Origin of the sequence: Pseudoalteromonas sp. CO109Y (assembly GCF_004208935.1) — a bacterium.
GTDB lineage: Bacteria > Pseudomonadota > Gammaproteobacteria > Enterobacterales > Alteromonadaceae > Pseudoalteromonas > Pseudoalteromonas shioyasakiensis.
The window spans coordinates 115,343-173,013 of sequence record NZ_SGPD01000011.1 but is presented as its reverse complement, the minus strand read 5'-3'; the positions used below and the strand labels follow the sequence as shown (position 1 = coordinate 173,013).

Sequence of the window (57,671 nt, the reverse complement as noted above, 5' to 3'; positions counted from 1 at the left end):
CTTTAGCGATAATTTAAATAAGCACATTTACCTACGTGCTATTCAGGATAACAACGAAACACTTTACTACCGTTTAGTGCGTGATCATCTTGAAGAAATGATGCCAATTATCTACACACCAACGGTAGGTGATGCCTGTGAAAAATTCTCAGACATCTACCGCAGTGCCCGTGGTCTATTTATCTCTTATGAAGATCGTTTCCAAATTGATGATATTTTACGTAACGCTACTAAAGGCAAAGTAAAAGTTATCGTTGTGACTGACGGTGAGCGTATTCTTGGTCTAGGTGACCAAGGTATTGGTGGTATGGGTATTCCAATTGGTAAATTATCACTTTACACAGCATGTGGTGGTATTAGCCCAGCTTATACGCTACCAGTGATGATTGATGTTGGTACGAACAACGAAAAACTACTTAACGACCCTATGTACATGGGTGCACGTCATAAACGTATTTCGCAAGAAGAGTATGACGAATTCTTAGATCTATTCATCAAAGCAGTTAAACGTCGTTGGCCAAATGTGTTACTTCAGTTCGAAGACTTTGCACAACCAAATGCAATGCCATTACTAAAACGTTACCGCGATGAAATCTGTAGCTTTAACGATGACATTCAAGGCACTGCTGCGGTAACTGTAGGTTCTTTACTTGCTGCATGTCGTGTTAAAGGCGCGAAGCTTTCTGAGCAAAAAGTTGTGTTTGTTGGTGCAGGTTCTGCGGGCTGCGGTATTGCTGAGCAAATTATCAGTACTATGGTTGCTGAAGGCATTAGCGATGAGCAAGCGCGTTCTCAAATTTTCATGGTTGATCGTTTTGGTCTGCTTACTGAAGGTATGGAAGGCTTACGTGACTTCCAACAAGCACTTTGCCAATCTAAAGATGGTTTAAGCGAGTGGACATACAGCGGTGAGTACGCATCGTTATTAGATGTGATGCACTGTGCACAACCAGACATCCTAATTGGTGTATCTGGCCAACCTGGTTTATTCACAGAACAAGTTATTCGTGCAATGCACGCATCTTGCCCACAACCGATTATCTTCCCGTTAAGTAATCCGTCTAAGCAAGTTGAAGCACTTCCATCAGATGTTATCGAATGGACAGACGGTCAAGCAATTGTTGCCTCTGGTAGCCCATTTGATCCGGTTGAGTATAACGGCCAAACGTTCCCAATCCCACAATGTAACAACAGCTACATTTTCCCGGGTATTGGTTTAGGCGTAATTGCTGCTAAAGCTACACGTATTACAGATACAATGCTGATTGTATCAAGTGAAACACTGGCTGAGTCTTCACCACGTGCAAACACTGGTAAAGGCAGCTTATTACCAGCACTCACTGAAATCCAATCGTTAAGTAAACGTATTGCTTTTGCAGTAGCGAAAAAAGCGATGGAAGAAGGTGTTGCACTAGAGCTGAGCGATGAAGCGCTATGGGCAGCAATAGAGAAAAACTACTGGCTTCCAGAGTACCGTAACTACAAGCGTCGTAGTATCTAAGCTATAACACGCTGAGTAATTGAAAAAACAGGCTTTTAAAGCCTGTTTTTTTATATCTTAATAATAGAGTCTTGTTCATATTCAATTAACCCTTTAAGGTGATAATGAACGGAGTTTTTAATTAAGGAACAGTATTATGCGTAAGTTAGTTTTTACCGCTATGGCCGCCGCGCTAAGTTTTAATGCGTTAGCAGAATCAACACCTGATGCGCCTCATATTTATATTCAAGGTAACGCAACGGTTAAAGCAATCCCAGATAACGTTAAACTGACAGTAGGTATTGTTGAAGTAGATAAAGATTTAATTGCCGCTAAAAACAAAGCCGATGCAACCATGGCGAAAGCAATTAACCTTGCTAAAAGCCAAGGTGTAGAAGAAAAGGGCATTTATGCCTCTAATATCTCAATTCATCGCCAAACAGAATATAACCGCGAAACAGGTAAGCAAAACTTTGTAGGCTACAGAGTAACGCGTAGTTTGTCTGTTACCTTAACTGATATTAAAAAATACCCGATTATGCTTCAGCAACTAGTGAACTCGGGTATTAATGAGATCAATCAAACTCAGTTTGTATCAAGCAAGTACGAAGAGCTACAAAAGAAAGCGCAAAAGCTTGCTATTAAAGATGCTCGTGCTGCTGCAAAAGAATTTGCCAGTGACTATGGGGTTGAACTTAAAGGCCTGTATACTGCATCAAGTAGCCCTCTCGATACAGGTAGCCAACCTTATATGCGTGCCAGCAAAATGGTTATGGCAGAAGCTGCACCAGATAACTATGTACCTGATGCATACAACGGTGGTGAGCTTACAATTAGCGCAAGCAGCTATGCGGTATATCTAATCGAAAACTAAATTCAGTTATTGATTGCTGGCAAACCTTGCCAGCAATTTTTCACCTTGCTGCTCTGAAATACGAGCAATCGCTTTTAGCATATTAGTAATCTGTTCACGGTCGTACTCATTACTAATATGCGTATCTATATCTTCAATAATCGCCCCTAAGTAAACAAACAGGCTATCTGTTGCTTTCTCGTTATCAGATGCTCTAAACAATATGTTTTTAAATGCCTCAAGCACGTTAACCATTACATAGGCGTCATTTTTTGCATAGTTACGAATTGGAGTAAAGTTATCATGCAGCAGCTCATCAAATGATGTTTCGTGTATAAACAAGTGCGGTTGATTGTTCTGGCATCGTTTAAGCGAGTAGTTCACATCGTAAATGTCTAAACGCAATATGAGCAATATACTCAACATATCAATGGCTTTTACCGCAGTACCGGGATCGTTAATACCCGGGCTCATAGCTTTAACAGCGATTTCTGAAATTTGCGTCATACCGTAGCGGTAATGATCGCTAATATACTCTTCGATATAAAAGATAAAGCAGTCTAGTAATTGCTCTACCAGTTCAGGTTTGTCAGATAGGTCGGTATCACATTTTAAAAACGGATAACCTTTAACTGTAAAGAAGCCTTGCTTAACTGAAATATAAATTTTAATACCGTGCTGTTGGCATAGTGCGCACAATTTATCGGTATGAGCGCCTTTAAAGTAGCCTTCTGTTTTACTTTTAACACTATGCCAGTCATCAAACTCAGGAAAATGTTCAACAGGATTTTCTTGTTGCATGCCAATTATGCATTTAAGCTCACCTTTGGTATTTTTAAACAAGTCGTTTAGTACATTATCGACCTGAATTGCTTTTGAAATTGAGTGAATAAAAAACACAAAAAAGCCCAACGAAATTAAACCAAACACCAAAGAAAAGAAGATACCGAGTGATGGGATCCCCATATCGCCATCGCCAATGGTGCGTATGTTTATCAACATTAATATGGTGTAGATAATACTGCCAAGATAAAACCCTAACACTAATTGGTGTGACTTACGGGTAATAAGCCCCGGTAACACACGAGGTGAGAGGCTGGCACTGGCACTATTAAGCACCACCATAACCATAGAAAAGCTAAAAACCGTTAGCGAGATAATACTGCCTGCAAGGGTACTTAGAATGGTTCGGGCGTTCTCTTCGCTATCTACCAGTAACACACCAATGAGCTTTTTAAATTCCATAGATAATGACGAATACTCGACCGCTGTGGTTATTAAACCAAATAATAAAAACACCACAGAGAGCAATGAAGGGTAAAAACCGATACTACTGATCATCTCGCGGTAGTTATCGGCGATTTTTCTTGGCGTAAACATGCACTTCCTTAAGAACTGTTAGACATTAAATATCATACTGAGCTAACCTAACTACTTACTTAACAGCCTAGCAATAAACAGTGCTAAGCGTCTAACTTTAAATAAAAATTGGAAAAACTGTGATTGTTTCAACGTTTGCTGCCATTTTGGCCATTTTATACATTCAACTTAGCTTTCGTGTAATTAAACTGCGTAAAGCAAAGCGCATTTCACTTGGCGATGGTGGCGATGCTAGCCTACAAGCAGCAATACGCGCTCACGCTAATTTTATTGAATATGTGCCATTTTCATTGATTATGCTATTTTTATTAGAGTACCAAGGTCTTCCAAGCCATTATTGCTATATTTTAGGGGCAATGCTCTTGGCTGGCCGTTTTTGTCATAGTTATGCACTCGCTGATAATCTGATGAAATTACGTGTATTAGGGATGATGCTAACTTTCTTAACTATGTTGATCAGTGCCGTGATGTTATTAGTTACACAGGTATTCTAATATGCAGAAGGTTGTTTTTACTTTACTACTTTTGTTATTTTCAATTTCAGGCGTAGCTGAAGTAAAAACAATCAATGGCAAAAAAGAAATAACTATCCCTCCAGCAACACTCAATATTATTTATCCTAAAACCATGCCAAGCCTCATTGAGGATAATTATTACCCGTTGCTTTTACTTAAAACAGCATTAAAAAGAAGTGGTTATAGATATACACTTACCCCTGCGGCAGAAGTGTTAGGGCAAAATCGTGTTTTAAAAGAAATCGAAAAAGGCACCATTGATGTTTCTTGGACCATGACCAATAAAGAGCGAGAAGAGCGTTTATTACCAATACGCGTGCCGCTTTTCAAAGGCTTGTTTGGTTGGCGAGTTATGTTCATTAACGAGCAAAATCTAGCGCACTTAAGTCAGCTAAAAACCTTAGATGATTTAAAAAGTATCTATTTTTTACAAGGTCAGGATTGGCCAGATACCAAAATATTGCGCGATAATGGCTTAGTAGTTTCTACCTCGTTAGATTTAGAGTTTTTATTTGTCATGCTTGAAAGAGGGCGTGGCGATTTATTTCCTCGATCTATCCTCGAAATCAATGACGAATATGCAGTATTCAAAAACCAAATGCCGTTGGCGGTACTACCTCAGATAATGCTTAAATATAAAAGCCCAATTTATTTTTTCTTTAATAAGAACGAACCAGAAATAGCCAAAGCAGTGAATCAGGGCTTAAAAATAATGCGTGAGAGCGGTGAGTTTGATGAGCTTTTTTATAAATACAACGGCGAAATTATTAAAAACGCCCACCTACACGACAAAATTGTTATAGAATTGCGCAATTATGATTTACCAAGGTTAACCCCAGTCAACGACAAGTCGCTGTGGTTAGCATTTGATCAGGTGCCATGAGCTCTAAAATATTTATAATCGGTTTACCACGAACCGGCACAACCAGTATCTGTAACAGCTTTTTACAACTCGGATATAAAACCGCCCACACAGCCTATACCCAACAAGCAATTACAAGCGCAGACGTTATTGCCGATACCCCGGTATTTAGCGAATACGCCTTACTTGATAAACATTTTGCAAATAGCCGTTTTATCAACCTTGAGCGCAATTTAACTAAATGGCTGCCTTCGATTAGGCAGTTATTAGCACGTATGCACACTAATTTAATGCGCCCAGACGGTGGCTTTAATATCCATTTAAAGCGCTGTTATCTCGATGTTTTTGGTCAGTATAGCTTGGCAGATTTAGAATCTGATGAATACTTAACCGCGTGTTATAACCGCCATCAACAGCAGGTAGCAGATTATTTTAAAGGCCGTGAACAGCAGTTATTAACACTGGATGTAGCAGACTCAAACAGCCCGCAGTTACTACAGCAGTTTTTAAATACCGAGCAGCAAATTAGCTTTAAACAGCTTAATATAGGCGGTAAGGTCACAGCGTGGAATGATATAAAACACTCCGATAAAGTGTCATCGACCCGAAGTGGTAAAATTGATAAATCTCTTGGTTATAATCACACGTAAAATACGTTAAAATCGCCGCCATTATAAGTTTAGTTGTTCCTTATCATGTTTGAATTGAAATACCACACGCCATTTGAATGGACAGAAGGTGTCTTAGCTGACTTCGATACCTTTTTACAAGATCATGCTGCAGCAGAGAAAAAAGCCTCTGGTATGGCTATGTCTATGCTTTCTCATTACCCAGACCGTCGTAAGCTTGTTAAAGCCATGACAGACTTAGCACTGGAAGAAATGATTCACTTTAAGCAAGTTTTAAAGCTATTAATGGAACGTGATGTATCACTTGGTAATGACCAAAAAGATCCTTACATCAAACAAATTCGTGCGGTATTTAGAAATGGTCGTGATGAATTTTTAATGGATCGTTTATTAGTAGCAGGCGTTATTGAAGCACGCGGACACGAGCGCTTTTCACTTGTTGCAGAAGCCTTACCTGCAGGCAAAGAAAAAGAGTTTTATGTCGCGATTGCAAAATCAGAAGAAAAACATAAAAACTTATTCGTCGAGCTTGCCTACGAGTATTTCGATAAGCAAGATGTTGATACACGCCTTGAAGAGATCCTCATCGCAGAAGCCGAAATCTGTAAAAATATTCCGTTTACAGCAGCGCTTCACTAGTGAGATGCTTGTGTATTGGGCCTTTTAGCCTAATACACAAATTAATGTTTTATCCCAAAGTAGTAAATTAGGGACTAAAAACAATAATTAAGTCTCCAGAAAATAGTTTTGCCAATCCTAATTGATTAAATAAACAGCATACATTCATCTTTCTCTCCTATAGTTAAATTAGTACCTAACTGTGAGGAATAGAGCATGAAATGGATGATGACTCTTACGACGCTGTCGTTAATAGGGATTGTAATTACCGGTAATTCAATTTACACCGAAGTTAAAATCTTTCGTTCCAACGAAAAGCCAACCGAAATAACCGCTAGTATGTATCGATCTCTTATTTGGCATAGTGATATTTATAAAGACGATCAGTTTTTAAATACCGCGCAAAGCTACTTCAGCGATGGCAAAATTGATACGCGTGAATACAGTAAACTTACGAGTTTAGCGAGCAAAATTGCCGGCCCTATCATCTACATTCAAGAAACCGATGAGCAACTGTGGCATGCAAGGTTAACCTACAAAAAATATCTTGAAGAGAAAACGGTCGAACGACTGGCAAGTTTACATTGATGAAAACTGCTTGATCAGCGTGTTAAGCTCAACAATGGTGGGCTTACCGCTGAGATAATTGGTATCAAGATGGTAACTATTGCCAAGCCAATAGGGCTTTTTGGTCGTGTTATGGCCATGCACAGAAAAGTCGATACTTGGGTTTATTAAAGGTTTTTTCGCTTTGGTTAAGCTTCTATCCCAAAGCAATGCGCCAATCGCTTGTTGTATATCTTCTGTAGGATTTTGCCAATCCCAATCAGAACAGGTGGTATGCGATAAACCAATTCTTAATGCTCCGTATTCAACATAGTAAGAAAGCGGGCATTTGAGTAGTTGCTTACAGGCAAATGCAAGTTCTTCATCGCTTGCTTCTAGATGCCAGCGGCCGCCGTTCTCAACCCATAAACGGTAGTAACCTTTATCCTTTGCAAGTAAAGACTCAAGCAACATATGCTCGTGGTTACCAAGGCACATATGTACACCAAGCTCTTTAAAACGCGCAAGTAACGCAATGCTGTGCTCACCCCGGTCAATCACATCACCCAGTGAAAACAAGATATCTTCGCTTGGGTTAAAATTAACAGAGCAAAGCGCCTGTTCAAATTTAGTTAAATCTGCATCTAAATCGCCAATAACAAATACACGTTTGCTTTGTTCAAATTGCATCTTAACTTGAATTGGGTTTTGCGAGGCAAGAGGGCTTTTCACTAAATTCAAAATACATTCCTTTAAGCAGCGTGTAGCTCAAGACTAACATAACTCGTTGCTATTTTAGCACTGGGTGGTTATTATCTAGCCTCACTTTTTAGGAGTTACCGCCAACATGAACAACTAAACCTGTTATCCAATTTCATTTTTATCTTTTTGGACCAACAGGGTTAGTAGGCGTTGCTCACTATCACTTTTAATATGTTACTTCTCGTGTGATCACACGCTTATGCCCCTGTAATACAGGAGGCACTATGCCACAACTTCAAGCTTTTAATTTAAGTTATCAACATGACAATGGCGATGTTGTATTTAACGACCTTTCATTTTCACTCACAGCTAAAGTCACCGCGTTAGTCGGCAGGAACGGCTGCGGTAAATCTATCTTAGCGTCAATACTTGCTAAGCAAAGACATTCTAGCTATGACAGGGTTGTTTGTAATTCAACCCTCGGTTTTTACAGGCAAATGAACGATGTAAATCAGGCTGAAAACTTAACAATTGCAGAGTCTATAAGGCTAGAGCCTGTGTTTAATGCTCTCGATGCTATAAACCAAGGGCAAGTTACAGAGCAAAATTTATCTTTACTTGAAGGCAATTGGGATTTAGAAGAGCGCTTTAATGCAGAACTTGTAAGGCTTGGCGTAAACAACAAAACCCCTTATTCATTAAGCAAACATTTAAGCGGCGGCCAGCTTAGCCAATTAAAGCTTTGGACACTATTTTCCTGCATAAAGCCCGATATTTTAATATTGGATGAGCCATCAAACCACCTAGATGCAAAAGGTAAAATCTGGCTTATAAAGCAAATACACAACTTTAAAGGGCAATTATTACTAATAAGTCACGATCAAGAATTATTAGAGCAGGCTCATGAAGTTTGGGAGCTAACAACCCTTGGTTTAACTCAGTATGGTATGAGTTTTTCTGAGTACCAAACTCAAAAGCAGCAGCAAGTTGCTGCCCTTGAAAATAAGTTAAACCACGTTGTTAAACAGCAAAGTAAGCTCAAGGCAGCAGAGCAACTACAAAAGCAAAAAGCACAAAAACGAGCAGGACAGGGCGCAGCGCTGAGAAAATCAGGCAGCCAGCCCAAAGTGTTGATGGATGCTAAAAAAGATAAAGCCAGCGCTAATTTGTCATCGCAAAATAAAAATAGTGCTAAGCGAGAAGGTATGCTGAGCTGTAATAAACAAGAGCTTTCTAGCCAGCTTGAACAAACTAAAGCGCAGCAATTTTATTTAGCGCAATCAGATTATGCTAAGCACCAAAAAATACTTAGCCTGGAGGGCGTTGTATTAGCACACGGCACAAAAAAACCAATTAATTTACAGGTGTTCAGTGATGATAAAATTCATTTAGCCGGTGCTAATGGCACTGGTAAATCAACCTTACTTAAAACTCTGACATACGACATACCAGTAAAAGCAGGGCAGTTACATTGCAATCAAGCACTCTATTATTTAGACCAACATTTTACATTAATAAACAACGAGCTAACCCTACTTGAAAACGTTATGACTTACTGTAAAAACCTAGATGAAAGCATCGCACGTACTCTACTTGCCAGTATTGGCTTTAGAAAAGACGCTGTTTTTAAATATGCCGCACTTTTGAGTGGTGGCGAGAAAATGAAGCTCGCAATGTGTATAGTCAGTAATATTGAAAGCACCGCATTTTTGTTACTCGATGAGCCCGATAACCATCTCGACCTTGAATCAAAACAGCTCTTGGCTCAGTCATTACAGGGCTTGAAAGGCGGGTTTATACTTGTGAGTCATGATAAATACTTTGTAGAAAGTATCATCTGCAATAAGCAAATTTTATTATAAAATAGTCATTTATATATTAGCGTGCTAGGGTGTTGTAGGTACTTTATACCAATCCGCAATAATACTTAATCATTTTGAGGGATTAAACCTGTCGCTATCTGCGTTAAAAATTTCTGATTTAGAACAACTAAATAACGAAATTTTTGCCTTGCTATCAACGAGGTTTTATTGCCTCAAAATAGACCACTTAATTAAGCGAATTGGTATTACAAGGAATGACAATGAATTTTACAGCCGCTTACCGCATTTTTACTGCTTTATTCATGCTGATTCTAACCATTGGTTTAGGCATGACGCTCAATGATCTCATCTCGGTAGTCTACGTGTTCGTACCGTTATTATTGATGCTAGGCAGCTCATTTATGCCATTTTTTAAACAGCGAAAACTACGTTTAATACTGTTTGCAGCCCCAATCGTTATTCTTTACTGCTTTGGTTTTTACCCTTGGCTTACAAATTACCAAGAAGTCGCTGTTTCATCATCTACCTCAACCCTCGATTTTATCATTATCCCAGCTTGGGCCACTCTCTACGGCGCGTGGTTTGTAATGCTGCATGAAATTGGGCTAGGTGTTGCTAGGGCCTTTAATTGGGGAAGGTGAAAGAGTTTTAGCACTAGTTTCTTATGGTTATACTACTAAGGCTTTGCTTATAATTTATATTACACATATAGACAGGAAGGGGTAAAAACCCTTTTTTGTTATGAGGTTAGGATATATGATTAAAGGACATAATGTCAGAGCAGAAAAAAATAAGACTGATGATTCAAAAAATTTTTACTGGGCTAATTATAAAAACAGTCAATAGATTTCCAAATGTATTCCACGAATTATACGATGAATTAATATGGAATGAATCCCAAGAAGTAGATGGTTTGAAGCACGCAAGCTTATTTGAAGGGGAATCTAAATGGAAAAAAATAACAGTAACAATGCAGATAGAAAATGATGAATTGGTATGTATTAGTAAGTCATTAGGCAAAAGCTTTACAGATAAATACAACCTAAACTTTGAATCCTCATATGTAAAAGAAAGTTGTGAAACAAAGGTAATAGTTGTACAAGATTTAAAAAACAGTAAAAGTAGATATTTTGATAAAGTAAAAATTTCAACTACAAAGTTAAACTATGGCCTAGTTTTCATTCACTTTGAATTCTATCTAAAAAATGAAGTAAATCGTCTTATAAACAATATTGATGTTTCTCAAATGAAAGGTGTTCAGAACTTTCAAATCAGAAGATTTAAAAGAGATTTTTGTTGTTATGTAGATTTTTTATCAAATGAAGCAATGGCACACAGAAAAATTAGAGAAAATATATTTAATGTTATTGATGAATGCAAACAGTCTTTTATTAGAATTTGTAAGTCTACAGGGGTTTCAAACAAGAATAGAAAAATAGTAACTACAACTGAATTTTTTTTTGACTCAATAAGTAACATTCAAAAAAAAGAAAACATTTCTAAAAAAAATACCTTTTTATTAAAAGAACAACACTACATAAAACGTAAAGGTAATCTACTACTTCAAAATACATATGAACTACCAGCGTTTGCAATTTCTAAGAATATTGATGACTGTTTTCTAAAGCTGGAGGATGATGAGAATTCTGAAAATTACCAAGAAATAGTAGCAATATGCCAAATTTATAGAGATGAATTTATAAAGAAACGTTCAAAAATAAATGAACTTTTACATAAGAATGTAAAAATAGATGAAATTTATGATGATTTATTATTAGGTTCTGAAAAGCTTGTGAAGTTAATTGAGATTAATGAAACTATCAAAAATAAAGTAGAGCTACTAAGTCACAGTAGGATGAAAAATAATCTTCTTAAATTCCTCAACGAAATTAAAGGGGAAACATTACACTTACAGAGTGTAGTTGATAAAAGAATAAAAACGTCAAATAGCCTTTTTCAACTTAGTAATATTAAATCAACAAAGAAACTTTCTTGGCTTGTAATTATTATGACGGCATTACAATTAGTTATAGCATTATTAAATTACTCGGAGAGTTTTAATGAGCTTTATAAAAAAACTATGCTTTGGATTGGATAAATACGTATCTAATAAAAAAACGATATAGTTATAACCATATCGTTCTTATAACTTGAAAACTTTTTAACTCCCTGTTTTGTGAGATAATTCACCTATAATATCTAATAGCTTATCCTGAAGATCAAATAGATATTTATCATGAGGTGTAAGCAATAGATTATCCTCCCTAGAAATTCTACATTCTGACCACGGGCCAGTAAGCGGCATATAGCCGCGATACATAATTTCAACTAGTTTTTCTATCGGCTTAGTTGCTTTGTTAACTGGGGGGAGGGGATGACAGTCAATGCAAATCGATAAGCTTACTTTTCATTGTCATTGTGCAAAGTGGTGGCGCGTTCGCCACCGTTACCGCAGTGAAAACAGATATTACTTGGATAAAACAGGTAATTAAAAAACACGGTGAAGATATTACGAAACTACAGGATAAATTATGATAGCGACATTAGGTAAGTAATTAGCAGCCAAATTGCTAACCGAAGCATTTATAAAACGAATCTGTTTAGCTACGGCTAAGCACTTAGCAAGCAAGTCAGAAAACAAGCTTGATGATGAAATAGTTAGTGCATTAGCAGAAGCGTTAGAATAATTATGAAGCTGCTTTAAGCAGCTTCAAATTAAAGTAGAATATATTTTTCGACTAGTAACATAGTTACAGCCTTTAATACCTTCAATAACTCTTCTTGTGAAATCATTCGGAAAATAGAATTCACACTGTAAGGGGGTTGAACCTCTTGACTTAAGAAGGTTTCAGTTCGATATGATGTTGAATCTGTCGTATATCTCACCATCTAATGTGGGAGCATCTTTAAGATCAGACCTCATACAATTAAGTACTTCATTAAAGTTTTTAAATTTTGACTCAAACTTCTGTAATTCATTTTTTATTTCAGACTCCCAATCAGAGACTACTTGATTATTAATTATTGGGTTTAATTTAAAAAACGCCATCCTAAGTCCAACATTTTCAAGTGGTTCAATAAATCTATGCTCCAATAAATTTCTTAGACCATCATTATCGGTTTCAATAGGATAGGGTTTGATTGATAGCTCTTTCAATATTACTCTTGAATTAGGATCAATAAATGGTTTATATCGGTTGTAACTTTCTAAGAAATCTTTTTTTTGTTTTTCTAACTTGAGTGTTTGAGCTTTTTTGGTTTTTCTTTTCTTGTTCATATCAATAAAAAAATACAATAATTCAACAAGTAAAAAAGCAAGTGAAGCTGAAACAGCAAACACAATGGTGTTTAAGATTGAAGTATCTATCTCCTTATCTACTTTTATATAAAATACAAAAGCTATTAAGAAAATACTCATCAATAACAACTTAAGGGCAGTCTTTATTCCTGTAAGTGCTGATAAGAGTTTTAAAATAGTATCTGTGAAGTCTGACAAACGAATTTCCTTATTTAACAAATCTAAATTAACAGAACAATTAAAGTGTTATGAGAGATATTTCTCTCATAACTACGTTTATGCTCTTTTTTTATCTCCATACTTTAACACAATATCTTTTAAAGCAAGCTGATCACTCATTTTGATTAAGTCATTGCCAATGATATTCAGCGTCTAGCTTACTTAAATCAAATCGTACAGCTATCTAATTTGAGCTTGAAGGGCATCTACGTGGCTTTCGTTATTACGAACAGCTTGTTGTAAAAATTAATCATAGTTAATGAACTTAAAGCCATAATGGTTACAGGAAGTGAAACCAAAATTGCTTTTATATTTTTGGGAAGCCGTACAAGAAAGGCATTTCAAATCTAAGACTGTAAAAAGTCATCGTTGTAGTCTTATTGTAATGAAGTAAGGCGTGTTGAAAATTTACAAAGTAAAAATGAGAACTTCATAAAAAGCTAAAAACCGTGAAAACCCAAATTAAGCAAAAAAGGGGCTAAAAAACCTTAAAATCTAACGACTAATGAACCTGCTTATAAAGATAAATAACTAATTTAACATAATATAAATTATAGGAAGTTAACTATCTATACATAGCTATACCTATTCTCTGCGCATGTTAAGTCCAATACTAGACGGTATCGGACATTAAGGTGGTGTTTTATCATATTATTCATTTTATTAGTGTATGTTTCTTGAGCTTAGTTATCTCATGACTTATATTAAAACTATCAACTTGAGATGTAACGATAAGATGTAAACGATATGGAATTTGTGAAGCCGTTAGAACCTATTCTGATAATCGATGATATGCAAGATATCCGCGACTATCTAAATCAAATTTTAACTGGTCTTGGTTTTGACGATATTTTAGAAAGTCGAGATTTTGAATCAGCTAAAACCGTTATTGAAGAAAAGTCGCCTAACGTAATCTTTCTTGATATTGAACTACCTAATACTGACGGTACGGAAATTCTTGAATACTTAAATGACCGCCATCCTCATACTCATGTTGTTATGTGCTCTGGCCATAATAGTCTTGAGAATGTGCAAAACACCTGGGAATTAGGTGCAAAAGGTTTTATCGCCAAACCATTCAACGCAAAAAAAGTCGACTCTGTTATGAAACGTCTAGAATTGATGGAAACCATAACAAATTAAGTAGTTTATGAATTCGACAATCCAACTCATTATAGACGACCTATCAACGGTCATTTTTGGTAAGCAACAACAAATCAAACTCGCCCTTACGTGTTTATTTAGTGAAGGCCACCTGTTAATTGAAGATTTACCAGGCATGGGAAAAACCACTTTATCTCATGCACTTGCCGCAGTTCTTGGCTTGTCATATCAACGCATTCAATTCACTAGCGATTTATTACCTTCTGACATTCTTGGTACAAATATCTTTGATGCTAAAGAACATAGTTTTTCTTTTCATCAAGGTCCGGTATTTAGCCAAGTTGTTTTAGGTGATGAAATTAACCGTGCAGGTCCTAAAACACAAAGTGCACTGTTAGAAGCAATGGAAGAAAAACAAGTTACGGTAGATTCGGTTAAACACGCCCTACCATCACCATTTTTTGTGATTGCTACGCAAAACCCAGTGCATCAATCTGGCACTTATCCGTTACCAGAGTCGCAATTAGACCGCTTTTTCATGCGTATTAGTTTAGGCTTTCCAGATAAACAAGCTGAGAAAAACCTCATTTTAGGCCTAAACAACCGTAATTATGACGACTTGCCTGTTCGTATTAATCCTGAGCAACTTGCTGTTATTCAAAAAGAAATTAACAAAGTAACGATCAGCAACTCGGTGGTTGATTATATCCTTGAGCTAGTTGCGTTTACTCGCCAAGATAACCATTTTGTAAACCCACTATCTCCAAGAGCCAGCATTGCGCTTGCCCGAGCTGCAAAGTCATGGGCGTATATTGAAGGTCGTGATTTTGTAATGCCTGAAGATGTACAAGCGGTTTTCCCAAGCGTGACTGATCACAGGCTTGGCTTAAACGCTGGTGACAGTGGCTATGCACTTAAACATGTACCTGTAAGCTTATAAAACATGTTTAAGCGCCCTGCTTTTATTGATCAATTTCGTCAGTTAGTTTTTAATAAGTTATTAAAAAATAAGCATAAAACCAACGAAATTGAGCTTCAACATAAAACGATTTATGTATTACCCTCAAAACTTGGTGGGCAGTTTTTACTAATTGCATTACTGAACTTTGTGATGGGCATTAACTATCAAAACAACCTGATTTTAGCCATGGCGTATTTAATGGTGGTTGTTTTGGTGTTTGCGATACTCACCGGCTATAAAAATGTGCGAGGTTTGTCGGTTAAATACCAGTCAGTAAACGAAAGTTATGCGCCAAAAGCCCCTATTGCGCGTTTTCAAATTCAAGCACAATCATACTGTGAACTTATAAAACTGATTAATGACAACCTTGAATCTGAAACTGTGTCACTGCAAAGTAAAGATAAAAAGACCGTTGAAATAGCGCTCAAATGCAGTGAACGTGGTGCATATGGCTTTGATAGAATCAAAATCATTAGTCATTTTCCATTTGGTTTGGTGTCTGTGTGGAGTTATATAAAGCCAACCGAAACGGTTTATGTTTACCCTCAGCCTATCGCCACTGATAAGCTTGATACTCAGCTCCATGACAATGACGAACACGACGGCGATAACGCACAAGTTAAAGCCGGTAATGATGACTTTTATCAGCTTGCTCCTTTTGTGCAAGGTACAGCGCTTAATAAGGTATCGTGGAAACACTACGCTAAAACTCAGCAGCTATTAACGAAAGAATTTACCAGTGACGCATCACAGGAATTAGCACTTAATTTCAATATGTTGAGTGGCAATAATGAGCATAGATTAAGCCAGTTATGTTTTTTGGTGAACCAATTAACCGACCAACAAATGGCGTTTTCGTTAACCTTACCCAATAAACACATTGCGAAAGGCCAAGGGATCAACCATCAAAAAGCCTGCTTGCAAGCATTAGCGGAGTTTTAATTATGAATACACCGCTTATAAATACCGTTTTATCACTGCTGTTTATTGTTACCAGTGGCTTTTTATTTACTGAAGTGCCTACTCCATTCTTAGCCATATTGGCTGGCCTTAGCTTTTTAAACCTGTTTTTAGGTAAGTTTTATAAAAAACTAAATGGATTGGTGGCGAATATTTTGGCTGCGGTTAGCTTAGTTGCCTTATTTGTTCTGGTCGGCGTGAGCGATACGGTCAAGTTATTTGTATCCATGATGCTACTTGCTAGCAGTTTTAAATTGCTACAAGCGAAAACCGTTAAACAGTATCAAACCGTTTGTTTACTAGTATTTTTTAACCTTTCAACGGTGTATTTGTTTCATCAAGGGTTATTTGAAACCTTGGTAGTCAGTGTACTTTACATTGTTAACTTCGCGGTACTTGGCTATTTAACTAGCCCGCAAAGCTTTAAGGCCGCTAACAAACAAAGTTTTAAAACCATACTACTAGCCTTACCCATAGCGGCGTTTTTGATTTTATTTTTACCTAAAATTCCAGCGTTTTGGCAGCTACCGGGGCCAAAGCTTGCTAAGACGGGTTTATCAGAGCAAGTTAACCCCTTTTCTATTGCGAAATTAGCGGAATCTGATGACTTAGTTTTTCGGGTAGAACAACAGCCAGGGCAAACCTTACAAGCCCCCTATTACTGGCGCAGCCTTATTCATGATGAGTTTAATGGTAGTGAATGGCTAATATCGGACATTTTGAAGTCTCAACAATTTAACCCAATTCGCCGTACAATTACTCAAAGTAATAGCGTTAATTATCAGGTTATTGCAGAGCCCTCATCATCAAACTGGCTGTTTGGGCTTGGCTTTGCGCAAAGTGCTAATTCTGATGTGCACTCAACCTACAATGGCTTGTTAAAACGTAAAGGTAACTTAAACAAAAACATTAAATACGCGGTAACTAGTAGTGAGGCTAAGCTGAGCCTAAATGACTTTGAAAAACGCTTATATACCCGCTTACCGAAAACAACTAATCCGCAAACGACGGCACTGGCAAACGAGCTGGCTGCTGAGCATGAAAATGCGCAAGCTTACTTTAACGCGTTGCTTGATTACTTTAATCAGCAGCAGTTTGCTTACACATTAACTCCTACACCCATGAATGGTGATAATACGCTAGACCAGTTTGTGTTTGATACCAAACGTGGCTTTTGTGGTCACTATGCCAGCACCGCTGCATTTATGTTTCGTGTAGCCGGTTACCCTGCCCGTGTTGTGTCTGGTTATTTAGGCGGAGAACAAACTAAAGCCGCTACGCTGAACATTTACCAATATGATGCCCATGCATGGGTTGAAGTGTTCTTTGATGAAAAATGGCACATATTTGATGCTACCGCTGTTGTTGCCCCGGAACGTTTAAACGGTTCGTTATCACAACTGGGTGATTTAAACGAAAGCTTTAACGATAATCTTAACTTTGGTCTAAAACGCTGGAGCCATTTTAAAGCAATAAACTGGCTTAGAATTCATCTTGAAGAACTCGACTATAAATGGACTAACTGGGTGCTTACGTTCGACCAAGAATCACAACAAAGTCTATTTGATTCACTTTTTGGTAATAAGTCAGCATGGCTAACACCTTTAATTGTGTTAGGTACATTATTACTGAGCTTTACTGGCTATTTCTTATATAACAAACGCCCTATTCGAAGTAGAGAGCCGCTGGTTGATGACATCACTAAGCTTTACCTGTGGGCAAAAAAGCAAGGCATTGAGCCAGTTGATACCAACACGCCACTACAAAATATTGCTTTAATTAAACAGCAAAAGCCTAGATCAGAGGCATATTTAAGTGAGTTTGAGCAAATAATCATCGAAGTACGTTATCAACAGCAATCATATAACCAAAATCGCAAAAACCGCGTACGAGTTCTGTTAAACTCTCTCAAAACAGCCAAATAGAGAACAATATGAATGCAGTAATTGTCGGCGTTATGTTGATGCTGATCCTGACACTTTGTCGAATTAATGTCATTGTGGCGATGACGGTAAGCGCAATTGTAGCGGGTTTGACCGCAGGCCTTGGTTTATCACAAACCGTTAATGCATTTAATGATGGCTTATCGGGCGGCGCTGAAATAGCACTGAGCTATGCGATGTTAGGTGCATTTGCGGTGGCTATTTCTAAGTCAGGTTTAACACGTATTTTAGCGTCTAAGTTACTAAAGCAAGTGAACGAGAATAGCCATAAAGGCGAAACAACGCTTAGTTATCTTATATTAAGTATTATTTTACTGTGTGCGATTTCATCACAAAATTTGATACCCGTACATATCGCTTTTATACCAATTCTAATTCCGCCTCTACTTGTGGTGTTTAACAAGTTACGCCTTGATAGACGTGCCATTGCGTGTATCTTAACCTTCGGCTTAGCCACCTCTTACATGGTGCTACCTTATGGTTTTGGTGGCATTTACTTATACTCGATACTACACAAGAACCTCACTGAAAATGGCCTAGAAATTGTTAATACTCAAGTGCCGATGGCAATGATCATTCCAGCCATTGGGATGTTATTTGGTTTATTGGTTGCGGTGTTTATATCTTATCGAAAACGCCGTAGTTACGAGTCTCACAGCCTAACAGAGCAACAGCAAGAGGTTGTAATTGAGCAGCCTAAAAAGGTGTTAGCAGTGGGAATTACCGCCGTACTTTGTTCATTAGTGGCACAAAATATTAGCGGCTCTATGATCCTAGGTGGTCTTGTTGGGGTAGCTATATTTACCTTATTTGGTGTTGTAAAACTTGAGCAAAACGGCGATGTATTTAGCAAAGGCATTGCTATGATGGCGATGATTGGCTTTATTATGATTTCGGCGCAAGGCTTTGCTTCGGTGATGAAAGCAACGGGTGATGTTGCTTCATTAGTTAGCTCTGCTGCAGGAATGATTGAGGGTAACAAGCCACTTGCCGCAGCATTAATTTTACTCGTTGGCTTATTGATCACCATGGGCATTGGTAGCTCGTTTTCGACAGTGCCAATTATAGCCACCCTGTTTGTACCACTTTGTATGGAATTAAACTTTTCGGTCATGGCCACAGCTGCACTGGTTGGCACTGCTGGTGCGCTAGGTGATGCAGGCTCCCCTGCCTCTGACTCAACACTTGGCCCAACATCTGGCCTAAATGCAGATGGTCAACACGACCATATTTGGAATTCAGTGGTGCCTACTTTCATCCATTTTAATATTCCGCTACTTGTTGCTGGCTGGGTTGCGGCAATGGTGTTGTAGAGTCGAGTTACTTTTTGTTAAAAGCCCCATTTGGGGCTTTTTTATTGGCTAAACAAAATACGCAGTGCGCGGTTTAGATCATGAAAGCGAATGGGTTTTGTCAGCACTTTGTTCATCCCTGCTTCTAAGCAAGTGGCTTTATCTTGATGAGATGCATTAGCTGTTAAGGCGACAATGGGTAAAGTCATTTTTAATTCTTCACGCATGTATTTAGTTGCTGTAATACCATCCATCACTGGCATCATCATATCCATCAAAACTAAATCAAAGCTTTGCTGTTGTACTTTATCAATTGCTTGTTGGCCATTATCTGCAAGGGTGACATGGTGATTGAGCTTTTCTAAAAAGGTTTTTATAAGTACTTGGTTGGTTTTGTTATCTTCTGTAACAAGAATAGCCATTGGCTCAAGAGTTTGCTCATGTTCAATAGCTTGCTGATCATCGGCGACGATAGAGTATGGTATGTAAATATTAAACTTAGTACCAATATTGATTGCACTTGCCACTCTTATCTCGCCTTTCATTAAATCAACTAGGCTTTTGGTAATGCTAAGCCCAAGGCCAATCCCTTCTACTTGTCGATTTACACCGTAATCATGCTGTTTAAAGGCATCGTAAATGCTGGCTATTTGAGATTGAGAGATCCCCTGACCAGTATCTGCTATCTCAAATAACAAATGGGTGTCATTAAAATCGGCTCTGAAATTGACAGTGCCTACTTTGGTAAACTTAAAGGCATTATCTAAAATATTAAACAGAATTTGCCCGACCCGAACCCCATCGATATTAATTTTGTTTGGTAAGCCATCGCTTATCTCTGTGGTAAATAATACATTAGAGCCTTGAGTGGTTTCTTGAAACTGTGCAGTAATATTTTTAACCAGCGCATTTATATCTGTTGCTTTAACATCAAGCTCCATCGAGCCACTTTCAATTTTTGAAAAATCCAGTACATCACTGATCAAATCAAGTAATAAGTCAGCGCTTGAGTTTGCGTAATCGAGCCAACGTGTTTGCTTGTCATTAAGTTCTGAATCGGCTAACAACTCCAACATGCCTACAATGGCGTTCATAGGTGTTCTGATCTCATGAGACATCACCGTTAAAAACTGAGACTTTGCTTGGTTTGCTTCTTCGGCTTTTTCTTTTGCTAATTGTAGTGCTTGCTCGCGGTCTTTATTTACAGTGATATCTTTGGCAATACCTAAATAACCGCGAAATTTCCCGCTTGAATCAAATTGTGGCTTACCACTCAAAGAGACCCAGGCCGGAGGCGACGAATTAACTTCAAATTCAAAATCTAAAAATTCAGCATGATCTGCCAGCAAGTGTTTAAAGTGTGACCATTTTTTTAACTGATTTTTTTCCTGCTCAGTGATGATGGCATCGAAATTTTTATGTAAAAAATGGCGCTTGTATAAGTTACTGTGGCTGGCGGTAGTTAAAACATTAATAAAGTGCTCATCTTTATTAGTACGCCAAAACCATTCGCTGGCGAAGTCTCTGAATAACTCAGATAACTCGCCTAGTCTTGTTAGTAAAGAGGTTGAGTGAAACTTTTGCCTGTTAAGCCTTGTTTGCGCAGCTAATTGAACCGCTACTTGCTGTAATAAGATTTTAATTGCGGTTTGTGATTTATCATTAAAACTAGCCTGCTCTTTTATATCGAAAAAGACCAAACACTGCGTTGTGTGTTCAGAGATATCAACATGAAAAATTAGATTATTTACGAACTCATTACTATAAAACAGTGAGTTATCTTCATTAAATAACCACTGTGACTGCGCTTGTTGTAACTTTGACTTTAATATTGTTTCGTCAAATTCAATGTACTTAATAGTACGCATTTCGAGGGATGCTTTTGAATCTTCGAAGTTTATTAAGCAAAACTCTTTAAACGAAAAATATGGCAGAAGCACTTTTTCAAGTTGAGCTTTTAATGCACGGCTATCGTTTATGCCATGAAATGCCGTTAGCTCAAGTTGTAATTGCTCTAAGTTTAACTCTGCCATTGCCATTCCTAGTTAATATTGCATCGCATATTGCAAATATAGAAAACAGTTCTCAGTTTAGCCATAAAAATATCAAAATAAATTATTTAAATTTCATTGTGTTATATAAATCCGAACACTTGGTACGGCCCATGCTAACTAAATATTAATCAAGTTTAACCAAGGTGACTGTTATGAAAATAGTATGCATAGGCGGCGGACACGGTTTATCCCATATGTTAAGTGCAATTAGACCTCACTGCGCCGAACTGACAGCTATCGTTGCAACCACAGACAACGGCGGAAGCACAGGTAAATTACGTAAAAGCCAAGATGTAGTAGCCCTTGGTGATATTAGACGTTGTTGTTTGCAATTAGCTGATAGTGACTCATTAATCCATCAAGTTTTTCACCACCGTTTTGATGGTGGTGAACTTAATGGTCACAGCCTTGGTAATTTAGCCTTATTAAGCTTAACCCAACAAACTAACTCAGCAACTCAAGCGGTTGCATGGTTCAATGCCATGTTGGGTAATTCAGAAACGATTCTACCTATGTCAGACGAACCGACTGATTTACTAGCGGTTATGTCATCAGGCATCAAAGTATTTGGTGAATGCGATATTGATTCACAAGAAGAGCTCCCAGACTATTTAACGCTCTCACAAGATGTGAATGCTGCTCCTGGTGTGGTTCAAGCTATTGAAAGCGCCGATATGCTAATAATTGGCCCTGGAAGTTTAATTACCAGTGTAATGCCTGCCATGTTAGTTGAAGACATAGCTAAAGCGGTGCAACAAACATCAGCATGCCGATTATTTATCGAAAATATTGCCAAAGAAGCCAGCGTAATTAAATCGCTCGATATGCAACCGGTTGATTGGCTCGAAGGCATGCTTGGTTACCGGTTTTGTGACATGAGTATCTCTTTAGATGCGCTTAGTGAAATTGTGTCTCACTTTGACGATGTTGTTAAATCGCCAAACCAGCAGCACGACATTGAGCAGCTAAGTAATGTATTTGGCGAAATATTAAAAATGCCGTTAAGCCTAGAAGCTGAGCAACTAGTCAGTAGCAATCAAACTTTGCGCGTGAGTTAGCGTTTGTGCAAATTGGTCTTGCAGTAAGGCTATTAAGCTTTGTAATTCATCGTCATATTGTGATGTCTTCGCTTTTTGCTCAATTTGTTCTGCAAGGCCGCCTACGGCTAATGCCCCGTAACTACGGCTACTGCTTTTTAAACTGTGGGCATTTATTTCGATTTCGGACTGTTTCGTTGCGTCAGCAAGATCTGCAACGATTTGGCGGGACTCAGTGATATATACCTGCAAAAGTTGTTTTGCTAGGTCGTCACCAACATCCTGTTGTAATTGCGTAAAGGTCGCAGTATCTATCATGGTCTCACCTTGGAGTGAATATGAAATATAGTGTTATTTTATTCGTAGATTCAAGCTTAATTGGTGGCATCGAAAGCCATTTGATTGCCATGAGTAAGCTATTAGAACGATATAATATTATGAGCTCGGTACTATTTTATCAAGATCATAATAACCGTGAATTATATAAGCGCTTAGAAAATGCAAATATCACTTTCGGTTTTGCTGGCGGAAATTTAAAAAGCTTGAACGAAATACTAAAAATGTTTCCTCGCTCAGCGTTACTCCATACCCATGGGTACAAGGCAAGTATCATGGGCAAGTTAGTGTGTCGCTGGCAAAACCGCCCTTGTATTTCAACTTATCATGCTGGAGAAGCAGGCACGGGTAAGGTTTATTTTTACAATAAGCTCGACAAATTGCTAAGTTACTTTTCACTTAACTTTGCTGTTTCTAGCAAACTCACCGAAGAGCTTTACAATGCTGAATTACTTGAAAATTTTATTCAAGTAAATGAGCCTACTAAAGTTTTAGGTCTAAAAAATAATGATCAATTAAACGTTGGATTTGTTGGTCGTTTATCCCATGAAAAAGGCCCTGACATTTTTATTGAAACAGCCAAACGATTCAACACACCTAACTTAAAATTTCATATGTTTGGTGATGGCCCTATGGTCAATGAGCTTGATTTGTCAGCGGTGAGTTATCATGGCCAGTGTGAGCAACAACAAATATGGCAACAACTTGATGTATTGGTGATCTGCTCTCGGGCTGAAGGTCTACCTATGGTGGCATTAGAAGCAATGGCACACGGGGTACTCGTTATTGCATCGCCTGTTGGTCAGTTACCACAGATAATTAATCACCTATCAAATGGGTTAATGATGACTGAAAGTACAAGCGATGCTTTGCATAAACAGCTAAACAACGTACTTATGTTGAGTGTTGATCAAAGAAATTACATGCTAGGCAATGCACAAAGACTTGTTAAACAACGTTTTTCTGGAGAGCAGCAATTTAAGCAGCTAGATAGAGTCTATAACTCTAGCTTACTTGCATCTCTTCCCAGCTTTTAATTTTACGATAAATCGTAGATGGACTCACATCCAAAAGAGCGGCAGCTTTAGGAATATTGTTATCACAAGCATCAATGGCTTGCTCAATATAACGTTTTTCTACCAACCAAAGCGGTTCAATATCGGCTTGAGAAAATGCTGTTGCAACTTCGCTGATAACAGGAGCTGCTTCCATTGATGGCGATGTAAAGCTTTGTGACGGCATCACCTCTGGGGTTACAGTATTAACAGTTGCTGCTACTGGTTGTGATTGATTTTGTGCATTTGGTAATGCTGGGATCATGCTCGCTTCAATATAAGCTTCATCATGCAAAACGAGAATGTTACGTATGGTGTTTTCTAATTGGCGAACATTACCAGGCCAGCCATAACTCAAAAATAGATTTTTAACGCCTTCTGACATGCCTTTGTATGCACGGCCTTCTTCTTTACTTATTTTTTTAAATAATGCATCGGCAATTTCGATCACATCTTTGCCACGCTGATTCAACGGCGGTAAGGCAATTGGGATAACATGTAGGCGATAATATAAGTCTTCACGAAAACGGCCTTCTTGCACTTCTAATAATGGGTCGCGGTTGGTGGCGCATACAAAGCGTACATCCACTTTAACTTCTTTTTCGCTGCCTACTTGCTGGTAACAACCGGTTTGTATAAAGCGCAGTAGTTTACTTTGCAGATTGACGTCCATTTCACATAGTTCATCTAAAAACAACGTACCACCATCAGCTTGGCCAGCCGCCCCTTCACGATTGGCAATCGCGCCAGTGAACGCCCCTTTTAAGTGACCGAATATTTCACTTTCGATTAGATCTTTTGGTATTGCTGCACAGTTAAGGGCTACAAATGGTTTATTCGCACGCGGTGACGCTAAATGTACCGCACGGGCACAGAGCTCTTTACCTGTCCCGCTTTCACCGGTAATGAACACGGTGGCCTTACTTGCTGATGCTGATTTTATTATTTGGTAAACAGATTGCATTTCTGATGAGCTACCAATCAAATCATAGTATTTACCGTTCTCGTAAGTTGTTTGATAGCTTTTGACTGTTTGTTTTAAATCTTTAAGTTTTAATGCGTTGTTTACTGTAATGCGAAAACGATCGGCTTCGATTGGTTTTTCTAGAAAGTCACTGGCACCGAGTTTGATGGCTTTTATTGCCATTTCTTTAGTGGCATGCCCTGTTAAAACAATCACTTGTGGAGCTGTATCTGGGTCTAAAGAGGATAAAATATCTAGCCCGTTCATATCTGGCAGCATAACATCTAAAATCACTAAGTCAGGCTCAAACTCCTGTAATGCAAAGACAGCTTGCTCACCATTGTAGGCAATGCGTGTTTCGACCCCGGTTGGGATCAAATATGATTGGTACATCAGCGCTAGCGATTCTGTATCTTCAACAATGAGTATTTTAGGTGGCATTACAGACTTCCTTTATTATCGTTTTATGCTGAGATAAAGTGATTATTTAACAGTTCCTTATTAGTAGCTTAGTGCGTATTTGACCGGTTTGTAAACTCAAACTTTAGTGTTTATTGATCACAATTAACGAGGCATCGTCTATTTCAGCAGTTAACTCAACTTGGCTTGCCTGCCAAAGTGCATAAGCAAACTCCTCACTTTGCACATTTTCGTCAGTTAATTTAGTAATAATTTGGTCAACATCGCTTAATTGCTGATTATCAAGCCAACCATCGGTGAACAATAAAATGTGTTCAACGTCTTTTAAGTCATAACTATAATGTTGATAAACATGATCATCACTAAGGCCAAGCAAGGGATCAGTGCCGCTTAGCTGGATCAATTTACCATTTTTGGTTATCACACAGGGGGCTGGATGACCTGCGTTAAACCAATGAAGTATGTTATTTTCAATAAAACTTATTAGTAAAGTGACTAAACTAGTTTTACATAACCGCTGTTCATACAGGGCTTGGTTCAAGGTTGTTAAAACGTTTTGTATCGGGATTTCTGTCGCTAAACAGCCACTTAAAAAGCCCTTTATGGCAAAACTTTCTTTTAGTGCTGTTATACCGTGCCCCATCATATCGCCAATGATCACGGGCGCTTGCTGCTGGTGGGGATACATACAAAAATCCCCACCATTTTGGCTTATAATAGAGCCAAAATTATAGGCATTAAACTCCCCTATTTTTTGCCTTGTTTGCATACGCTCTTCGTTAATTAAATACTTTAATGCAGAAAAACGATGCACAATGCGTTCAATACTTTGCAATAAGCGAGTTTTGCTTACGGGTTTTACTAAATAATCATCAACCCCTAGAAGGTTTATACGTTTTATAAGTTCATCACTGTCATCACCTGTCAGCATAACCACAGATAAATTAGTTTTTAGGTTAGATTGATTAAGCTTTTTAAGTAAAGGCTCACTGGTGCCATTTTTAAGTTTATGATCAAGCAATAAAATTGTTGCCCCAGAGGTTAGGATTTCTTGCCAACCAGATTCACTGTCCTCACAGCAAATAACCTGAAAATGCTCAGATAAATATGCATTCAGTAAAGCAAGTTGTGCCTTATCATCGTCTATGTAAATAAGCGTGGGTCGTTTATCTATATTGGTTAAACAAAAAGAGAATGTATTCTGTTGGCCAACAGTTTTATAACAAGCGTTTGGAAAGTAATGCTTGATGAGCGCCACCCCCATGCCACCTTCCACTAACTCGCCACTGTCTAATTGCCACCCTGATGCTTGTTGATTAAATAAATCATAGCTTGGCATGCTGTCTTTAAATTCTATTAGCAGCTGTTTATCGGGCAGTTTATGCATAGCAAACTGCACATGCATTGACGTTTCTTGGCTATGGCGTAACAGATTAGTTAGGTACTCGGTTGCTACTAACCCTGCTGCATCAATATCTTGATTTTTAACACTAATCGCTGTTAAAACATGTTTTAAAATATGACGAATCTCACTAACTGTAGGCCAGTCTAAACTAAATGATTTTTGATATAAGCAGTCCATTCAGATTCTCAATAAGGTAAAAACAACCAACGCTGTTTAATAACTTTGTTTAATAAGTACTCTGTGAGTTTAGGCCATTTTGGTTGAAACGCTTTGAGCGTTTTCACGATGCGGCTACCCAATGGAGCAAACTGATGCTGAGCGACAACAATTTTTACGTTATTAACGCCTGCGTGTTCTAGATTTGCCATACCGTGACATAGAGCTTCTTCGTCGTTATAACCAAGTGATACCGTTAAAAATGTCAGTTCGGTACATAAACTAAGCGCATGCAGCGGTACATTGCCCCGATTACATTTAAGAGCTGGGCTCATATCTAAAAAAATATAGTCATACTCTTGTTTTATGCGTTCTATTGCATCATTTAGTACGCTTTTATTTTTCACCGATTCAAGCTCTTTAAGGTGCGCCATGGTGAGCAAGTCTACCTGTTCAGTATTGATGATATTAAGCTGACACGAAATATCGCTGAAGCACCAAGACTCTGGTTTTTTTGGTTCATCAAACTTAAATGGATTTAACGGATTTAAGTCGATAATTAGCACTTTGGCAGCTTGCAAACTTAAGCGCTGTGCAACACTAGCACAAAGTGATGTAGAGCCTTCGTTGCCGGTTAACGAAATAAAGCAGATGCAACGGGCTTTACTGTTATCTATTTCGTTACACACGGCTTCAAGTTCTTGGTATTGCGCTGGTATTAGTTTCATAAGCCCACCACTAAAGCTACAACAGTAATAAAGTCTAAGAAGTTTGATTTAAACTGGCTCATTAAATCTTGGCCTTTGTCTGGTACATACAAAGTATCGCCAGCACGTAACACAGGGATATACGCTGAGTTAGGGTTTTTAACGAATTCTTCTAAATCAAATACACGAGACTGTTCTTTACAGCATGAATGATTGACCACCACGATTTTGTCGATAAGCGCTGAGCTTGATGGGCCGCCCGCTTCTGCTAATACGTCAAGTACCGTCATAGTGTCATCAAAGCTGTAACGACCTGGCTTTTCAACAGCACCCATGATGCGAACTACCTGCTCTTTTGGCGTTCGTAACCAGTCTTTATCTTTTTCTGGGATATAGATAGTATCGCCCGGTAAAACATGTGGAAATAAGGTTTCATCACCGGTTTCAAAATACAGTGCAAGGTTTAATTTACTGACTCTTGCTGCATTGCCGTTACGATGTGTAATACGAATATTGCGTAAATCGGCGTTATCTGTAGGGCCATCAGCAGCGGCTAAAATGTCGATAAAGTGCATATTAGTATTAAATGCATAGCGACCTGGTGAGCCCACTTGCCCCATAATGTAAATAGACTTGCTTGATTCTTGACGGATCCATTGAGATTTATTGTCTGCAGGGTCAACTGGTAACTCTTCAACAATAATGGTATCGCCAGCCATTAAATTTGGCAGTTCATATTTGCCCGAATCATTAATAGTGTATTGCTCTAAATCGAAACGTTTGGTCACCTCACCGTTTCTTACAATTTTAATATCATTGATATTGGCACCCTTAGTTGGGCCGCCGGCATGGGCAAGTAAATCAGTAAAGTCCATTTCAGGGCTCCACTCATAACGACCCGGAGATAAAATGGCACCAATAATTTTGATGGCACGTTTTGGCGGTACTTTTAACCAGCTTTTTTCGTTTTGATCGGTTTTCTCTGGTACAAAAATCACATCGCCTGGGTTAAGGCTTGGCACTTTTACTGTGACTATGCCTTCGCTGTAACCTTGTAAGTCAAATAAGATGCTTTCGCCTGCTGGAGTTAAGATCTTAATCTGACGAGTTTCTGCAAAACGGGTTGGGCCACCTGCATTAGCCAGAATATCTAAAAAGCTTGTGCTTTCGCCTGCTTCATAAGCGCCCGGCTTTTGCACTTCTCCCATGATATAAACTGTTCTTGAAGTGGTATTTACATCATCAACCATGATAGGCACATAAATAGTAGAACCCGCTTTTAGCTCAGGCATAGTGTCGTTATTAGGTTTATCTAAATACGCTTTTAAATCGAACACGACTGGGGTTTTATCTACGATAACACGAATTTTGGTTACATCTGCATAGCGGGTTACACCCTCAGCACGCATTAGCGCATCAAGTACACTCATGTTTTCTTTAAATGAAAAGCTACCAGGGTTGTGCACCTCACCAAGCAAAGTAATAGCGCTGTTATCACTTGCATCACCTGATGCACTTAAGGTTTGTGCATCAAAGTCAATTTGTACGTTACCTAACAGCGGAGACACTGGCACAAAGACTGTGTCAGCGCTTTGTAATGCTGGTAATAAGTCAATGTTGCCTGAATCTAAGTAGGCTTTATAGTTAAACTCAATCATCTCGGTGCCACGGCGAATTTGTAAACGGTCTAATTGAGCGCCTGGTTTTAAGCCGCCTGCACGGGCGATGACCATTTGAATGTTGCCATCTTTAGGAATACTTACTTGTGATGGGTCGTTCACATAGCCCATCACATTGATAAAAATATCTCGTGAATGAATTTCGACATAAAAGTCATCCATCGCCACATACATTTCACTTAATGCTGTGCGTAGCTGGCTTTGCACATCATCTAGCTGTAAGCCTGCTACTTTAAAACGACCTAGCTCTGGTAAGGTAATAGCACCTTCTTTATCAACTTCAAACGGTTCGCTAAATTCAGCTTCGCCTGGTAGGTATAAGTAAAGTTTATTACCGACTTCAATCTCTTCTGCGAAAGTAGGTAATGCGAATATAAGTAAGCAAAGTAAGATTAACTGTTTCATGTTATTGCTCCTTAGGACCATTTAAGATTTTGGTCCAGCTGGATAATGCATGTTTTTGTTTAGTGGCTTTATCGTCACTCATGTCGATAATAATTGCCTCTACTCGTCTATCTGAATGACGTTTTGAGCGTGAGTCAGGTTCGTCGCTGTACGGTGTTAAACTACCTTGCGTTAAGGTTGTTATTGTTGCTGGGTTTACACCATAAATACCTAGCCAGTGTTTTACTGTTTCGGCACGCTTAAGTGCTAACTCATAATTGTTTTGTTGCTGACCACTAATGTCGGCATGACCAACAAGCAGTAAGTTAACCTCATCAACTTGTTTAATTAAGTCAGCCGCTTGTGCTAAACGTGTGATGTATTTAGGAGTAACCTGAAAATCATTCAGTGAGAACTGGTTATCACTATTTAAAAGCTCAGTGATCTGGTCTTTAAGAGATGCTGTCATGTTTTTTTCAGTATCAGTAACACCTGCACATTGGCTCATCGCATTAACAGTTTCAAAGTGCTTCGCAAGCTGATTTAAACCGTGATAGTGAATCAGTAAATCATGCTCAGCATCAGACCACATTTGCGCTGCTATTAGACGTCTTATACGGTTTTCGTATATTTGTGCTTTTAGCAGTTGTGCTGGCATACATTGCTGTATCCCTTGTGCTTTTAATAAATCTAACTTTAAAACATGATGTTCAAATTCGCTTAGCACCACGGTTTCTTGTGTGTCGTAAATCATCTCGTGTTGTTCATCAGTAAGCGGATAATTTTGATATTTTTCAGCCCAGCCTCCTTGCCCCTCATCAGGCCAAGAAGCACATCCACCAAGCGTTAGCAAAATGATTGTAAATAGTATGTGCTTCATAAATCACCTCACGCGATATCAGCTTGTTCGATAAATGGAATCGTCTTATCAACTCTTAATAGACTCATTAGTTTGTGTGGTTGCCCAGACACATTAAGCAGTGATAATTTTTGCCCTTTTTTCTCGATGCGTTTGTATAGGAACACCATGGCACCAATGCCAGATGAATCAATAAACGTAGTAGAGCTAAAATCGAGTACCACACTTTGCTGTTTGCCATGTGCAACTTCTTCAAACTGATCTTTAAAGCCATCGACGGCTAGACCAGAAAAGTCACTAGGTAGTGAAATTAGTTTGGTATCGTTAGAAAATGATGTGTTGTTAGCCATGATCTTCACCTTAGTTAAATTGGTTAGTCATAGTAACTAGTACAACTAAAATGCCAGTTTATAAGGTGTTGAAATTTAAAGGCTAAATGATGGGGTGATGCATAATGCAATTAACTTTTTGCTGTTAATTTGCATTATGCAACGTGATTTGCTTAATTCATTTTGCAAAATGGAGGTGGTTTACTGCCCTTTACCGGTAAAAACGACCTGTAATGTTTTAATCACAATTGAAAACTCAAGCTTCGCCCAAGCACGCGGTGATGACATACTCAGTGAATAGGCGTAATCCCAGCCAATTTTACTTCGTGCATCATCTATGGTTTCATCGTAGCCATTCATCACTTGAGCAAGGCCAGAAATACCTGGTTTAACACCGTAAGTACGTTGGCAAAAATAAGGGATGTCTTTTTCTAATTTACCATAAAACACAGGACGCTCTGGTCTTGGACCAATTAGCGACATCTCGCCTTTAAGCACATTAATTAATTGCGGAAGTTCGTCAATTCGTGTTTTACGCATAAAGCGCCCTACTGCCGTTATTCTTGGGTCATCTTTACTGGCCCACACAGCACCAGAACGCGACTCAGCATCAACCACCATAGAGCGAAACTTATAAACATAAAATAACTCAACGAAGTCATCTGAGCTTTCACCCACTCTAAGTTGCTTAAAGATGATAGGACCTTTAGATGTAAGCTTTATAGCCAGCGCTGCAATTAAACAAACAGGCCAAACTAGACTTAACGCAAATAAGGCACCTGCAATATCTAAGCTTCGTTTGATGACTTTAATAACAGACTTGGTTTGTGCTTTACTCGCAGATTTTACACGTTGCCAAGGAGTGTCAAAGTAACCTTGTTCATAACGAATGATCCCCCAAAGTGCTAAAAAGTAGCTGTTTAAGATGTAATTAACTTTATCGACGATAGGAATACGTTTTTTAAAGGCGAATATAGTTTTAACCGCTTGCACTGTATGAAGCGATAAAATGCCTGTAGCAATCAATTGTGACCATACAGATTGCGTGACGATAACTTCTATAAATACACAAGCATAAATACAGGCTAAAATAATTGGCATAATCCCACGTAATACTTTGTGCGAGAAAAAGTTCATACATGTCCACCCTAAACGCGGGTTAAGTAATAAAAGCAGCGCTTTTATTTGTTGCCAATTACCAGCACCTAACCTTACACGACGTTTATAATCTTCACTTTGCTCATCGCATTCTCGCTCGTAAATGACAACGTCTTCATCAACAACAGCTTTCCCGCCTTTGCTTAAAGCTTTCATTGATAGCACGAAGTCGTCGTTAATCGTGTTTTTCTCTAATTCATTTGCATACTCAGCGCGCATGGCAAACATTGCCCCTGGTACGCCAATCACAGCGCCAAGGTTTGACTCTGATTTTTTCACTTGGTTTTGGTACTGCCAGTAGGCTTTTTGCGCATCTGGTGCATTTTCATCTAAGGTGTAAACACCTGTCGAAATTGCCACTTGCGGATCACTAAATTGCTTAGCTACTTTGTTTAATGTATCAATGCTCAATAAAGCACTAACATCAGTGAACAGTAAAATATCATTGTGATATTTCGCCATCCCCATCAAGGTATTTAACCCTTGTACTTTCCCTTGGTTTTCATCACGATGGTGAAAATAGCACTGCACGCCTTGCTTATGTAATACCTGCTGTGCTTTAAGAGCTTGTTGATAGCTTTTATCGGTGCAACCATCAAAATAAACATGAATAGAATAATGATGAGTGTCATATACTAGTGATGCTAGGTTATAAAGCTTTTCTGCAATATGCTGTTGTTCATTGTAAGCACACATCAAAACAGCAATATTCGGTGTGTAGTTGTTATCAAAAACGGTTTGCTTGCTTGGTTTTTGCTTTTTGCCTGCAACACACTTTAGTAATAATGGGTAGCCAATATGATGATATGCAGCAATACACATTAAAATGATAAATAATGTAGTAAAAATAGTCATGGTTGGCTCCTACACTGCTAATGCAGAATATAAATTGTCGTATTTACTACTCATGGTTCTTGCATCAGCGACTGCAATTGCATGATGACGAATGCAAAGACCATGTGGCAGTTTACATGCTCTCAAAATAGCCGGTGCAAGCTTGTTAAACTCGTTCAACGATACAAGCTCACCTTCGTTATCGGTGACAACTTCATGAATTCCACCTACATCAGACGCTACAACTGGAATACCACATGCCATGGCTTCAATAATCGATAATGGCAAACCTTCACGCTGTGAATACAAACACATCACGTCGATACTCGAATAAAAGGCTCGCATATCGTGAACGTTGCCTAAAAAGTGCACACGCTCGTTAAGCCCTAAATTACGTACCAAATTCATTAAAATGACTTTTTGATCGCCATCTCCAGCAAACACCATATGGTAATCTTCAGGTAAGTAATGCAATGCATGAATAAGATCTTTGTGTCCTTTTCCTGCAATTAACCTTGCAGCACAGCCAACTAGCTTAACTTTGTGGGGTAAATTGAGCTGATTTCTGGCGGTTGATTGATTAATTGCGACAAAATTATCACAATCTATACCATTTAAAATGGTGCGCTCAGGAATGATTGCTGTTTTAGCTCTAAATTCATCGGCAACAATTCGTGCATCTGCGACCCAATAAATATTCGTTAATGAGTTAAGTAACTTAGTGAAAGTACATTGTTTAACGTTATTTAAATACCAGGCATCATGAATTGTTGATATATGACGAACCGTATCACCGGTCAACGCACAAGCAAGGCCTGCATAAATAACAGGGCCAACATGATGACTGTGAATAATATCGATATCATGCTCTTTTATTAATGCCTTTATCTTTGCGATAACAGAAATACTCACGCCTGGTTTTTTGTTTAAACAAATCACTCGATGGCTATATTGTTCAAGCTCTGGCCATTGCTCAAACGCAGATTGTCTGTCTCCTTCAAGAGAAACAATTATACTCGAGCTACTAAATTGACTGTTTTTGAGTAAAGTAATTGCCATTTTTTCTAGGCCACCTACTTGTAGGTGTTGAACTAAGTGCATGACATTCATGATTTATCTCCTTCAATATTACCGAAGTTAGTTTCGGCATTGACGATAGGAAGTACTGTTACCACCTCTGCGCTGGTAAGTTTTTCGATGGTTTTAATATCTTTTAAGTGACTATCACAAAGTGCAGCAACAAATACGCTTGCACTACCTGTGAAAATCCCAAGCACAATGCCAACGATAACGGTCATCAGCATTGAGGTATTGATAGGTTGTGTTGGGCTATAAGCTCGCTCGATAGTTTTAACTTTGTCTGGTCCTTCGTATTTAACTAATTTGCCCGTAACTTTGGCCATTTCGTAACGACTCAGCATGTCTTTATAAAGTGACTGTTTAACATCGTAATCACGCTCTAGTTTACGTAATTGTTTTTCTACATCACTGGTTACTAACAGACGTTCACTGACAAGCTGCACTTGCTCTTCGAGCATTGCAAATTCTTGTTCTTGCTGAAGTAAATTATTACGGGCCTCTTCAAGCGCAAGAAGTTGTGAAACTAAAACGCTGCTCTCTTTACCATCACCAGACGGAAGCGTATTAACCATTTGCCATAACTGATCAAGATCCGTTGTGTTTAGCTCTTCACTAGATTCTAACAGCGCCTGTTGGCGACTTTTTAAGTTTGCCAGTGTGCGCTTTTTCTCGATAATCTTGCTATGTTTATCGGTATAGCGTGTTCTCAAAAGACTTAACTCTGATTCAGTACGAATTATCTTTTCTTCTAAATTGCCTAAAATTGGATTGGCTTGCCCTACTTTACTCACTAAGGCATTCAGTTTTGCTTTAGCCCCTGAAAGAGCAATCAGCTTTTGTTGTTTTTCACTTAGTAAGCTGTCGAAGGTTTGGCGATTACTATGTAATACATCGGGTAAGGTATTACGATTTTTGGTTTTAAAATCAGCCAGTGCTTCTTCAGATAATTCAAGTTCTTCGCGTAAACTATCAAGCTGTTTAAAGAAAAACTGCTCAGAAGTATCAAGTGACGCCTTTGTAGGTGCTAATAAACGTTCAATAAATTTTTCTACCACCTTTTCAAGCACTGGCTTCATTTGTGATTGGTCATGCCAAATAAAGTTTATACGTACCAGCTCATCACCAATTAACGAAAGTGATAACGCTTTAGATAGTTTTTGATGGATTTCTTCAACTTGTTTTGGCGTAGCATCTTCAGCTATTAATTGGGTTTCTTTTGCTACTGCAATAAGTACCTTACGGCTGATAACTAAGGTACGCAGTGCTGCCATACGATCAGAAAGTTGAAACGAAAAAGACAGATCATCTAAGTAAGGATTAAGTAGTGCAGACTCTTCGATTAAGATGGTTGCGTGATTGGTATATTGTTTTTGCGCAGATAAACCAAGTGCAATGACGACGATTGGCACAATGCAAAACGGAATAATAAAGAGCTTAATACGCGTGTAAAGCGCATAAAGCCCTAAATAAATTAACCGTTTGATCTGCTCTTTAACTAACATACTTTACCTTTTGCTTTGCATTTTGCGAAATTGCTCGGTTTTAATTTGCAAATTGATAAAAACAACCGAGATTTCTATAGATAGTTAGTTAATTGCAGTTAGTGAGCCAAAATGAAAAAAGCCGCATCTTGTAGCGATACAAGATGCGGCTTTGGGTTGAAAGATTTATTTAGCAAAACCTAAGTTGTTTACAGACTAACTTGGCTTTTGCTTGCCAGCTATGATCCTTTGCTTGCTGAGATTGGTTTGCTCGCCAATTCAAGTTGTTTGATTTACTTAGGCTTACAGCATAGTCTAATCGCTGAATAAAGCCTTGGTGGTTGTCTGCTATTAATATGGTCTCTTGGTATGGATTAACCGCAGCAAAGCGTGTTGTCACAATAGGTGTGCCTGTGGCTATGTATTCTTTTAATTTCAGTGGATCACAGGCTCTGATCTGCTCATTATCAACAAATGGCAATATAGATACCTGCCAATGCTGAGAAAATGAAGCTAAACGATCATGCTCTACAGCCGGTATATGGGTTACATTGTCTAACTTGAGTAGATCAGAGAAGTCTTCGACAAGGTGGCCTATCAATACTAATTGATACTCAGGCCTTTCTTTAGCTAGCTTCAACAATAAGGCTTTATCAAGCCAAGCATTCAAGGAACCATAAAAACCAATAATAGGTTTGCTTATTTGCTCAAGTTCAACGGCTTTTGTGGTTTGCGCGGTAAAAAGTTCTAAATCGACACCATGAGAAAGCATTTTAACTTTAGATTTCGGCATTTTGTTGGCAAGAAACTCACTCACAACATAAATGGTGTCTGCTTTGGCAATAAGGTCACTTTCAAAAGGCGCGACCATTTTATGATCAACACCCGCAAGTGCCGAGAAGTCATCTCCGCAGTAATAAATGACTTTATCCTGCTCTCGCGGTGAAATTAAACTAATTGCCGTAGGTACACTAAGCCAATAAACAATTGGCTCATCATCTATGAAACCTTTTCGATTAAAAATCCATTTATTAAATAGCCTTGCTATAACGCTATCGTGCCAAGGTAAAACCGCTAATGTGTGTGCTGTTAAATTAATGTTTTGGCTAGTATTCGTTGTTTTAGCATTTGGCCTATTGCGCTTAGATAAAAAAAGGCTTTTTAATTTATTAAAAACTCGTTTCACATCAATCAAGCGAAATGTTGGTTTTCGCATACCAATCGAGTTAATCCAAATAACCTGATGTTGTTTTGCTAGTTGTTTAAATAGGTGCTGTGTACTACTTGGGTGACTTTGCCAATCTTCGCCGAATACAATAAATTTCATAGCGTCCCCTCCAGCTGTTTAACAATTTTTGCTGGATTGCCAGCAACAATAGTATTTGCTGGCACATCTTTAGTAACTACAGCACTTGCAGCAACTATAGCACCCTCGCCTATTGTTACACCTGCAAGCACAGTTGCGCCGGTGCCTATCCAAGCGCCTTGTTTTATAATGATATCGCCAACTTGTGACTCGTCATCAGGCTCACCAAGAGCACGTCGTTCAGAGTTTAGAGGGTGACCAGGAAAGCCAGCTAAAAATACCCGACCTGCAAGGCGAACATCATCTTCTAAAACAATTTTTCGACCAACAGAAAACGCATTCTGCCAACCAATATCAACATTACTGCCAATTATAAGTTTGGGTGTGTAATTACCATGACTACGCCCACAAAAAGTACTGATGCCACTAATTCGTGTGTTGTCATTACAGCTAATTTCAAGTTTTCCTAAAATTTGCGGCATGCCAGAATACAGGTATAAATTTGCTTTTGAGCCCTTGATTTGGCTTTTAAATACTGGTGTGTAATAAAAAATGCGCCCTAGCTCACTCACTACTGTTTTAACCAATAAATGCAATTTATATATAAATGAATGAATACCTGGGATAACCCACATTTGCGGATTGCGAATCGATTTTGCAAATTGAAAAAGTGATTTTGCAAATGGGCTGTCACTTGATTTAAGCCATTGTTTAATATTTTCACTCATGTGAGCTCTCCCGTTGTTTATCAATTACAAGCTTTTCTAAGGCAATAGTTAAAGCAAGAATGATATAAATAGGCCATGTAAATGCCTGAGTTAAAAAGGTGCCTGACACCATAAAGCCAATTAGGCCGCCCTTTAGCGCTTTCGCATTTACATCAATTTGTTTGTCATTAATCTGTTTATTCATTAAGAAAACACGGTTCAAGGTGCGATAAATACAGGCAATCACGAGCACAAAAATGCATATTCCTACGATGCCTGTTTCACCTAATACCTGAAACCACGTACTGTGTACTGCATGATTCTTGCCATCCCAATGTGGGCTATAAAAATAGTAATTAACGACAAAGTTATTAACCCCAACCCCAGTTAATGGATTATGTATTGCCATATTGATTGCAGCTTGCCAAGCGTAGATACGACCCATTGCAGATTCATCAACACCGCCTTCATGGGAGCCGCCACTTTGCCTATCTGCAATACCTGCAAAAGCAACCATGGCTAACATGCCCACGGCACCAATACAGCCGACCACTACAGGATTTTTAACTTTCTGGTAAATAAAGAAACTAAGTACAGCAGCAATGCCAAGTAAGCCTCCTCGGCTCTGCGTTGCAATAACACCGCTGATTGCAATAACTAAGCAAATAAATGCAATGATGCGTCTAAATTTATGGGCACTTGAATCAAATACTTCAGCAGCTAAAAAAGACACGGGAAACATCATTACAAGTGATAAATCGTTAGGATCACCAAGTTGTGAGCGAAGTTCTCGCGAAATAGTGACGCGAGTTCCTTCTACTAGGCCAATACCATTCATTTTGTTACTCAGGGCAACTAAAGCAATGGCGGCACCTGAGATCATGATGCCAATTCTAACCACATTAAAATGCTTTAATGTGCTCATCCACCACGAGATTGCAAATACCATAATGAGTACTTTTGTTAGTACACCTGACCAGTACTCCATCGCTAAACCGCGATTTGAGGCACTAAAAACGCAAACAGTCAGCCAAATAAACCAAACAAAAAATATCAGATGATTGGTATGCCAATGTGGCTTTAATTTTTGTGAGATAAATAGATGCCAGGCTATTCCCAATAGCGACGCAAGCGCGAGTAACTTAGGAATTTTAAAAGGCATTAAAAAAGGAAAAGCTTCGTGTAATCTAAAATAGCTAAATAAAATAAACAAAATTATAAAAGCCACACTTACCTTTACTGCAGTGAAAGCGGCAAAAGGTAATAGCAGCAATGCAAAAACTGCTATCGGGCCCAAAATGGCATAGGTAATAACCACAAGTAAGGTTACTAAAATGCCATTAATTAATAACTGATTTTGTTTATAGTAATTGAGCATGGTGATGCTCCTTCATTAAGCTTTTTATTACTTGCTTAATTAATGCTCTATATTGATAAGCCAAACCAACAATATAGATAAAACATACGATCCATTTAGCCAAACTAAGTTCGCTAAACTGTAAAGTGATCACTGTTATAGAGCCCAATGCTAACCAGCTTGGTACTAATGCTGCAAAGTTTAGCTTTAGAGGCTCGAAATACTGACTAACTGAGTAAAGGCAAACTAATTTAAAACTTTGCATAATGATTAGCGCCAAAATAGCGCCTTCAACACCAAGTTTTGGCACTAAAAAGTACAGCAGACTAAGACCTAAAAGTGCTGTAAAGAAGTTTATAATTGATACAAACACACCATTCTTATGCATGTAGCAACCAATATTGAAAATATCGCTGTGATGGCGTATGGCAACAACAATAATTAATAAAATCAGCCAGCTATCTTTGCCATGGTATTCAGCAGGAAGTACTGAGTTTAATACGATTGGTGCCAGTAAACTCATCAAAACACACATAGCTAAGCCTGCATTTAATGAGGTTATTGCATAATTTTGATATTGCTTTTTATCTTGCTTAATAAAGCTAAAACGTTTGGCGAACCACCAAAGTCTAATCGGCTCAAATGTGAACGAAGTTATAATGGCAAATTGCGCTGCAACGTAATAACTCGCTAAAACACTCTCGTCAAATTCAGCAACGATAAACCAGTTTTCTGCCCCATTACCGGCATAAACAAATAAACCTGATGCGATAATTGAAGTTAAGAATGCAGTCTGTGATTTTTTTATTCTCCAGCTAAAGCGAGAATAACTCACTTTAAGTGCACTTCGCATATCACTTAAGGTTAAACACATAATAATGAACGTGCAGACAACACCTGAAACCATTACACCGGTTACATTAAAACCAAGAACTAACAAAGTGATTGTTAAACAAGTTTGTATGACAGCATGCGCAATACTATAAAAACAATACTTTTGCGCGTGACCAAATAACCTGTAGTAGGTGTACGGGATAGCAAGTACCGAGGCAAAAGTTAAATTTAAAATAAGTAACCTAAAATCAATCACCTTTATTTGCGCAGGTAAGGTTGCAATAATTTGCTCGCTAAATATAAAGCTACAGCCTAAAAAAAGCGCACTAAAGCAGATTGTTAATACCAGAGAGTCTCTAAATAACGCCATTTTTTCACGAAAAGATGGGTACTGTTGTTTTAGTAGTAGCTCAGGTAAACCAAGAGAAACCACTAAAGAGCATAGCGCCGACATGGTCACCAAAAAGTTCAGCTCACCAAACTCGCTCTTTTCTAAAAAGCGAGTTGTAATTGGTAATAGTAAAAAGCCAAACCCTTTTACTGCAAAAATGGCTAAAGCAAAGTAACCAATTTGTTTTAAGTTACTCATAAAACCTCCCTATAAAGATTCAACCCATTTGGAAAGTTGCTGAGCTTGCTTAACTGCGTTGTAATGCTCGTTAACATGTTGCTTAGCATTTTGACCAAGTAGATAACGCTTATGTGGAGATAATTGGTGAAATTTATAAAGCATTTTGCTGAGTCCTGAGATACTACCTGGCATACATTTCATACCAACACTTGGGGTTACAATTTCGTTTGCTCCCATTAAGGTGGTAGTGAGAACAGGAAGGCCACAAGCCATGGCTTCTTTTAAAACTAACGGGCCTGTATCACGGTCGCCATTTTCTGCGACACAAAAAGGGGCGATAAGCGCAGAATAATAAATTAGGTTTGAGCTAACCCAGTCATGAGGTTTTTCACCTAGAAAGCGAATAGATTTACGAATACCAAGCTCTTCAGCCATATACATTAAATCGTTAAGCATTGGCCCGTCCCCCACTATATCAAGGGTTATACCAAACTCTTTTGGAATATGCTTAAGTGCCGGTAATAGGAATTGCAGCCCTTTCTTTTCAACTAGACGGCCGATAAAAATTAAACGCACAGATTCATTTAGGGACGATGGTACAAACTTAAATTGGCTAGTATCGATACCACAATGCAACAATTTAACATTGCTCTTCGAAAAGCGTTTAAATTGCATAGCCATTTCTTCACAAACTGCTATTGAAAAATCACAAAGAGCTAATTTGGGTTTTAAGTCTGCGTTGTTTACGTAAACATCATGGCCATGACCAATAGAAGATACTGTAATGTCTGCAAGTTTTGCCGCAACGATACCGTACGCAAGAGGCCCATGCATAAAATGGCAATGTAAATGATCTATCTTTGCAGCTTTTATATAACGTGCAATTTGATAACCATAAGCAAGCAAGGATTGTGTTGAAATTGATTTAAATTGAGCTGCAGTATGCGTTGCCCTTGCTAACTTATAAATGTTAAACATAGAAGGTAAGATCAATTTAAACGCAGGTTTAGTAATTTTTTTAACTTCAATAGCACTGGTTAAATTAATCATCACACTGGTTTTTTCAAATGTAAGAACTGTCACCTTATGCCCTGCATTGAGAAGAGCTTTAATTTCCGTTACAACAAATGTTTCAGATGCAATTGGAAAGCTTGGGACCAAAATAGCAATGTGCTTCATAAAAACGCTCCTATAAAAACTGTTATAAGAGTTATGGCAAGTTCCATACCCGGCTATTAAACCTTTAAATTCCCGAAATGAGATTAAATTTTGCTGGAGATTTGCAAAATGCAACGCACAAAGAGAAAAGGCTGAGTAATTTCACAGAAAATACAGATTTAAAGCTGGCGTCTAAATTGCGTATCCTTTACTACGTGAAGAAATGCTTTTGGAGCATATTATGAACAGCCAAGTCAGTATTATCATTCCTAACTACAACTGCTTGCAGTATCTAGATACCTGTATTAACAGCATTTACCAGCAAAAAAATGTGCAATTCGAGATCATTATTGTTGATGATGGCTCTACAGATGGCAGTAAAGAATACCTTGAGCAACTTGCTGCTGACAAAAGTGAGGTACGCATATTCAGCCAACAAAGAAAAGGCGTTGTCGCTGCTCGTAACCTTGCAATTACACAAGCAAAGTCAGAGTACTTAGCTTTTTTAGATGCCGATGATTATTGGTCAGCCGATAAGCTTGCAGCTCAGTTTGCATTTCATAAAAAACACCCAGACTGTGTGTTAAGTTTTACTGACTACATGCATTTTAATGAAAATAACGAAGATATAATTGGCTGTTTTGATTACTGGCCAGAGTTTAAATGTAATAAAGAAAACACAGACTTCCAGTTTTTAGATAATCCAATAAGCCAAATGATCACCACCAATATCGTTGGCACTTCGTCGGTCATGGTTAAACGCTCAACCATTGTTGATGTGGGTGGTTTTGACAATAAGTTAAGTAGCGCTACAGATTTAGATTGCTGGTTAAAAATAGCTAAAAAAGGTTATGTTGGTTATTCAACGCTATGTGCAATGCACTATCTAATGCGTGCTAACTCTATAACATCAAATAGAGAAAATAGACTAGCGGCTATGGTTGAAATTATTAATCGTAACCAATCTGTTGTATCAAACAATGAACTTAAAAAAATCAAAGCACGTTTAAGTGAATGTTATGGCGAGTTCTACCGTGAACTTGGTCAGTATTCAAAGGCACTTATGTATTCGAACAAAGCCTTTTGGCTATTCCCTCATAAACGAAATTTTAAACATATGCTCTATGACTTGAAGCACTTATTTGGAGCACATTCATGAAAAAAAACATTGTAATCATCGATGATGATGAAGCAATTTTACGTTCGCTAAAACGATTATTAGGTACTAATAACCATGTGATTTGTTTCAGCGATCCTCTATCGGCTATTGAGTATGCGAAACAGAACCCAATTAGTTTAGTCATTTGTGATCTGTTAATGCCTGCAATCAGTGGTTTTGCTGTTTTAGAGGATATTAAACTGCTACAGCCGAACTGCTCTCGCCTTTTGATTACCGGCTATGCAGAGCTAGAAGCTTCTAAAAGTGCGCTTAACGATAATATTGCTAATATGATTACTGCAAAACCTTGGGATAATTTTGAGCTAACTATGCTGGTTGATATATTAATTGAAAATAGTCACCTTAAATTTAATCAATGCGTAGAAAATGTGAGTTCATAGTGCAGCAGTTTGTGGTCGCTGCCGTTTACTGAGTTAACACCAATATTAGATAAAGAAACATCTTCACTCACTAAACAATGATCTATTGGTAAACCCAAAACTTTTAAATCACTTAGCTGGTTTTTCAAAGACCAAGACGTATAAAAACCTGCGTGATTAAAACAACTGCTTTTATTATTTATAAAGAACCGTGACCAAGGTACTGTATTAAAATCACCAGCAACTAACCAACTGCCCTTTAAATTTTTAATTTCTTTAGCAACTTCACTTAAGACTAAGTTTCTCTGACCCCACAAACTTTGAGTTCTAGGTGATGGAGGATGTAAAAACACACTATTTAACATAACGTTATTGTGTAAGAAACTAAGCTTTACGTAGCCAAGTTTAGGATTATCAAAGCGTTTAATTTGCCTTTGTACGATTGGAAGTTTTGAGAGAACTATAATGCCAAATGGCGCCCCTTCTACTTCAGCATAACCAAATAAATGATATTGTGTGTTTAGCTCATCAAGCACATGCCGCTGCGTATCATTAAATTCAAACAGTACTAAGATATCATTTTGCGCATTTATAAATTGGCTAGTGATGATATTTGCTAAGTTAGGGTTACTATATTGCAAATTTACCTGGGCGACTTTGATATCTGTGTTTTGAACCTCTCTATCAGTTGAGTAAGGTTTAAAATGAAATATTACTAAGCAAATACTTAGAGCAATTAAACTCAAAGATAGTTTTTTGTTCCACCACAACAAAAAAAATGCAGGTAGAAAACTAAATACAATTAGCAACCCTCGCAAAGAGGCCGCCAAATCAAAAAAATAACTATCAAATTGATTAAAAGCTAACACTAATATAGCTATATAACTGAATAAAAATAGTAAACGCATCGCACTCCCCCTCTGATAATTTATAGCCGCATATTTTGTACCTTGCTGAGATATACTTAAAATAGATATAGTATGATGTGTTCTTCTTTTGTATTAAATTAAGTACCCGAAGGTACTTAATTTATTTAAAACTCACTATAAGTCTTATTCGAATCCGTTGATCATTTTGTCGCACACTACCGGAGTTGGTCTGTGGTTATCATCAACAGCAACAAACGTAAAGCTACCAGAAATAGCTAAGTGTTTATCGTCTTTGTGCATTGTTTCTAAGAAGATTTCAACATCTACTTTAAGGCTAGTGTTACCTACGTGTACCACTTTAGAAATAAGCTCTGCAAATGTACCAGCCGGAATGGCTTCTTTAAAATCTACACGGTCAGACGAAATCGTTACAAGTGGCTTACGGCAAAAACGTGTAGCAGCAATAAACGCTACTTCATCCATCCATGCCAACGCGTCACCGCCAAACAAAGTATTGTGGTGGTTGGTACGGCCAGGAAAAACTGTTTTTGTTACCGACGTTGTTGAGTCAGCAATACGCTTTGCAATAATAGCGTCACGATCGATTTGTTGTGTCATAGTCTCTACTTTTTATTAGCTAATGTGTCTTGCATCATTAGCGCAGGGTCAAGGCGTTCATTTTTCCAATTAAAACGCCAGTCTAAATGAGGGCCAGTTACGCGACCGGTCGCACCGATCTCGGCAATTTTATCGCCACGCTTAATTTCGTCCCCTACTTTTACATCTAATTTGCTTAAATGAATATAAGTAGAGGTAACACCATGGCCATGGTCAAGAATCAAGGTACCACCAGAGTAATATAAGTCAGCATCAGCAAAAACAACTGTGCCGCTCACTGGCGCATACACTGGGCTACCCGTTTTATTGGCAATGTCTAAACCAAAGTGCGGGCGGCGAGGCTCACCATTAAAGTAACGCTGGCTTCCATAAACACCTGAAATGCGCCCAGTTGCCGGTTTATAAACAGGGTCTAAAAAGTACCGTAGGTCAGAATTAACTTGCCTAGCTTTACGTACAGCAACAGCTTCACGGCTAATACGCTCAGATACTTCTTTAGGTGGCGAAACATATTTTTTTGCTACACCGGTGATTTTATCAATTTTGTAATCACGCTTAGTGATCACAATTGCTTGTTCGTGGCTTACACCAGCACTATCAACCCAAGAAAGGCTATGATTTGTCTTGGCATCACGACCAAAACCAAACACAAACTCACCATTTGTTGAAAGCTTAAGAGGCTCACCATTGAAGCTAACACTTTTAGCGCCTTCAATTTGGCCTGTTACTAAACCGCCTTGAGTTAAATGTCCTTTTAATTCAACACCACTTGCAGTTAAAGAAAACAACCCTGCAAATGCTGCTATTAATAATCCTTTAAGCATAACTGATTGACCCCTTGCCAACCCCTTCGTAAGCTGTAATTTTAACTTCTGAATCAGGGTATTGGTTTTTAACTTGTGAACTTAAGTAGTCTGCAATGCACTCAACCGTAGTATCGCAAGGTAAAATGTCGCAGCGTGATTTGTCTATCGCCATTTCAAAATAACCTTGCTGTGATGTATATGCAAAGCACACATCGTTCTCTTGTGCAGTTACATGCTTGAGCTCTGATTTATTGATTTCATCTTCAGCTGTTGCTAGATAAATGTCTTCCCATTTATCTGCCCACTCTTTTTGTAAGCGAGGCATAGCCATACCATCAAGGCTAATACCAATTTGTGAGCGATGGCCATGAATAATACGCTGACAATTACCATCGTGCTTTTTAAGACCATGGCTGTAATGATAATAAAAACTTTGGCTATGCTCTGGGTATAAATTTATTTCAATCTTTTCGATGTTGCTAGGGAGCTCAGGCATAATAGTTTTAATTAAAAACTCGGTTACCGATTTTTCATCAATAACATCAGCATCGATTAAACAATATGCTTGGTTAGGAGCGCTCATAGCTAAGTGATAATTATCACCAAAGTGACAATCTAGCACGCTGTGATCAGCATGCTGTGTTAGTGAACCGTTTAGAGTGGCTGGCACAGCAAGTTTATGGTCGATACAGTTATCAATAATGCCCTTGATTTGCTTTTTAACTAAACCAAAATCAAGCACCATCGACTCATCATTTAATTGACCGTGCAGAGTTAAATCCACAATCCAGCTCTCGCCAACTGCGCCGCGTTTATTACACAAGTAAGAAAAATCAATCACTGTCAGTGAGTTTACAAAAAGGATCATAAATTTCCTTTAGACTGGTTAAAGAATCACAGCAATTATAATGATTTTTACTTCACAATGCGCGGTTTTATCTCCCTTTATCAGCGACAGTTTAATTAAATGGTCATAAAATAAGCTAAAAATAGCAAATAATTAACTGCTCCGAGTTGTTTAGCGTACAAGTGTACGCTAAAGTACGGGGCAATTTCTAAGCGATGAATGAGAGTTATGGAACCTAAAAACAGCTATACAAAAGAAGAATTGGTCCTTTGTGGTCAAGGTGAAATGTTTGGTGAAGGCAACTGTCGTTTACCTAGTGACAACATGTTAATGATGGACCGCATTACCTCTATCACTGCTGACGGCGGTGAGCACGGTAAAGGTCAAATTGTTGCTGAACTAGATATCAACCCTGATCTTTGGTTCTTTGATTGTCACTTTAAAGGTGATCCGGTAATGCCTGGTTGTCTTGGCCTTGATGCAATGTGGCAATTAGTTGGTTTCTTCCTTGGCTGGTCTGGCGGCCCAGGTCTTGGCCGTGCACTAGGTGTAGGTGAAGTTAAATTCACAGGTCAAATCTTACCAACAGCTAAAAAAGTAACTTATCGTTTAGACATGAAGCGTGTTATTAAACGTAAATTATTCATGGGTATGGCTGATGGTACTGTAGAAGTAGATGGCCGAGTAATCTATGAAGCAAAAGATCTTAAAGTAGGTCTTTTCCAAGATACATCTGCGTTTTAATCTTTAATTTAAGATACAAAATAGCAGATACAAAAAAGCCCCTAGATGGGGCTTTTTTGCGTAAATAAGGTGCCTATATTAAGTTTTAAACATGTTTCGGTTTTCAATGGCTTCTCGCCAGCCACCTAACCACTCAGATTTAGGGTCGATTTGTTGATAAGGGCATTGTTCTTTGGAACGGCCTGCCAAGCCTGCTTTATAACCTTGAGAATGAGCTCTTTCTAAACGATCTCTTTTCTGTCTCTTCATAGGTAATATCCTCACCTTTTTATATTTATAGATATGTAGCGAAATTGACATCTACATTTAATGAATAGTTAATAAAACTGTTAAATTCAAATAGCAAAAAGCAATTAAATAAATTGACAATAACTAACGTGCTGATGCTCAAATGAATTAACATTTTAAATGACTAGGTGGTCGTACCTCTTCAACTAAAACCATCTATTAATACACTTAAATTCAGCTAAAAACGATACAGCTCTTTTAGCTTCATTATTTGTGACCAAGCCAATTTCGGCAAAGTTCCCAATTAAATTGTAATCATGACAAATTTATGATGATTACAATTTAGTCAATTTAATGCTTGCATATTAAAAACCGATCGGTCTAATATGGTCGGTATGGAAACAAATAACTCTGTGCCAAGCCGTCGTGGCAGGCCACCAAAAATAGCTCGTTCTAATGCAGATACCCGTGCCCTTTTAATTAATACGGGACTAGCTGTATTAACCGAAAAAGGCTTTAGCGCAACCGGCATTGATTTAATATTAAAATCAGCTCAGGTACCTAAGGGCTCTTTTTATCATTACTTCAAAAGTAAGAATGATTTTGGCTTAGCACTCATTGATGCTTACGACAGCTATTTTCATGCAAAGTTAAAACGCCACCTAAACAACGATTCAACACCCCCTCTTGAGAGGATTGTGCTATTTGCCAATGACGCCAAACAAGGCATGGCAAAGTTTGAGTTTAAACGCGGCTGCTTAATAGGTAATTTAAACCAAGAAATCAGTCACCTTGATGAGCCTATGATTGACCGCATAAAACAGGCTTACGCCAACTGGCAAGCTTTAATCGAGCAATGCTTAGTTGATGCTAAGAAGCAAAAGCAAATTCCTCAATCATCAGATTGCAAAATGCTTGCTGAGTTCTTCTGGATTGGCTGGGAAGGCGCAGTGATGCGCTCTAAACTTGATAAATCAAGTGAACCGCTTACCCTTTATACAGCACAATTTTTACGCTTAATTTTATAAAGCCGTTTAAATACGGTTTTATTTTAACCATTAAAAGACGATCGGTCTAAAAGGAGTCAATATGACAACATCAGTAAAATCGGTAGTTATCAACAAAGATGATCAAGGCTACCGTGCCGAATACACAGACTTTCCTGTAGAAAGCATCCACCAGCAAGATGTAAATATTGATGTTGACTACAGTACATTGAATTACAAAGATGCCCTAGCCATTACAGGTAAAGGACCTGTGGTAAGAACATTTCCTATGATCCCCGGGATAGACCTTGCAGGCACAGTAACAGACTCTAAAAGCGATGAATTTAAAGTAGGTGATAAAGTTCTGTTAAATGGCTTTGGTGTTGGGGAAAAATACCTAGGTGGTTTGAGTTCAAAAGCGTCTATGAGTGCTGATTGGATCATCCCCCTCCCTGCTAATTTAACACCAAAACAGGCTATGCAAATTGGTACTGCAGGTTATACGGCAATGCTGAGTATCATCGCTTTAGAAAAACAAGGTATCACACCCCAAAGTGGCGAAATTCTTGTTACCGGTGCTAATGGCGGCGTGGGTAGTTTTGCTATCTATTTGTTAAATAAACTAGGTTTTGATGTAGTTGCGACAACAGGACGAATGAACGAAGCAGATCACCTTGAAAAATTAGGCGCAAAACGCGTTTTATCTCGCGAAGAATTCTCAGCACCTGGGAAACCACTCGCTAAAGAGCAATTCGCTGGCGCAATTGATTCTGTGGGTAGCCACACCCTTGCAAATGTGTGTGCATCGATTAAATACGGTGGTGTTGTAACAGCGTGTGGTTTAGCACAAGGTATGGACTTTCCGGCAACGGTAGCGCCGTTTATCCTTCGTGGCATTAGTCTAATGGGTATAGATAGTGTAATGCGCCCTAAAGCTGACCGAATTGAAGCATGGCAACGTTTAAGCGAATTAGTTGAAGCTCAGTACCTCGATGCTATTTCGCAAGAGATTCCTCTTTCTGAAGCCGTTGCAAACGCAGAAGCCCTATTAAAAGGTGAAATTCGCGGCCGTGTAGTGGTCAATTGTAAAGAATAAGCTCTAATATAAACATTCTTAGCAAGTTAGCTATAAAACTAGGGTAAAGGCAATTATACTTACCCTAGTTTTGTAATCCCGGAAAGTCTAATGAGTAATAAAGAAATTTTCAGCAATAACCCACTGCAAGGTGTTGGTATCGAGCAAGTCGTTACAGAGCTTGTCGAGCAATATGGCTGGGAATTACTCCACGCCTATATGCGTTTGAACTGCTTTAAGAATAACCCAGATGTAAAATCTGCGGTTAAGTTTTTACGTAAAACCCAATGGGCACAAGAAAAAGTCGAGAACTTTTATTTGTATCGTCTCAAAAATTTACCACGCCCAGACGATGTAAACTATGAATTACCGCCGCGCGATCGTGTGATCCCTGCTGATCAAAAACCAGGTGAACCTTGTGAGTTAAGTTTTACCGACGCTAAACGTATTCACGCTAAAAAAGAAGCCAAGCAAAAAGCCCGCACCCGTAAACAACGTTCAAGTGCGAGTAATCCTTGGGGTAATTAAGCTTAAAGTTTTGAGCTATAAGCTGTTAGTTGAAATAAGCCGCCTTTAAGGGCGGTTTTTTATTTGAGTTAGCAAGTTAGCAAGTTAGCAAGTTAGCAAGTTAGCAAGTTAGCAAGTTAGCAAGTTAGCAAGTTAGCAAGTTAGCAGTTGAGAATCGAAGGGTTACCTAAATACGTCAATCATTTCTTGATTCTTTTATAATTCGATATCTAAATTCTGATAAATAACCAATTATTGTCAGCAAGAAAGCAGAGTTGAAATCACCAGCAATAAGCATGTCAAAAAGTCCACCTTCACGTGTCAACAATAAAAAAGCAATGATACAGATAGACATAGTCCACAAAACCTTTGGAGTGCTGGCGTATTCACCAAAGAACCGTTGTGAAATGCTTCTTTTATTTTGTAAATCTTCCATAATGTGCTCGCTATTCCATTTGTTCGTTAGTTCAAAAACTCCGTTCCCTATTTTCAATTTATAGCACCATGATTTTTAACTTACCATAGTACAAAGGGCTCATAGTTTATCTGTTATTAATTTAAGGGTAACTTGATTATGTTAGACTGCTTTCATCATCATTAATGTCATTAAAAAAGGATGTGTATGTCTAACTACAACGAATCACCTGAACAAATCGCAAATGCAACGCAAGGTTATGTAATGCAACAAACAATGTTGCGCATTAAAGATCCAAAGCCTTCTTTAGATTTCTACCAAAACGTTTTAGGCATGAAGTTACTGGGTAAATATGACTTCCCTAAAATGGAGTTTACGCTGTACTTTTTAGGTTATGAGCAAGACATGCCAACAGGCAGCGATAAAGAAAAAGCACAGTGGGTATTTCGCCGCCCTGCTCTTATCGAGCTTACACACAATTGGGGCACAGAAAACGACGACAGCTTTGCTGGTTACCATAGTGGTAATGATGAACCAAAAGGCTTTGGTCATATCGGTATTAGTGTGCCAGACGTATACGCAGCATGCGAGCGTTTTGCAAAATACGATGTTGAGTTTGTCAAAAAACCAGACGATGGCTCTATGAAAGGTCTAGCCTTTATAAAAGACCCTGATGGTTATTGGATAGAGATACTTTCTGCTGAAGGGATCACTGAGATAATTGAAGAGCATAAGTAAAAGCTAATTACCCAAAAACCTGCTATTTAGCAGGTTTTTTAATTTACGCTTTTGATATGTAGTAGTCAGTGTTTGTATGTTTTGCATTAGCAAGTGAATGTCAGGCTCTATAAAAAGCTTTTTATTTGGAATGAATAAAAACACTGTAACTTTTAGCGAGTAGCCATCGTTTTTTAAATACACTTATAATTAAAGAAAGTGCCAAGAAACATCATAACAAGGGCCATTTAAATCATATTGCAGTTCTTGATCATTCCGGGTAAAGGTCGCTGTAGCTTTAAATTTAAAGTTTGACGTATCTTTTCTGTTAATTGCCAAAGCTTGTTCTATTTCATCCCATCTTTGAGATATACCACCATGCCAAGGATGACTATCGGCTTTTAATTCACCTGACTGATATTTTTTATTCCATTTAACAAAAATTTGCCATTGCTCAATCTCTAATTGAAGTTCAGATTCTGATATTAAATAAAGAGAAAACTCATCAGTAAAACCACTGTCATCATTGAAGTCTGAAACAAACCTGTAATGTCTCCCCTCAACAGATGTGATACCCTCTCTTGGCCCATCATAATATAAATTTTCGACAAGGACTTTAGACATTAGCATTCACTGAAAGCCTTTAGATAAATTGAAAGGATGAATAAACAATACCTATTATTAGCCACTACAAAAAGAACTAACGACTACATCATTAGGTAATTAAGGTGTTTTTTACGGTTGTCATTGTAGATCTCCTTATTACAATCTAACAACAACCGTTCTACCGATGAAGTCATGTACTGCACGACGCTTTTCATTAAACAGCATGGTTATAAATTCTGACAATGCCCAAACTGTAGCTAATGAATTCAGACCCATAATTAAATAAGTTAAAACCGCAGGTACGCTACCAAGTTGTTGTAACGATATTGAAATAGAAAAAACTAGGAGTATCCAAGACGAGTTAATAGCAATATTAACAGATTCTCTGCGAACCGATTGCTTAAGCGTAATGCTCGTTTCGGTTTCATGATCGAGGACTTTAACATCCATCACCATCTTTCCAAGTGTTTGACCATAAAACCCATGCATGAAAACAACATAGCCAATGTACTGAAAGCCATTAACAGCTTGTAAAATCGAGTTTTCGTAAGAATATTCAACGTCAAAGAGTAAGCATTCGATATAAAGTAATGCTGTAAAAATTAAGCCATCAATAATAGCAGCCCAAAAACGAGGCCAAAAAGTAGCATACCTTTTACTCGTTTCTAGCTCTTCAAACTCTGCTTTTATTTCTGGGTCTTTTAATTTATTTGCAATCTCTAATTCTAACTCTTGTGCTCTTTGTGGGTAGCTTTCTTTATCAATATACTTTTGAGCATCTAATAGCTCATCTAATGAATAATTTTTATAATTTGGGATGTAGTCCATGTTTATTATTCTCCTTAACTGTTTGAATCAGGTCAGCTTTTAGCATTCCACTCTTTTGGGATCTCGCGGATAAAACTCATCGGGCTGTTTAGTGCACAAATCAAATTCACGGGTATTTTTGTAAGGTAGCTTCATAAAGCCTGCCACACCTACATCTGTGATACTAACCGCATATTGCATGAGCTTACTTAATAAACGTTTAAATTCAGGCTCTTTACTGGCATCAAGCAGTCGATAGTAATGATGTATTTTCATCCTATCAGGTAAGGCTTCGAAAATAATACAGCCCGTATGGTGTATTTGGTTAAGTTCAAATACACACTTTATGACCTTTTTCGGGAGCTGTAATTGCTCATCTGGGTCTTTACCATCTTCAAAGTAAGAATGCGGTCTGGTTACATCTGAGGCTTGTACATCCATCACTTCATAATCAAGCTCTGGTAAGTGTTCAAATTTAAACGCACCTGTTCCATCACGCTCGAGCTGAATGGTTTTACGCGCATCAAACAAGCAACACTTAAAGAGACCTTTTTGTTCAATCCCCTGTGCTAGCATTACTGTGTTGTTGATCGCATCAGTAAACGCTGTGCCGAGCGTTTCATCATGCAAAATAAGGGAAGACTCAACAAACAGTGAGTTTTCTTTCCAATGAAAACTCAAGCCCCCTACTACCGGATATTTTGCTAATCGGCTTATAGAAGCTAAAAATGCTTTTTCGGTGTCGCCGGTATCAAATAAAAACTCTTTGTAGTATCTGTCGAGCTGGGCATCGTTTACATCAAGTAATTGTTGATTATGGTCGGCTTGTCTTAAAAATTGTTTACGCGAGCTATAAACAACCGTATCTGGGTGTTCATCAAACTCACTAAACCAATAAGGAATATAAGGGCGAATGACTTTACGGGGCAGCTCAGGGAGATAAGCTTTAGCCATTGTAGGCATGTTTCGCATAAAATAATCACCAGCCCCATCGCGAGTGGCCTTATTTTTTGAAAGCATACCGTCAATAACACGGGCAAGCTCCATAGGTAAATTCAGGCTTGTAGCAGGAATAACCGCCGCACCAAATCTACAAGATTGTGCAGAGGCCAGTGCATAAAGGGTTGATGCGACACCTTGTTCATCAAAACGTGGCGATGACTGCCCGCCAGACATTTGCTCATCACCAATAAAATACACATCACCCATGCGTGCATTAGTGGTGCTAATATCAGCAGACATAAGATCCATAAAGTTGCTGGCAACCGGATTACCTTCAGCATCTATTTGTGCGTAAACAGAGCTGCCCCAGTCTACCAATGACAATTTATTGGTTTGTTCATCATAAACAATGTTAGAGGGTTTAATATCGCCATGCACAATTGGCTGAGGGCTTAAGCCATTTTTGTGTTCACGTAAATCTAAAAGCACATTACGTAGTCTAAGAGCCAGCGCCATAACTTTTGCTGCGCTAAAACGCCCCTGTTTGATAGAGATTTTTTCTAAGTCTTCACCTAGAGCGCGCTCCATCATTAAAATGCCTTGCTTTTTAATGCGTTCAAAGGCATAAAATTTTGGCACCAGCGGATTATTAACTTGCGAGAGCATGTACGCTTCGTCTTCTAGACGGTCACGCACACTTTGTGCAAGGGTTATCCGGGAAAACTTAAATACCCAAGGTAGGTTTTCATCATCAACACCGGCAAAAACAAATCCGAATGCACCAGAGCCAATTAATTCAACGTCACTGTAACCAAGCAAAGTAAGCTGTTTAATACAAATATTAAGCCATTGACGGTGCTTTTTAGCATCATGGTGAGACAGTAAATAAACAGACTGTTCTTCATTGATATAAAAATTGCGGATTTGTTTGGGATTCACTGCATCTCTCAAAGTTAAGCGGCTTTTAACCGCTTAATTATTGAATGCTAAACAGTTAATTACAAGGCTTTTGCTCTTCGATGATCCAGCCTTGATCTTTCAGAACCAGTTCTGATACTGCAAAGGTTAAGCAAAAAAAGATAACCAACTCTAATAAGGTAAGAATATCAGCGGCAAAACACCAGCCTAAAACCCCTGCAAATAAAAATGGGATTGCTTTTAAATACCAAGCAATTTGTCGGGTTTTACCATATGTGAGTTGATAACTGTGAACTAGCTCACCCTCACACTCTAATGTAATGGTAGAAGAAAACTTCCTGAATAAAGTCACTGAAATTGTTAATTGGCAGACTTTACCATCAACATTAAACTCATGAACAGATTTAGTTTTAAAGTTACGTGATTCTGCTATTAATTCACTGTCTACTTTCAAAACTTCTTTACCTGAGTAAGCAGAACCCCAGTATTGAATTAAATGTTCACCCAGCTTGAAGTTGGCTTTAATTCCCTTGCTCATTGATACTGTAATGCCATCCGTGTTCATAACAAATCTCCTTATCATTATGAATTTAAAATACTTTAAAAATAAAAAAACGGCAAGCTAGGCTTACCGTTTTGGTACTTTCAATGGGTAAAGGGTTACCATTTCAAACTAAAGGCGGATACCGCCATCAATTTCAACAACACGACCTGTAAAGAAGTCATTCTCTACAATGTATTGTGCTGTTTGAGCAATTTCTTCTGCTTCACCAAAACGACCCACTGGCGTAACCGCCATCATGCGTTGTTTTGCTTCTGGTTTCATTGCATCTGTCATCGCGGTGCGAATAACACCTGGTGCGATTGCACCAACACGGATACCAAAGCGACCTAATTCTTTCGACCAACCTGTTGTCATCGCAACAACACCGGCTTTAGACGCAGCATAGTTTGTTTGGCCAATGTTACCAGCACGGGCAACACTCGACATATTAACAATAACGCCGCCTTTGCCAGACTCAATCATGTGGCTTGCAGCTTCACGACCAGCTAAAAATACGCCTGTTAGGTTCACATCAATAACAGATTGAAATTGAGCCAACGACATTTTATCAACTACTTTGCCTTCTTTTGCTTTGATAAACATACCATCGCGTAAGATACCCGCGTTGTTAATTAACACGCCGATATGGCCAAAGTCTTTGTTGATAGTATTAAACGTTGCTACCACAGCGTCTTCGTCGGTCACATTAGCAGCATACGCCATGACTTTTGTGCCATACTTAGCAAGCGCTGATACTGCAGTATCTAGTACGTCTTGTTGCATATCGATAAGAGCGATGTTCGCACCAAGGGATGCAAATTTCTCGGCCATCGCAAAGCCTAAACCTTGCGCACCACCGGTAATTACGATGTTGTTGTTTTTAATTTCCACAACAATCTCCTACTTCGAGAATAATTTAAAAATAGCGCTAAAATCATCACTACCCGCACCTTGATGCTGAAGCATAGTGTATAGATTCTTCGCCATTGACCCCATTGGGGTAGATGAATTACTTTGCTGAGCCGCTTCCATAGCAAGACCTAAGTCTTTTGCCATTAAATCAACCATAAAGCCCGGTTTATAATCATTACTTGCTGGTGCTGTTTCCATTACACCAGGGCATGGGTTGTAAAGCTCAAGTGTCCAGTTACGACCAGAGCTTGCGCTCATGATGTCACTTAACACTTTTGGATCGAGCCCATTGTTGATGCCCATTTGTAGTGCTTCGCTAGTACCTGCCATTAAAATGCTTAGCAGCATGTTGTTACAGATTTTTGCGACTTGGCCTGCGCCAATATCACCAGCATGGAAGATGTTTTTACCCATATCCACTAAAGCCAGCTTGGCTTTTTCAAAGTGGCTTTGCTCACCACCGACGATAAAGGTTAAAGTGCCCGCTGTTGCACCTGCAACACCACCTGATACCGGTGCATCAACAAAATCAATGCCTTTTTGAGCAAGCTCGCTACCCACTTGACGCGCTGATTCTGCATCAATGGTTGAGCAGTCAATCACTAAGGTTTTGCTATCAAGTAAGTTAATAAGACCCGTTTCACCTAAGTAAAGCGATTTAACGTGTTTGCTTGCCGGTAGCATACTGATAAAAATATCAGCACCAATGGCACACTCAGCTGCATCGGTAGCAGCAATTGCACCTTTATCGGCAAGCTCATTAACCGCTGCTTTATTTAAGTCAAACACGCGAACTGTATGACCTGCATTGACAAGGTTTGCCGCCATTGGGCCACCCATGTTGCCTAAACCAATAAATCCTATTGTTAATTTAGCCATTTGTTTACCCCTTGGACTTAAGATGACGTTAATGAGTTAAGTGGATGAGATTGCTCATCCCAGCGTGCTGTAAAGAAGCTATCTACAACTGCTTCGTCGATATCGCTAAGCGATTTAAACTGCCAGTTTGGTGCACCGTCTTTGTCGATTAGTAGCGCACGAACTCCTTCTTGGAACTCACCTACTTCGCCACAACGAACTGACATGCCTAGCTCCATTTTGAAGCACTGTGCTAACGTCATCTCTTTTGAATTAGCTAATTGACGTTCAACCAGCGCACAACTAAGCGGACAACCATGCGCTAATGATTTTTGCGCACGATTAAGCCATTTATCTTCTGTTTCTAAAGCTTGAATGTAGTCAATTTTTCCCTGCAATGAATCAAACTCAGCCAGCTTTTGAATAACCCCAAGGTTATCTTTTACATTGCCTTTAGGAACACGGCCTGAAATATTATCAATCGAGATTAAAATGTTTGTCAGCTTTTCGTGGTTTAATGAGGCTGTTTTGCCCCACTTTTCAGCGGTGATAGCCGTTAAAATAGCGTCATATTTATCTGCTGATGCATAGTGATCAGCAAGATTAACAAACAAGGCATCTTCAGCATTGATAGACGCAGCAGTTAACCCTAAGAATAGACCCACTTGCTCAGGCATTTTATGTAAGAAGTAACTGCCGCCCACATCTGGGTATAAACCAATGGTTAGCTCAGGCATTGCAATACGTGATGTTTCGGTTACCACACGGTGACTTGCCCCAGCCATTAAGCCAAGGCCGCCACCCATAACAATGCCATTACCCCAAAGTAATATTGGCTTTTCATAGCAGTGAATTAGGTAGTCTAACTTGTACTCAAGGGTAAAAAAGTCTTCAATGTAGTTAGCAGGCTCACCTGTGCTCATTGCTTTATGTAGGCTTACTACATCGCCACCAGCACAAAATGCTTTTTCACCAGCCCCTTTTAGAATGACCATGGCAACTGCTTCATCGTCAGCCCATTTTCTAAGCTGCGGCTCAAGCAATTGGATCATGTCGTAATTTAAGGCATTTAACGACTTAGGCGCATTGAGTGTCGCAATTGCAATGAGGCCGCTCTCAGCCTCTGCAGTTTCAAACACCACAGGCGCATCTTGATGATTTAGTAGTGTTACATTAGTCATTAGCCATTTACCCAATTTGCTTTACGCTTTTCTAAGAATGCATTCACGCCTTCTTTTTGGTCTTGCGTATCAAACAACTGTACAAACAACTCACGCTCTAATGGCAATGCATGAGACATTGGCTGTGTGCGACCTTTTTGAATAAGCTCTTTACATGCAGTCACAGCAACTGGGCTTTGTTCGCCAACTTGGTTAGCAAGTTTCATTGCCGCCGCTAAACTTTCGCCAGCACCAACCACTTCTTCAACAAGGCCAATTTCGCGTGCTTTGTCTGCTTTTAGGCGCTCGCCACATAAGATCATGCGTTTTGCCCAACCTTCACCAACAAGCCATGCAAGGTTTTGCGTACCGCCAGCACAAGGCAGCAAGCCAACTTTCGCTTCAGGAAGTGCCATTTGAGCTTGCTCTTCAGCAATACGAATATCACAAGCAAGAGCCACTTCCAGACCACCGCCCATGGCATAACCGTTAATTGCCGCAATTGATACACCACGGA

The 57,671-nt window shown here is 38.6% G+C and carries 57 protein-coding genes (2 of these 57 running past the window's edge); 24 read left to right on the top strand and 33 right to left on the bottom strand.

Annotated elements, in window-relative coordinates:
- Positions 1-1,501, top strand: partial view of an NAD-dependent malic enzyme gene (locus tag EXT43_RS03595; protein ID WP_130166489.1) — the 3' portion only. It extends 194 nt beyond the left edge of the window; only the last 1,501 of its 1,695 coding nucleotides appear in the window; its start codon lies off the left edge, out of view; it ends in the stop codon at positions 1,499-1,501.
- A gap of 136 nt (positions 1,502-1,637) precedes the next feature.
- Positions 1,638-2,354 (top strand): SIMPL domain-containing protein, encoded by a 717-nt coding sequence (locus tag EXT43_RS03590; protein WP_130166344.1) that lies wholly within the window; start codon positions 1,638-1,640, stop codon positions 2,352-2,354.
- A gap of 6 nt (positions 2,355-2,360) precedes the next feature.
- Here EXT43_RS03590 and EXT43_RS03585 read toward each other — a convergent pair whose 3' ends face one another.
- Complete coding sequence (locus EXT43_RS03585; protein ID WP_062565359.1) at positions 2,361-3,713, bottom strand: DUF2254 domain-containing protein; 1,353 nt, start codon at positions 3,711-3,713, stop codon at positions 2,361-2,363.
- A gap of 119 nt (positions 3,714-3,832) precedes the next feature.
- On the opposite strand from EXT43_RS03585, the gene EXT43_RS03580 reads away from it, so the two are divergent.
- From EXT43_RS03580 to EXT43_RS03560, 5 genes are all read left to right on the top strand, one after another.
- On the top strand, positions 3,833-4,207 hold the full coding sequence (locus EXT43_RS03580) for an MAPEG family protein (RefSeq protein WP_054561465.1): 375 nt from the start codon (positions 3,833-3,835) through the stop codon (positions 4,205-4,207).
- Between the two features lies 1 nt (position 4,208).
- Entirely contained in the window at positions 4,209-5,111 is a 903-nt protein-coding gene (locus EXT43_RS03575; RefSeq protein ID WP_130166343.1) for a transporter substrate-binding domain-containing protein, read from the top strand.
- The gene (locus EXT43_RS03570) at positions 5,108-5,740 is read left to right on the top strand and encodes a sulfotransferase (protein ID WP_130166342.1); all 633 of its coding nucleotides are present in this window, start codon (positions 5,108-5,110) and stop codon (positions 5,738-5,740) included. Before EXT43_RS03575 ends, EXT43_RS03570 begins: the two co-directional genes overlap by 4 nt.
- A 45-nt stretch (positions 5,741-5,785) precedes the next feature.
- On the top strand, positions 5,786-6,358 hold the full coding sequence (locus tag EXT43_RS03565; RefSeq protein WP_130166341.1) for a tRNA-(ms[2]io[6]A)-hydroxylase: 573 nt from the start codon (positions 5,786-5,788) through the stop codon (positions 6,356-6,358).
- 195 nt (positions 6,359-6,553) lie between these two features.
- Positions 6,554-6,925, top strand: coding sequence for a hypothetical protein (locus tag EXT43_RS03560; protein ID WP_130166340.1), 372 nt, complete (start codon positions 6,554-6,556; stop codon positions 6,923-6,925).
- On the opposite strand, the gene EXT43_RS03555 is transcribed toward EXT43_RS03560, so the two are convergent.
- Positions 6,917-7,615, bottom strand: a complete 699-nt coding sequence (locus tag EXT43_RS03555) for a metallophosphoesterase (RefSeq protein WP_240701468.1) — start codon at positions 7,613-7,615, stop codon at positions 6,917-6,919. The genes EXT43_RS03560 and EXT43_RS03555 overlap by 9 nt on opposite strands.
- A gap of 254 nt (positions 7,616-7,869) precedes the next feature.
- Between EXT43_RS03555 and EXT43_RS03550 the strand changes: the two genes are divergently transcribed.
- The 3 genes from EXT43_RS03550 (at position 7,870) to EXT43_RS03540 (ending at position 11,506) form a co-directional block, all read left to right on the top strand.
- On the top strand, positions 7,870-9,447 hold the full coding sequence (locus EXT43_RS03550) for an ATP-binding cassette domain-containing protein (RefSeq protein ID WP_130166338.1): 1,578 nt from the start codon (positions 7,870-7,872) through the stop codon (positions 9,445-9,447).
- Between the two features lie 221 nt (positions 9,448-9,668).
- On the top strand, positions 9,669-10,049 hold the full coding sequence (locus EXT43_RS03545; RefSeq protein ID WP_130166337.1) for a hypothetical protein: 381 nt from the start codon (positions 9,669-9,671) through the stop codon (positions 10,047-10,049).
- Between the two features lie 131 nt (positions 10,050-10,180).
- Positions 10,181-11,506: a hypothetical protein gene (locus EXT43_RS03540; protein WP_130166336.1), complete on the top strand. Its 1,326-nt coding sequence runs from the start codon at positions 10,181-10,183 to the stop codon at positions 11,504-11,506.
- A 750-nt stretch (positions 11,507-12,256) separates the two neighbouring features.
- On the opposite strand, the gene EXT43_RS03535 is transcribed toward EXT43_RS03540, so the two are convergent.
- A complete protein-coding gene (locus tag EXT43_RS03535) occupies positions 12,257-12,904 on the bottom strand; it encodes a hypothetical protein (RefSeq protein ID WP_130166335.1) in 648 nt (215 codons plus the stop codon).
- A 768-nt stretch (positions 12,905-13,672) separates the two neighbouring features.
- On the opposite strand from EXT43_RS03535, the gene EXT43_RS03530 reads away from it, so the two are divergent.
- Genes EXT43_RS03530 through EXT43_RS03510 form a run of 5 tightly spaced genes read left to right on the top strand, consistent with a single transcriptional unit; the run spans position 13,673 to position 19,206 of the window.
- Positions 13,673-14,068 (top strand): response regulator, encoded by a 396-nt coding sequence (locus tag EXT43_RS03530; protein WP_054553848.1) that lies wholly within the window; start codon positions 13,673-13,675, stop codon positions 14,066-14,068.
- A 7-nt stretch (positions 14,069-14,075) separates the two neighbouring features.
- Positions 14,076-14,969 carry a MoxR family ATPase gene (locus tag EXT43_RS03525; RefSeq protein WP_062564391.1) on the top strand — a complete coding sequence of 298 codons (894 nt, stop codon included), beginning with the start codon at positions 14,076-14,078 and terminating at the stop codon, positions 14,967-14,969.
- A gap of 3 nt (positions 14,970-14,972) precedes the next feature.
- A complete protein-coding gene (locus tag EXT43_RS03520; RefSeq protein ID WP_130166334.1) occupies positions 14,973-15,932 on the top strand; it encodes a DUF58 domain-containing protein in 960 nt (319 codons plus the stop codon).
- 2 nt (positions 15,933-15,934) lie between these two features.
- Positions 15,935-17,875: a DUF3488 and transglutaminase-like domain-containing protein gene (locus tag EXT43_RS03515; RefSeq protein ID WP_062564393.1), complete on the top strand. Its 1,941-nt coding sequence runs from the start codon at positions 15,935-15,937 to the stop codon at positions 17,873-17,875.
- 8 nt (positions 17,876-17,883) lie between these two features.
- On the top strand, positions 17,884-19,206 hold the full coding sequence (locus EXT43_RS03510) for a Na+/H+ antiporter family protein (protein ID WP_062564394.1): 1,323 nt from the start codon (positions 17,884-17,886) through the stop codon (positions 19,204-19,206).
- A 41-nt stretch (positions 19,207-19,247) separates the two neighbouring features.
- On the opposite strand, the gene EXT43_RS03505 is transcribed toward EXT43_RS03510, so the two are convergent.
- Positions 19,248-21,218, bottom strand: a complete 1,971-nt coding sequence (locus EXT43_RS03505) for a response regulator (protein WP_062564395.1) — start codon at positions 21,216-21,218, stop codon at positions 19,248-19,250.
- Positions 21,219-21,391: 173 nt separating this feature from the next.
- Between EXT43_RS03505 and yvcK the strand changes: the two genes are divergently transcribed.
- A complete protein-coding gene (yvcK, locus tag EXT43_RS03500; RefSeq protein ID WP_063529898.1) occupies positions 21,392-22,297 on the top strand; it encodes a uridine diphosphate-N-acetylglucosamine-binding protein YvcK in 906 nt (301 codons plus the stop codon).
- On the opposite strand, the gene EXT43_RS03495 is transcribed toward yvcK, so the two are convergent.
- Positions 22,262-22,594, bottom strand: a complete 333-nt coding sequence (locus EXT43_RS03495) for an Hpt domain-containing protein (RefSeq protein ID WP_062564397.1) — start codon at positions 22,592-22,594, stop codon at positions 22,262-22,264. The genes yvcK and EXT43_RS03495 overlap by 36 nt on opposite strands.
- Positions 22,595-22,614: 20 nt before the next feature.
- Between EXT43_RS03495 and EXT43_RS03490 the strand changes: the two genes are divergently transcribed.
- Positions 22,615-23,649: a glycosyltransferase family 4 protein gene (locus tag EXT43_RS03490; RefSeq protein WP_062564398.1), complete on the top strand. Its 1,035-nt coding sequence runs from the start codon at positions 22,615-22,617 to the stop codon at positions 23,647-23,649.
- Here the strand turns inward: EXT43_RS03490 and EXT43_RS03485 are convergent.
- The 14 genes from EXT43_RS03485 to EXT43_RS03420 form a co-directional block, all read right to left on the bottom strand.
- On the bottom strand, positions 23,618-25,072 hold the full coding sequence (locus tag EXT43_RS03485; RefSeq protein ID WP_062564399.1) for a sigma-54 dependent transcriptional regulator: 1,455 nt from the start codon (positions 25,070-25,072) through the stop codon (positions 23,618-23,620). The genes EXT43_RS03490 and EXT43_RS03485 overlap by 32 nt on opposite strands.
- A gap of 103 nt (positions 25,073-25,175) precedes the next feature.
- Positions 25,176-26,633 carry a SpoIIE family protein phosphatase gene (locus tag EXT43_RS03480; RefSeq protein WP_062564400.1) on the bottom strand — a complete coding sequence of 486 codons (1,458 nt, stop codon included), beginning with the start codon at positions 26,631-26,633 and terminating at the stop codon, positions 25,176-25,178.
- Between the two features lie 8 nt (positions 26,634-26,641).
- Positions 26,642-27,340, bottom strand: a complete 699-nt coding sequence (locus EXT43_RS03475) for a cellulose synthase operon protein YhjQ/BcsQ (RefSeq protein WP_054561487.1) — start codon at positions 27,338-27,340, stop codon at positions 26,642-26,644.
- A complete protein-coding gene (locus EXT43_RS03470) occupies positions 27,337-29,403 on the bottom strand; it encodes an SLBB domain-containing protein (protein WP_062564401.1) in 2,067 nt (688 codons plus the stop codon). The genes EXT43_RS03475 and EXT43_RS03470 overlap by 4 nt, the downstream gene beginning before the upstream one ends.
- A gap of 1 nt (position 29,404) precedes the next feature.
- Complete coding sequence (locus EXT43_RS03465) at positions 29,405-30,262, bottom strand: OmpA family protein (protein WP_054561489.1); 858 nt, start codon at positions 30,260-30,262, stop codon at positions 29,405-29,407.
- 8 nt (positions 30,263-30,270) lie between these two features.
- On the bottom strand, positions 30,271-30,591 hold the full coding sequence (locus EXT43_RS03460; protein WP_054561490.1) for an STAS domain-containing protein: 321 nt from the start codon (positions 30,589-30,591) through the stop codon (positions 30,271-30,273).
- A gap of 180 nt (positions 30,592-30,771) precedes the next feature.
- Complete coding sequence (locus EXT43_RS03455) at positions 30,772-32,583, bottom strand: sugar transferase (RefSeq protein ID WP_062564402.1); 1,812 nt, start codon at positions 32,581-32,583, stop codon at positions 30,772-30,774.
- 9 nt (positions 32,584-32,592) lie between these two features.
- Complete coding sequence (locus tag EXT43_RS03450) at positions 32,593-33,672, bottom strand: glycosyltransferase (RefSeq protein ID WP_062564403.1); 1,080 nt, start codon at positions 33,670-33,672, stop codon at positions 32,593-32,595.
- A complete protein-coding gene (locus EXT43_RS03445) occupies positions 33,669-35,144 on the bottom strand; it encodes a GNVR domain-containing protein (protein WP_062564404.1) in 1,476 nt (491 codons plus the stop codon). Before EXT43_RS03445 ends, EXT43_RS03450 begins: the two co-directional genes overlap by 4 nt.
- Before the next feature lie 169 nt (positions 35,145-35,313).
- Complete coding sequence (locus EXT43_RS03440) at positions 35,314-36,450, bottom strand: glycosyltransferase (protein ID WP_062564405.1); 1,137 nt, start codon at positions 36,448-36,450, stop codon at positions 35,314-35,316.
- Complete coding sequence (locus tag EXT43_RS03435) at positions 36,447-37,157, bottom strand: acyltransferase (protein WP_130166333.1); 711 nt, start codon at positions 37,155-37,157, stop codon at positions 36,447-36,449. Before EXT43_RS03435 ends, EXT43_RS03440 begins: the two co-directional genes overlap by 4 nt.
- Positions 37,150-38,514, bottom strand: coding sequence for an O-antigen ligase family protein (locus EXT43_RS03430; RefSeq protein WP_062564407.1), 1,365 nt, complete (start codon positions 38,512-38,514; stop codon positions 37,150-37,152). The genes EXT43_RS03435 and EXT43_RS03430 overlap by 8 nt, the downstream gene beginning before the upstream one ends.
- Positions 38,498-39,916 carry an oligosaccharide flippase family protein gene (locus EXT43_RS03425; protein WP_130166332.1) on the bottom strand — a complete coding sequence of 473 codons (1,419 nt, stop codon included), beginning with the start codon at positions 39,914-39,916 and terminating at the stop codon, positions 38,498-38,500. Before EXT43_RS03425 ends, EXT43_RS03430 begins: the two co-directional genes overlap by 17 nt.
- A gap of 9 nt (positions 39,917-39,925) precedes the next feature.
- A complete protein-coding gene (locus EXT43_RS03420; RefSeq protein ID WP_062564409.1) occupies positions 39,926-41,077 on the bottom strand; it encodes a glycosyltransferase in 1,152 nt (383 codons plus the stop codon).
- Between the two features lie 220 nt (positions 41,078-41,297).
- Between EXT43_RS03420 and EXT43_RS03415 the strand changes: the two genes are divergently transcribed.
- Together EXT43_RS03415 and EXT43_RS03410 are read left to right on the top strand one after the other, a co-directional pair.
- On the top strand, positions 41,298-42,215 hold the full coding sequence (locus tag EXT43_RS03415) for a glycosyltransferase family A protein (protein WP_062564410.1): 918 nt from the start codon (positions 41,298-41,300) through the stop codon (positions 42,213-42,215).
- Positions 42,212-42,616: a response regulator gene (locus EXT43_RS03410; RefSeq protein WP_062564411.1), complete on the top strand. Its 405-nt coding sequence runs from the start codon at positions 42,212-42,214 to the stop codon at positions 42,614-42,616. The genes EXT43_RS03415 and EXT43_RS03410 overlap by 4 nt, the downstream gene beginning before the upstream one ends.
- Here the strand turns inward: EXT43_RS03410 and EXT43_RS03405 are convergent.
- The 4 genes from EXT43_RS03405 to EXT43_RS03390 all read right to left on the bottom strand — a co-directional run bounded on the left by EXT43_RS03405 (position 42,589) and on the right by EXT43_RS03390 (position 45,756).
- A complete protein-coding gene (locus tag EXT43_RS03405; RefSeq protein ID WP_062564412.1) occupies positions 42,589-43,503 on the bottom strand; it encodes an endonuclease/exonuclease/phosphatase family protein in 915 nt (304 codons plus the stop codon). The genes EXT43_RS03410 and EXT43_RS03405 overlap by 28 nt on opposite strands.
- A 144-nt stretch (positions 43,504-43,647) precedes the next feature.
- A complete protein-coding gene (locus EXT43_RS03400; protein ID WP_054561502.1) occupies positions 43,648-44,082 on the bottom strand; it encodes an acyl-CoA thioesterase in 435 nt (144 codons plus the stop codon).
- A 5-nt stretch (positions 44,083-44,087) separates the two neighbouring features.
- Positions 44,088-44,906, bottom strand: a complete 819-nt coding sequence (locus EXT43_RS03395) for a M23 family metallopeptidase (protein WP_062564413.1) — start codon at positions 44,904-44,906, stop codon at positions 44,088-44,090.
- Positions 44,899-45,756, bottom strand: coding sequence for a 6-carboxytetrahydropterin synthase (locus EXT43_RS03390; RefSeq protein WP_062564414.1), 858 nt, complete (start codon positions 45,754-45,756; stop codon positions 44,899-44,901). The genes EXT43_RS03395 and EXT43_RS03390 overlap by 8 nt, the downstream gene beginning before the upstream one ends.
- 207 nt (positions 45,757-45,963) lie before the next feature.
- Between EXT43_RS03390 and fabA the strand changes: the two genes are divergently transcribed.
- Entirely contained in the window at positions 45,964-46,479 is a 516-nt protein-coding gene (fabA, locus tag EXT43_RS03385) for a bifunctional 3-hydroxydecanoyl-ACP dehydratase/trans-2-decenoyl-ACP isomerase (RefSeq protein ID WP_062564415.1), read from the top strand.
- Between the two features lie 78 nt (positions 46,480-46,557).
- Here fabA and rmf read toward each other — a convergent pair whose 3' ends face one another.
- The gene (gene rmf / locus EXT43_RS03380) at positions 46,558-46,728 is read right to left on the bottom strand and encodes a ribosome modulation factor (protein ID WP_036968408.1); all 171 of its coding nucleotides are present in this window, start codon (positions 46,726-46,728) and stop codon (positions 46,558-46,560) included.
- A gap of 374 nt (positions 46,729-47,102) precedes the next feature.
- Here rmf and EXT43_RS03375 point away from each other — a divergent pair, with 374 nt between their 5' ends.
- From EXT43_RS03375 to EXT43_RS03365, 3 genes are all read left to right on the top strand, one after another.
- The gene (locus tag EXT43_RS03375) at positions 47,103-47,735 is read left to right on the top strand and encodes a TetR/AcrR family transcriptional regulator (protein ID WP_062564581.1); all 633 of its coding nucleotides are present in this window, start codon (positions 47,103-47,105) and stop codon (positions 47,733-47,735) included.
- A gap of 61 nt (positions 47,736-47,796) precedes the next feature.
- Positions 47,797-48,789, top strand: coding sequence for an MDR family oxidoreductase (locus EXT43_RS03370; RefSeq protein WP_058585041.1), 993 nt, complete (start codon positions 47,797-47,799; stop codon positions 48,787-48,789).
- Positions 48,790-48,879: 90 nt separating this feature from the next.
- On the top strand, positions 48,880-49,296 hold the full coding sequence (locus EXT43_RS03365) for a VF530 family DNA-binding protein (RefSeq protein WP_055021352.1): 417 nt from the start codon (positions 48,880-48,882) through the stop codon (positions 49,294-49,296).
- Between the two features lie 175 nt (positions 49,297-49,471).
- Here EXT43_RS03365 and EXT43_RS03360 read toward each other — a convergent pair whose 3' ends face one another.
- Positions 49,472-49,711: a hypothetical protein gene (locus EXT43_RS03360; RefSeq protein ID WP_130166331.1), complete on the bottom strand. Its 240-nt coding sequence runs from the start codon at positions 49,709-49,711 to the stop codon at positions 49,472-49,474.
- A 186-nt stretch (positions 49,712-49,897) separates the two neighbouring features.
- On the opposite strand from EXT43_RS03360, the gene gloA reads away from it, so the two are divergent.
- Positions 49,898-50,428 carry a lactoylglutathione lyase gene (gloA, locus tag EXT43_RS03355; protein WP_062564417.1) on the top strand — a complete coding sequence of 177 codons (531 nt, stop codon included), beginning with the start codon at positions 49,898-49,900 and terminating at the stop codon, positions 50,426-50,428.
- A 189-nt stretch (positions 50,429-50,617) separates the two neighbouring features.
- Here gloA and EXT43_RS03350 read toward each other — a convergent pair whose 3' ends face one another.
- The 8 genes from EXT43_RS03350 to EXT43_RS03315 form a co-directional block, all read right to left on the bottom strand.
- On the bottom strand, positions 50,618-51,031 hold the full coding sequence (locus EXT43_RS03350) for a hypothetical protein (protein WP_130166330.1): 414 nt from the start codon (positions 51,029-51,031) through the stop codon (positions 50,618-50,620).
- A gap of 138 nt (positions 51,032-51,169) precedes the next feature.
- Positions 51,170-51,841 (bottom strand): RDD family protein, encoded by a 672-nt coding sequence (locus tag EXT43_RS03345; protein WP_062564420.1) that lies wholly within the window; start codon positions 51,839-51,841, stop codon positions 51,170-51,172.
- A gap of 39 nt (positions 51,842-51,880) precedes the next feature.
- Positions 51,881-53,701, bottom strand: a complete 1,821-nt coding sequence (locus tag EXT43_RS03340; protein ID WP_062564582.1) for a phosphotransferase — start codon at positions 53,699-53,701, stop codon at positions 51,881-51,883.
- 55 nt (positions 53,702-53,756) lie between these two features.
- Positions 53,757-54,245 (bottom strand): hypothetical protein, encoded by a 489-nt coding sequence (locus tag EXT43_RS03335; RefSeq protein WP_062564421.1) that lies wholly within the window; start codon positions 54,243-54,245, stop codon positions 53,757-53,759.
- Between the two features lie 108 nt (positions 54,246-54,353).
- Positions 54,354-55,115, bottom strand: a complete 762-nt coding sequence (locus tag EXT43_RS03330) for an SDR family oxidoreductase (RefSeq protein ID WP_062564422.1) — start codon at positions 55,113-55,115, stop codon at positions 54,354-54,356.
- Between the two features lie 9 nt (positions 55,116-55,124).
- Positions 55,125-56,015, bottom strand: a complete 891-nt coding sequence (gene mmsB, locus EXT43_RS03325) for a 3-hydroxyisobutyrate dehydrogenase (RefSeq protein WP_062564423.1) — start codon at positions 56,013-56,015, stop codon at positions 55,125-55,127.
- Positions 56,016-56,032: 17 nt separating this feature from the next.
- Complete coding sequence (locus EXT43_RS03320) at positions 56,033-57,175, bottom strand: enoyl-CoA hydratase/isomerase family protein (RefSeq protein WP_130166329.1); 1,143 nt, start codon at positions 57,173-57,175, stop codon at positions 56,033-56,035.
- Positions 57,175-57,671, bottom strand: partial view of an enoyl-CoA hydratase gene (locus EXT43_RS03315; RefSeq protein ID WP_063528916.1) — the 3' portion only. Its footprint extends 283 nt past the window's final position; the window shows 497 of its 780 coding nt (coding positions 284-780); its start codon lies beyond the right edge, outside the window; the stop codon is at positions 57,175-57,177. The genes EXT43_RS03320 and EXT43_RS03315 overlap by 1 nt, the downstream gene beginning before the upstream one ends.

What these genes read in the sequence shown, in the direction of transcription:
- EXT43_RS03585 (WP_062565359.1), bottom strand. Translation starts at nt 3,713, where the DNA reads ATGTTTACGCCAAGAAAAATCGCCGATAACTACCGCGAGATGATCAGT.
- mmsB (WP_062564423.1), bottom strand. Translation starts at nt 56,015, where the DNA reads ATGGCTAAATTAACAATAGGATTTATTGGTTTAGGCAACATGGGTGGC.
- EXT43_RS03515 (WP_062564393.1), top strand. Translation starts at nt 15,935, where the DNA reads ATGAATACACCGCTTATAAATACCGTTTTATCACTGCTGTTTATTGTT.
- EXT43_RS03335 (WP_062564421.1), bottom strand. Translation starts at nt 54,245, where the DNA reads ATGAACACGGATGGCATTACAGTATCAATGAGCAAGGGAATTAAAGCC.
- EXT43_RS03505 (WP_062564395.1), bottom strand. Translation starts at nt 21,218, where the DNA reads ATGGCAGAGTTAAACTTAGAGCAATTACAACTTGAGCTAACGGCATTT.
- EXT43_RS03570 (WP_130166342.1), top strand. Translation starts at nt 5,108, where the DNA reads ATGAGCTCTAAAATATTTATAATCGGTTTACCACGAACCGGCACAACC.
- EXT43_RS03375 (WP_062564581.1), top strand. Translation starts at nt 47,103, where the DNA reads ATGGAAACAAATAACTCTGTGCCAAGCCGTCGTGGCAGGCCACCAAAA.
- fabA (WP_062564415.1), top strand. Translation starts at nt 45,964, where the DNA reads ATGGAACCTAAAAACAGCTATACAAAAGAAGAATTGGTCCTTTGTGGT.
- EXT43_RS03425 (WP_130166332.1), bottom strand. Translation starts at nt 39,916, where the DNA reads ATGAGTAACTTAAAACAAATTGGTTACTTTGCTTTAGCCATTTTTGCA.
- EXT43_RS03480 (WP_062564400.1), bottom strand. Translation starts at nt 26,633, where the DNA reads ATGGACTGCTTATATCAAAAATCATTTAGTTTAGACTGGCCTACAGTT.
- yvcK (WP_063529898.1), top strand. Translation starts at nt 21,392, where the DNA reads ATGAAAATAGTATGCATAGGCGGCGGACACGGTTTATCCCATATGTTA.
- EXT43_RS03365 (WP_055021352.1), top strand. Translation starts at nt 48,880, where the DNA reads ATGAGTAATAAAGAAATTTTCAGCAATAACCCACTGCAAGGTGTTGGT.
- EXT43_RS03510 (WP_062564394.1), top strand. Translation starts at nt 17,884, where the DNA reads ATGAATGCAGTAATTGTCGGCGTTATGTTGATGCTGATCCTGACACTT.
- EXT43_RS03360 (WP_130166331.1), bottom strand. Translation starts at nt 49,711, where the DNA reads ATGGAAGATTTACAAAATAAAAGAAGCATTTCACAACGGTTCTTTGGT.
- EXT43_RS03540 (WP_130166336.1), top strand. Translation starts at nt 10,181, where the DNA reads ATGTCAGAGCAGAAAAAAATAAGACTGATGATTCAAAAAATTTTTACT.
- EXT43_RS03455 (WP_062564402.1), bottom strand. Translation starts at nt 32,583, where the DNA reads ATGACTATTTTTACTACATTATTTATCATTTTAATGTGTATTGCTGCA.
- EXT43_RS03410 (WP_062564411.1), top strand. Translation starts at nt 42,212, where the DNA reads ATGAAAAAAAACATTGTAATCATCGATGATGATGAAGCAATTTTACGT.
- EXT43_RS03490 (WP_062564398.1), top strand. Translation starts at nt 22,615, where the DNA reads ATGAAATATAGTGTTATTTTATTCGTAGATTCAAGCTTAATTGGTGGC.
- EXT43_RS03400 (WP_054561502.1), bottom strand. Translation starts at nt 44,082, where the DNA reads ATGACACAACAAATCGATCGTGACGCTATTATTGCAAAGCGTATTGCT.
- EXT43_RS03560 (WP_130166340.1), top strand. Translation starts at nt 6,554, where the DNA reads ATGAAATGGATGATGACTCTTACGACGCTGTCGTTAATAGGGATTGTA.
- EXT43_RS03545 (WP_130166337.1), top strand. Translation starts at nt 9,669, where the DNA reads ATGAATTTTACAGCCGCTTACCGCATTTTTACTGCTTTATTCATGCTG.
- EXT43_RS03345 (WP_062564420.1), bottom strand. Translation starts at nt 51,841, where the DNA reads ATGGACTACATCCCAAATTATAAAAATTATTCATTAGATGAGCTATTA.
- EXT43_RS03450 (WP_062564403.1), bottom strand. Translation starts at nt 33,672, where the DNA reads ATGAATGTCATGCACTTAGTTCAACACCTACAAGTAGGTGGCCTAGAA.
- EXT43_RS03485 (WP_062564399.1), bottom strand. Translation starts at nt 25,072, where the DNA reads ATGCCACCTAAAATACTCATTGTTGAAGATACAGAATCGCTAGCGCTG.
- EXT43_RS03405 (WP_062564412.1), bottom strand. Translation starts at nt 43,503, where the DNA reads ATGCGTTTACTATTTTTATTCAGTTATATAGCTATATTAGTGTTAGCT.
- EXT43_RS03530 (WP_054553848.1), top strand. Translation starts at nt 13,673, where the DNA reads ATGGAATTTGTGAAGCCGTTAGAACCTATTCTGATAATCGATGATATG.
- EXT43_RS03445 (WP_062564404.1), bottom strand. Translation starts at nt 35,144, where the DNA reads ATGTTAGTTAAAGAGCAGATCAAACGGTTAATTTATTTAGGGCTTTAT.
- EXT43_RS03440 (WP_062564405.1), bottom strand. Translation starts at nt 36,450, where the DNA reads ATGAAATTTATTGTATTCGGCGAAGATTGGCAAAGTCACCCAAGTAGT.
- EXT43_RS03495 (WP_062564397.1), bottom strand. Translation starts at nt 22,594, where the DNA reads ATGATAGATACTGCGACCTTTACGCAATTACAACAGGATGTTGGTGAC.
- EXT43_RS03460 (WP_054561490.1), bottom strand. Translation starts at nt 30,591, where the DNA reads ATGGCTAACAACACATCATTTTCTAACGATACCAAACTAATTTCACTA.
- EXT43_RS03590 (WP_130166344.1), top strand. Translation starts at nt 1,638, where the DNA reads ATGCGTAAGTTAGTTTTTACCGCTATGGCCGCCGCGCTAAGTTTTAAT.
- EXT43_RS03415 (WP_062564410.1), top strand. Translation starts at nt 41,298, where the DNA reads ATGAACAGCCAAGTCAGTATTATCATTCCTAACTACAACTGCTTGCAG.
- EXT43_RS03475 (WP_054561487.1), bottom strand. Translation starts at nt 27,340, where the DNA reads ATGAAACTAATACCAGCGCAATACCAAGAACTTGAAGCCGTGTGTAAC.
- EXT43_RS03550 (WP_130166338.1), top strand. Translation starts at nt 7,870, where the DNA reads ATGCCACAACTTCAAGCTTTTAATTTAAGTTATCAACATGACAATGGC.
- rmf (WP_036968408.1), bottom strand. Translation starts at nt 46,728, where the DNA reads ATGAAGAGACAGAAAAGAGATCGTTTAGAAAGAGCTCATTCTCAAGGT.
- EXT43_RS03565 (WP_130166341.1), top strand. Translation starts at nt 5,786, where the DNA reads ATGTTTGAATTGAAATACCACACGCCATTTGAATGGACAGAAGGTGTC.
- EXT43_RS03435 (WP_130166333.1), bottom strand. Translation starts at nt 37,157, where the DNA reads ATGAGTGAAAATATTAAACAATGGCTTAAATCAAGTGACAGCCCATTT.
- EXT43_RS03430 (WP_062564407.1), bottom strand. Translation starts at nt 38,514, where the DNA reads ATGCTCAATTACTATAAACAAAATCAGTTATTAATTAATGGCATTTTA.
- EXT43_RS03575 (WP_130166343.1), top strand. Translation starts at nt 4,209, where the DNA reads ATGCAGAAGGTTGTTTTTACTTTACTACTTTTGTTATTTTCAATTTCA.
- EXT43_RS03420 (WP_062564409.1), bottom strand. Translation starts at nt 41,077, where the DNA reads ATGAAGCACATTGCTATTTTGGTCCCAAGCTTTCCAATTGCATCTGAA.
- EXT43_RS03470 (WP_062564401.1), bottom strand. Translation starts at nt 29,403, where the DNA reads ATGAAACAGTTAATCTTACTTTGCTTACTTATATTCGCATTACCTACT.
- EXT43_RS03395 (WP_062564413.1), bottom strand. Translation starts at nt 44,906, where the DNA reads ATGCTTAAAGGATTATTAATAGCAGCATTTGCAGGGTTGTTTTCTTTA.
- EXT43_RS03370 (WP_058585041.1), top strand. Translation starts at nt 47,797, where the DNA reads ATGACAACATCAGTAAAATCGGTAGTTATCAACAAAGATGATCAAGGC.
- EXT43_RS03520 (WP_130166334.1), top strand. Translation starts at nt 14,973, where the DNA reads ATGTTTAAGCGCCCTGCTTTTATTGATCAATTTCGTCAGTTAGTTTTT.
- EXT43_RS03350 (WP_130166330.1), bottom strand. Translation starts at nt 51,031, where the DNA reads ATGTCTAAAGTCCTTGTCGAAAATTTATATTATGATGGGCCAAGAGAG.
- gloA (WP_062564417.1), top strand. Translation starts at nt 49,898, where the DNA reads ATGTCTAACTACAACGAATCACCTGAACAAATCGCAAATGCAACGCAA.
- EXT43_RS03320 (WP_130166329.1), bottom strand. Translation starts at nt 57,175, where the DNA reads ATGACTAATGTAACACTACTAAATCATCAAGATGCGCCTGTGGTGTTT.
- EXT43_RS03390 (WP_062564414.1), bottom strand. Translation starts at nt 45,756, where the DNA reads ATGATCCTTTTTGTAAACTCACTGACAGTGATTGATTTTTCTTACTTG.
- EXT43_RS03465 (WP_054561489.1), bottom strand. Translation starts at nt 30,262, where the DNA reads ATGAAGCACATACTATTTACAATCATTTTGCTAACGCTTGGTGGATGT.
- EXT43_RS03525 (WP_062564391.1), top strand. Translation starts at nt 14,076, where the DNA reads ATGAATTCGACAATCCAACTCATTATAGACGACCTATCAACGGTCATT.